A 57671-nucleotide genomic window follows, 5' to 3' on the forward strand; every position below is an offset into this window, starting at 1 on the left:
TTTACCCTACGAATCTACGACTGAATTTGTCAGTGCGATCGCACCTTTTGTAAGTCAGTTTACGTGACAAAGGTATTTTTACGTTAACAGTACTTTTTATACTAAAGCTTTGATGCGAACAATTGATGCTTATTAGCTGATTATACTCAAACTAAGCCAAATTTATCATGAATTTTATATAAAGGACTCGTAAAATTACATAAACAGTTTACTGATCACCAACTCGATTTTTTTGAGATCAAAATTGCCTATAAGCTTGATTATGTCTACCTTTGGCTGCAAAAAAACCAGACTCTATCATGTGTTTTTTCTGTAAAGGTATCAAACTACTACTGGCGGCATCAGTAAATTTATCCTAAGCTATTTAGTGTCTAGATGAGGAAAACACGTAGTCAAGTTTTGCTCATAGCTGAGACAAAGGCAAAGAATACACCAGGCACAGAAATTTTGCTGAGGTTAAGTATATCGAGTAGGTGCGATCGCTATGACAGGTTAAAGGAATTACCCTTTGCCATGAAGCGATGGTGCTTATTATTCCTGGAAATTTGGTATCGCTAATTTGAAATTGCCGATTAATCACACATCTAGAGGGCGTGAGCGCGTTTATTACTGTTTCAAGGGTCAAAATATCATGAAATCTTTGGCTAATTTTTTCAAGCATAGTGCTTTTACAGTGCTAGGTTTAGGTTTAGTGACTGCACCTGCCCAAGCTCTTAACATTACCACTACTGGCGACCCTAACACCTTAGTGAATGAAATTTTGGGTACTGGTATCACTATTTCCAATGTTACCTACAACGGCTCACCGGCAGCAGCAGGAACTTTCTCTGGTGGTTTGTCTTCAGGTATCGGTATAGATAAAGGTATCATTCTTACCAGTGGTAATGCTGCCTTGGCAGTTGGGCCTAACACCTCAGATGGTGCAGGATTCAATAACCCATTCCCTGGAGATGCTGACTTAAACAGCTTGATTCCTGGATTTACTACCCAAGATGCCGCTATTTTAGAATTTGACTTCGCCTCAGATACAGGTGAGTTGTTCTTCCAGTATGTCTTTGCCTCTGAAGAATATAACGAATTTACCAATAGTTCTTTTAATGATGTCTTTGGGTTCTTCGTGAATGGAGAGAACATTGCCCTCATCCCTGGAACTACCACACCAGTTTCTATTAACAATGTTAACGGTGGTAATCCCCTAGGTACTAACGCTTCTAATTCAGCATTCTTTGTCAATAATGACCCATCAGATGGCGGGCCATTTTTCGATATCCAATATGACGGTTTCACCAAAGTTTTCACTGCTAAAGCAACTGGACTGACTGGAACAAGCAAAATTAAATTGGCGATCGCAGATGCTGGTGATGGTATTCTCGATTCTGCTGTGTTTATTGCAGGTGGTACTTTCTCCTCCGAACCACCACAACCCAACCCAATTCCTGAACCTACAACTCTCATGGGTTTATTGGGACTCGGTGCTTTTGGTGTAGTCTCTAAGGTTAAGGGTCGTCAAAAACAGTCAGTTTAGTTCTAACCAGAAAAATTTGACGGAAAATCAATGGCGCGCAAGCCCCTAGATTCATCTATGGGGATAAGCGTCTAGGCGATTTTAATCGCCGTCCAACATGGTATGATTGGCATAGCTACATAAAAGAAAAGTAGCTCACCTACGTACTGCGAAAGCTCGGTTATTCGGACATCGGTAACTTGGTTAGTAGAGAGGATCGGGGTATTAAACATAAAAGTATCTGGGTTAATTCCCAGTAGTCGGGACGATGGCGTTCCCCACAGAGAAATCTGTGTAGCCCGTAAAATCGGCTCTGCCAAGGGCAGTGGAAACGTGGAAACCCTGCTTGTGGAAACATTTTTCGACCATGAGTATCAGGGAAGAATCCCCCAGCTTTTCATGAAAACGAGCGATAGCGTTGTTTTCATAGCTGTGGGGAGTACGTCAAACTCTAAAAATCTAATATTGATAACTGTCGTGTTCAACAATCAACAATACGGCAGTTTTTATTTTTGCCCAGCACTACTGAAATTAAATTAACTCTCTGATGTTGTAACTCTTAAGAATCAATTTATGATAAACAGTTGGGTCATGCAGTCAAGCTGGTGGGCAGAAATTCGCCAAACAACTTTTTAAGGAATTACTAACGGAACTCTGTCCCCCTCCGGTGCTACAGTGAAAGATGACATTGCATAATCTTATGTCTTCTAAGACCCATTCTGAAATATAGCTTCAATCATTAGGCGCAGCATGGTCACCACCGCAGAAAAAACAAACATCGGTTACATTACCCAAATCATTGGTCCTGTTGTAGACGTTAAATTTCCCGGCGGAAAATTACCGCAAATCTACAACGCTTTGACCATCAAAGGCACTAACGAAGCTGGACAGGAAATCAACCTCACCATCGAAGTACAGCAACTTTTAGGCGACAACCAAGTCCGCGCCGTTGCGATGAGTTCTACTGATGGTTTAGTACGTGGGTTGGAAGTTGTTGATACAGGCGCGCCCATTAGCGTCCCCGTAGGTAAAGCGACCCTCGGACGGATTTTCAACGTTCTGGGCGAACCCGTAGACAACAGAGGCCCCGTCAACAACGAGGAAACCTTACCCATCCACCGTTCCGCGCCTAAACTCACTGACTTAGAAACCAAACCTTCCGTATTCGAGACAGGGATTAAAGTTGTTGACCTCCTGACCCCCTATCGTCGTGGCGGTAAAATTGGTCTGTTCGGCGGTGCAGGTGTGGGCAAAACCGTGATCATGATGGAATTGATCAACAACATTGCAACCCAGCACGGTGGCGTGTCTGTATTCGCTGGTGTGGGAGAGCGTACCCGTGAAGGAAACGACCTCTACAATGAAATGATTGAATCTGGGGTAATCAACAAAGATAACCTCAACGAATCTAAGATTGCGCTGGTGTACGGTCAAATGAACGAACCACCCGGAGCGAGAATGCGGGTTGGTTTGTCTGGTTTGACAATGGCAGAATATTTCCGCGATGTGAACAAGCAAGACGTACTGCTGTTTGTTGACAACATCTTCCGGTTCGTACAAGCTGGTTCAGAAGTATCCGCGCTGTTAGGTCGGATGCCTTCTGCGGTAGGATATCAGCCAACCTTGGGTACTGACGTAGGTGAACTGCAAGAGCGGATTACCTCCACCACTGAAGGTTCTATTACCTCAATTCAAGCTGTATACGTTCCTGCGGACGACTTGACCGACCCCGCACCTGCAACTACATTTGCTCACTTGGATGGTACAACAGTACTGTCACGGGGTTTGGCAGCCAAGGGTATTTATCCCGCAGTTGACCCATTAGGTTCAACCTCCACCATGTTGCAACCCAACATTGTAGGTGATGAACACTATCAAACAGCGCGTGCTGTACAAGCAACACTACAACGCTACAAAGAATTGCAAGACATCATCGCCATTTTGGGTCTAGATGAATTGTCTGAAGATGACCGTCTCACCGTAGCACGGGCGCGCAAAATTGAGCGTTTCTTGTCTCAGCCCTTCTTCGTAGCGGAAGTATTCACCGGTTCTCCTGGTAAATACGTGAAGTTAGAAGACACCATCAAAGGCTTCCAGAAGATTCTGTCTGGTGAATTAGATGATCTGCCAGAACAGGCCTTTTACTTGGTAGGCGACATCAACGAAGCGATCGCTAAAGCCGAAAAACTCAAAGGCTAAACAGAAGTGCTGAGTAATGAGTAATAAGTAATAAGTAATGAGTAATAAGTAATGAGTAAAGTCTCTTTTTAACTCAGGATTCAGCACTTAGCACTCAGCACTCAGCACTGATAACTGATAACTGATAACTGACAACTGAAAACATGACCCTAACTGTCCGTGTAATTTCCCCAGATAAAACAGTGTGGGATGCGGAAGCTGATGAAGTGATTTTACCCAGCACTACCGGTCAGCTAGGTATCCTGAGTGGACACGCGCCACTACTGAGCGCACTGGATATAGGCGTGATGCGTGTCCGTGCCAACAAAAACCAATCTTGGCAGGCGATCGCACTTCTCGGTGGTTTTGCTGAAGTCGAAGAAAATGAAGTTACCATTTTGGTGAATGGTGCTGAACGTGGCGACAGTATTGACCTAGAAGCGGCTCGTGCTGATTATAACCAAGCTCAAACGAAATTGAGCCAAGTACCCGCAGGCGATCGCCAAGCTCAAATTCAAGCAAACCAAGCCTTCAAACGCGCCCGCGCTCGTTTTCAAGCGGCTGGCGGTTTGGTGTAGAAATACACTGAGCATATTATTGTCACAGGGTGGGCTATTTGCTCACCCTTGTTTGTTTATCTGGACTTTGTTTTTAACGCAGAGGCACGCTGAGGTAAACGCAAAGAGGCGCAGAGTTTTTCAGGTTTGCTATCTTCTAAAAAAATTACACCAAGTTTAAGAAAACTCAGCCTTATCAAGTGAAGTGATACTTTAGATAATTAGTTGCCCAGAAGGGCGCAGATTATGAAAAGTTTTTCATCTCTCTTTGGTAAGACTAAAAAAAATAAATTAGCTCGTTTTACAACTACTTTCATAGCTTCCTTAGCATTAGCTGGCAGTATTAACTCTGCTCACGCTACTAATATCAAAACACCCACTCTCAAAGAAAATACATCTGCATCAGTCACGCTAGAACAAACTCAGCCAACTATTACTCAATATCAAGCGGCTGCGGTTGATCCTTTGGTACTTGTCCCCATTGTGATAGTTGGTGGCTTAGTCATCTTTTTTCCCTTGTTCTTTGGGGGTTTAGTCGTTATTGGTGAACGAGAAGTTGGTATTGTCGTCAAAAAATTTGCTATTTCTGGACGGGGACTACCAGCCGGGCGTTTAATTGCTCTTAACGGTGAAGCAGGTTTACAAGCCGATACTCTTGCTCCTGGTTGGCACTGGGGTTACTGGCCTTGGCAATATTCGGTACGCAAGGAGTCAGTAGTTGTAGTTCCCCAAGGTGAAATTGCTTTAATTGTGGCTGCGGATGGTGGTTCTATTCCGCCAGAACGGATTTTAGGTAAAATTGTCGATTGTGATAACTTCCAAGATGCCCGGAAGTTTCTCACCCAAAGTGGTGAAAAAGGTCGGCAAATGGGCTTTCTGACTGCTGGTACATACCGGATTAATACTGCTTTATTTAAAGTAATTACGACTGCTAACGCCACCTCTCAGGGGATGAATCCTGAACAGTTACGGGTGCATACTGTGGCATCTGATAAAGTCGGCATTATCACCACCTTAGATGGTATGCCTATTGCTGTGGGCGAAATTGCTGGCCCCGTAATTCCAGGACACGATAACTTCCAAAACGGGCAGAAATTTTTGGATGGTGGGGGACGCAGGGGTTTACAAGAACAAATTCTGCTGTCTGGTTCTTGGAATCTTAATCCCTGGCTTGTCAACGTGGAACAAGTGCCAATGACAGAAATTCCCATTGGTTATGTTGGGGTGGTGATTTCCTTTGTAGGGGAAGCTCAAGAAGATGTGAGCGGCGCGTCTTTCACCCACGGTAACTTAGTAAATCCTGGACATAAAGGTGTTTGGGTTGAGCCTCTGTATCCGGGTAAACACCCCATCAACACCCGCATTATGAAGGTAGAGTTAGTCCCGACGACTAATATCGTATTAAATTGGTCAGGACGCACAGAACGGCACAAATACGACGCAAATTTAGCATCTTTAACAGTACGTTCTAAAGATGGTTTTGCCTTTGATTTAGAAGTTTCGCAAATCATCCACGTCGGCGCGTTGGATGCACCAAAGGTAATTTCCCGTGTGGGTGCAATGCAAAACTTGGTTGATAACGTTCTAGAACCTAGTATTGGTAATTATTTCCGCAACTCAGCCCAAGATTACACTGTACTAGATTTCTTAAATGCTCGGAGTGAACGGCAAATTGAAGCATCAGAGTATATTAAAGCCGCATTACGGGCTTATGATGTGCAAGCGATTGATACTTTAATTGGGGATATTCAGCCGCCAGCATCACTGATGCAAACTCAAACAGACCGTAAAATTGCCGAAGAAGAACGCAAGACTTACGAAGTGCAGCAAATGGCGCAAACCCAACGCCAAAAACTGGTGCGGGAGACAGCCTTGGCTGATATTCAGCAAGAAATGGTGAAATCAGAGCAAAGTGTTCAAATTGCGGAACTCAAAGCCCAAGCGCACATTAAGCAGGCGAATGGGGAGGCTGAATCTACAAAACTCCGAGCGATCGCGGAAGCTGAAGGAATTAGGGCTACAGGTAACGCCAAAGCCGAAACCTACCGTGCTGGGGTGGAAGCCTTGGGAACACAAGGTTATACAGCCATGCAACTCATGCAGATTATTGGCGATCGCAATGTCCGTTTAATCCCTGATATCTTAGTTGGTGGTAGTAATGGCAGCACTAACGGTTTAGTTGATGGGTTACTATCTATGATTTTATGGAATCAAACCAATAAAAATGGTGAAGTCACACCCATATACCCAGAGCTAGTAACACCTCCATCACAGGTAACTAACGGCACTATTGACACTGCCCACGGTTAAATAGGGTGTAGGGTGAGGGGCTTGGGAATTTAAATCTGTTTGCTGTTCATTATTCACTAGACTTCTTGCATAAATACTTTGGTGTTTCTAACAAGATTGTTTAAAAGCTCACGCATTCGCCCTTGGCGTTCCGCTTGCGGTAGGCGCAAAGACGCAAAGAAGAACGCAGGAAAATAACTCTTGAAGTTATGTATTAGGATTGTTCAATTATTCGTGCAAGAGGTCTACTGTTAAAAAAATAACCCCTAACAACAGGGGTTATTGATCATAAAATAGCGGATTAACTGATTAACTAAACAGCAGCAACCTCTTTTGACTCAAAGAAAGCTGCTAAAACTCTCTCTGCTATCTGACGGCTAGTTAATCCCAATTCGGCTTTAGATTGGTCTGGTGTAGCGTGTTCCACTAATACATCTGGAATGCCAATGCGCTTCACAGGAACTAGTACATCAGCATCTAGTAAAGCTTCTGCTACGGCTGAACCAAAACCGCCCATTACACAACCTTCTTCAAGAGTGACCACCCGCCCAATCTTCTGAGCCAAAGGTACAATTAAATCTGTATCCAAAGGCTTGACAAATCGGGCATTAATCACACTTGCTTCAATACCATGTTCGCTGAGGATTTGTGCTGCTTGCATACTGGGGTAAACCATAGTGCCATAGCCGATGATTAATACATCATCACCATGACGGAGAATTTCACCCTTACCAATTTCTAAAGATTCCCAACCTTCTTCCATCAGGGGAACACCATATCCATTGCCTCTGGGGAAACGCATAGCAATAGGGCCACTAGTATGGTTAATCCCAGTAACCATCATCCGTTGCAGTTCAGCTTCATCTTTAGGGGCCATCAGCACCATATTAGGAATACAACGCAGATAGGCAATATCATACATACCTTGGTGAGTAGGGCCATCTGCACCTACAATACCTGACCTATCTAGACAAAAGAAGACTGGGAGGTTTTGGATACAGACATCATGAATTATCTGGTCATAAGCCCGTTGTAAAAAGGTAGAGTAGATAGCAACCACCGGGCGCATATCTTCACAAGCTAGTCCCGCCGCTAGGGTAACGGCGTGTTGTTCTGCAATGCCAACATCAATGTATTGATGGGGTAACTTCGCTTGGAGTTTGTCTAAGCCTGTGCCTGTGGCCATCGCCGCAGTAATCCCAATAATTTTGGGATTTTGTTCAGCGAGTTTGACGAGGGTGTGAGAAAACACCTTGGCATATGAGGGGGGTTTAGGCTTGCTAGAAGGAATAGCTTTGCCAGTTGACAAGTTAAAGGGGGTTTGGGCGTGGTAGCCTACTTGGTCTTTTTCCGCGATTTCATAACCTTTACCCTTGACTGTGGCCACATGGACTAAAACTGGCCCAGCAATTTGATGTGCCTGTTGGAAGGTGGCAATTAATTCTTCCAAATTATGCCCGTCTACTGGCCCCATGTAAGTGAAGCCCAATTCTTCAAACACTGCTCCAACTTTGGGAACAGCCAAACGCTTCATCCCTTCCTTAATGCGTCCTAATTCGGGAGATAAGGATTCACCCACAAAAGGAATATGTTTGAACTGTTCTTCAAAATTATCTTTGATAAACTGCACCGGCGGACTGAGGCGCATTTTATTGAGGTAGCGAGGAATTGCTCCTACATTGGGAGAGATGGACATCTCATTATCGTTGAGAACCACCAATAGGTTAGTTTTGGGTAAGTGTCCGGCGTGGTTGATAGCTTCTAAAGCCATACCACCAGTTAAAGCACCATCTCCAATGACTGCAACAGCCTTAAATTTTTCCCCTTTCATATCTCGTGCGACAGCCATACCCAATGCTGCTGAGATACTTGTAGAAGCATGACCTGCCCCAAAGTGGTCAAATTCATTTTCACAACGCTTCAGATAGCCAGCAACTCCGTCTTTTTGCCGCAGGGTGTGAAAGTTACTGTAACGTCCTGTAATGAGTTTGTGAGGATAAGCTTGGTGTCCGACATCCCAAATTACTTTATCCCGATCTAAATCTAGAGTCTGGTAAAGCCCTAGTGTTAACTCTACAACACCCAAACCAGGCCCTAGATGTCCGCCATATTCTGCTACTGTTTGTAGGTGCTTATCTCGGATTTGACGGGCTATCTGTTGCAATTGCCGGATAGATAAACCGTGCAACTGATTGGGATGGGTGATTTCGCTCAGGTGCATATTATAGTGTTTTCCTCTCTAATCTCTAACTTTCGGTATTTTGATTTTCCCACGGTCGGGCTGCCGACAGAATTAGACTCTTACTAAATAGCAGTCTAAAATGTAATTGTCTGTAACGGGTAATTAGACACAAGACCTTCAGCATTTTTGACGAGTATTTATGCTCAAAGTTTGTACCGCGAAATTACTTTAAAGTATGTATTCAGTTACATTCTCAGACAGTAACAAAATAGACATTATTTAGCGAAAATCAAGAAGAAGCCGATATTATATGTATGTTATCTTTTTGCTTTTCACTTTTGAATCTGGCATTGTGAAGATTAGAAAGATGGCGGGGTGTTGGTAACACCGCGAACTTCTGGTGTTTCCGGTTGCTTTTGTTGTCTTTGCAAATATTTACTCAAAAGATAGGCCATATCCCCGCGATTCATCGGTCTTAAAGGGGATATATTATTTTGAGCATCAGTGTTAATAAATCCTTCTGTAACTACTGTAGCGATCGCTCTTCTAGCCCAACTAGGTATAGATCCTGCATCTGGATATGGAGCGAGAATTTCATTTACAGAATCATCACCAAACTGAAATACGCCATAAGCTTGGGCGAAAATAGCCAACCCTTCTGCCCTTGTCACCCTTTGATTCGGGAAGAATAAATTCCCTCGATAACCTCTCATCACATCTGTTTTCAGCACTATCTGAATATCTCGATATGCCCAGTGAGAAGGAGGAACATCTGCAACAGATATTGATTTTTCTTGTTTAGCAGCTTCTCGTTTATCTAAATGAAATGTTTTGACTAAAATCACTGCTAATTCTGCACGACTCATTGACCGTTCTGGATAAAAATTACCATCTGGGGAATTAGTCATCAATTGGGCAGCAATTACCTGTTGAATTACCTCTGATGTCACTCCCGCAGTAGTTTCGGTCGCTTGCGCTTGCACAATTACCGGGAAGCTTTGGAGTAGTAGCACTAAAGAAAATGTACTCAGCCAAGGGCGCATAGTTCTAACCACCGTAAATCTGCTTCTTTGATAGACGACGCATTACGCACTGATTATGTTGACATATTTTTACTCGGTAAGGTTGCCGAATTTAGGCAAACAGGACATTGGGCAGAAAAATTCAAAATTCAAAATTCAAAATTCAAAATTGAAGAGTTTTACTCCCCCTGCTCCCTGCCCCCTGCCCCCTGCCCCCTGCTCCCTGTCTCCCTTGTCCCCCTTGTCTCCCTTGTCCCCCTGCTCCCCTGCCCCCTGCCCCTGCCCCTTTCTACCTCAATTGTGTCAACAGAGAATATTGAAGTGTCAGGGATTGTAGTATAGTCTGCTGTGGACAAGCCTTTTATTTAGACGATATTTCAGGAGTTTTGGGCATGACAGCAGATCCCGTTACTTTGATGAAGCAAGAAGTTGGTAAAGCCGCAGCTGCTATGGTCAAGTCTGATTCAATTGTCGGCTTGGGTACTGGTTCAACTACAGCTTACACGATTCAGTATTTAGGCGATCGCTTAAAATCTGGTGAACTAAAAGATATTGTCGGTATCCCTACTTCATTTCAGTCTGAGGTGTTGGCAAAAAAATACGGCGTTCCTCTCACTACCCTTGATGCTGTTGACCATATTGATATTGCCATTGATGGGGCTGATGAAGTTGACCCCAACAAGAACTTAATTAAAGGTGGTGGCGCAGCTCATACCCGTGAGAAGGTAGTTGATTACTTAGCAAATCAATTTATAGTCGTTGTAGATAGTGGCAAATTAGTAGAGCGTTTAGGTTCTGTATTTGCTGTACCAGTCGAAGTGATTCCGATGGCAATTACCCCCGTCACTAATGCAATTAAGCAACTCGGAGGTAAACCAGAACTGCGTATGGGCGTAAAAAAAGCTGGGCCAGTGATCACTGACCAAGGTAACTTTGTCTTAGACGTTCGATTTGACTCTATTGACGACCCAGTCAACTTAGAAAAGGTTCTCAATAACATCCCTGGTGTTCTCGAAAATGGGATCTTTGTCAACTGTGCCGATGTAGTGTTAGTTGGCGAGGTTGTAGATGCTCAACCAGTAGTAAGACAACTGTGAATCACTAGGGGTGTAAGGGTAGGGTGTTGACTTTGATGAGATTTACCTATTCTTTATTCATAAAGTTTTGGTGTCATCATCGGTGAACCAAATTCAATAAGTAATAAGTAATAAGTAATGGCTATTTACTCATTACTTATTACTCATTACTCAAAGAAGAAAAGGATTGTGCATGAATTTTTCACCCCTGAAAAGGAACAGGGCTTAAAAGCCTTGGGTGGCTAGCTGCTCTTTCTTCCCCCTACACCCCTACACCCTCAACGGGGCTTGGTAAATATCTCTGCTTCTTCAAATAATTATTCTATGCGTTCTCTAACCCAAACACGAAATGATTTGAGCAAAGCAATTTCACCCATGCTTTTACTTTGCTGAATAAATCTACTCATCTCACTTGCAGACACTATAGGAAAGGCCAGACTAAATTCATCCTCAATATATTGACCGTTAACTAACTGATAAAATTTTAAGTTGTATCCGTCATATCTCCACAATTCAGCAATACCTAACGCTGAGTAAATATTAAATTTGTTGACTGAACTGCTAGTAATGTCTATTTCTATGGCTAAATCAGGTGGCGGATCTGTTTCTAAATTTAATTTTTCTTTACCTCTTACTCTAAATTCATTTTGGATATAGTAACAGTTATCTGGTTCTATACCTCGTTTAGCTAATGGCAATTTTAAGGTTGTAGAGCCAGCAGTTTTTATTTCTAAGTCTAATTCTTCAACTAAGGCAAACACTAAACGATCAAACTGAATTTTAGGGTTTTCGTGTTCAAAAAGTGGGGTCATAATTTCTAAAGTGCCGCAGTCATACGCAAACCTAGAACCTCTATGCTCGCCTGTATCTCTGAGCAAGGCTTCAAAGGTTTCCCAGCTAACGTTATGTAAAACTGTTCTTTGTTCGGCAGGAGTTGACTGTATGAGCATATGACAATACTTATTCTGTCAAAATATGCGATAAAATTCCTAAAATTTTACCTATGTTATTAATATAATATTCACTTAAGTCAATTTCGACTACTTGTTCATAAAGTTTCAAAAACTTCCAGTTAGTACCTGTAGTCACAGTTCCATAAATAGTCTGAATATTATTGCCTTCACGTTCATTGAATAATTTTGCTGCTATCATTTCGGCTACACATTGACCTAAGCCAGCATTGATATTTTCTTTCTTAGCTTCTACAATGGTGACTACTGGTGCATTGACAATTAATAATTCTGGTGAACGGCTGATAATAAAAGCACAGTTACCATTTAATCCCTGTGCTGGTTCGACAGTGAAATCAATGCCAGAAAATAAGCTTATTTGATTACTTAAATATTTTCTAATAGCAATTAAAATTGGTACAATAATCATCTCTGAACGAGATTTTTCTGTATTGCTAGCAAGAGCTAATGGAATATTTTCTTTTAAGATTTCTGTCAATAATACAGGAGAATATATTTCTGGGATAGATGCAAATATATCTAATTTATCGGCGATGGTTAAACCAAAAGTTTTCCTCACTTTGTCTAAAGTAAAGTCACTGTATGACATTGTAGCGACTCCTGTAATTTAGCGAGTCAAAGAAAAGAAGTGATTTTAAGACTATAAGTAGCTCAGTGTTAAAAACTATCGCTATGTCAAGGCAGGAGGCAGGAGGTAAGAGGGTTACAGGTTTGTTTACTTTTCTTAACTTAGTTTTCTTAAACTAGACTTTTTCATAAAAATTAAAAGGTGGGCAATGCCCACCCTAAATTAACCAAATATTCCAGCAAAAAAATCAATGGTTTCCTTGAGTGCTTTAATGAAAACGTCAATTTCCTCGCGGGTGCTGTAGAAAGATAAACTGACTCGCGCGGTGGCTGGTAAACCTAAATGGCGGTGTAATGGTTGGGTGCAATGATGTCCAGAACGAATGGCTACGCCTTCTTGATCTAATAATGTAGATAAGTCGTTGGCGTGGATACCTTCAACAGTAAATGCTGCTAAAGCGGCTCTACCTTCACCTTTCGCATCGGGTTCTGGCCCGTAGATTCTGACTTGGGGAATTTTAGCTAATTCTTGGAACAAATAAGCTGTTAATTCTGCTTCGTAGGCGTGGATTTTATCCATACCTATGTTAGTAAGATAATCTATCGCTGCACCAATGGCGATCGCTTCCCCAATTGCCGGTGTTCCCGCTTCAAATTTATGGGGTAATTCGGCATAGGTGGAATGATCTAAATATACTTCGGCAATCATTTCACCACCACCAAAAAATGGTGGCATTGCTTCTAGTAATTCCAACTTTCCATACAAGAAACCTATACCAGTAGGAGCACACATTTTGTGTCCAGATGCTACCAACCAATCACAGTCGATTTGTTGGACATCAACAGGCATATGAGGCACACTTTGACAAGCATCAACTAAGAATTTCGCGCCGTATCTGTGAGCAATTTTCGCAATCTCTGCCACTGGATTTATACAACCCAGTGTATTAGAAACATGAACTATAGAAACTAATTTAGTTTTCTCAGAAATCAGTTGTTTAAACTGTTCTAAATCAAAGGTTTCTTCTGGTGTTAATTCCACAAACTTGAGAACCGCACCAGTTCTTTGGGCAACGAATTGCCAAGGCACAATATTACTGTGGTGTTCCATCACCGACAGAATAATTTCATCCCCAGCTTTTAAATTGTTCATTCCCCAACTATAAGCTACAAGGTTAATGGCTTCGCTGGCGTTGCGGGTGTAAACAATTTCTTGGCGGGAAGCTGCATTAATAAATTTGGCGATTTTATCCCGTGCGCCTTCATAAGCATCGGTGGCTTTTGCGCTGAGGGTGTGCGCTCCTCGATGCACGTTGGCGTTATATTCTTCGTAGTAATCCCTGAGTGCATTTAATACGAAGAATGGTTTTTGTGATGTCGCCGCATTGTCTAAATAAACCAATGGTTTATCGTTGATTTCTTGATGCAATAGCGGGAAATCAGCACGGACTTTATCAGCTAAGGTTTTGGTAGGAGTGTACGTCATTGGTAATTCGTAATTCGTAATTCGTAATGGGCTGCGCCCCGCTACGCTCTAAGCGCAGCTATGCCGCAGGCTGTACGTAATTCGTAATTCGTAATTTTGTTATTACTCATTAATTACGAATTACGGGCTATTTATTCATTAGTTAGGGACTTAAATTTGGTGACGGCGGTTAGCAATTTTTCTCGCAATGAGGGGACTGGGATATGGTTGATGATTTCGGCGGCGAAAGCGTTAACTAGTAGCTTGCGCGCGTCGTTGCTATCAATACCCCGGCTTTGCAGATAGAATATTTCATCATCTTCTAACTGGCTGACTGTCGCGCCGTGGGCGCATTTGACGTTGTCGGCGGTGATTTCTAGTTGGGGTTTGGTGTCAACTCTGGCTTTTGATGATAGCAGCAAGTGACGGTTTAACTGGGCTGCGTCGGTTAGCTGTGCTGGTTTGGGTACGAAAACTTTACCGTTGAAGACTGCGTGAGCGCGATCGCCGATAATACATTTATGTAATTGTTTACTTGTACCATAGGGATGATTGAGAGCGATCGCACTGTGGGTATCCGCTACTTGATTCCCTGCAATCATTGTCAACCCATTGAGAGTTGTTTCAGTTTGCTCACCAGTTTGCAAAATCTCTAAATTATGTCGTGATAGCTTTGCACCCAAGCTAATGGCGTGACAAGTATAACGGCTATAACGCGCTTGAGTAACGGCAGTCTTACCAATGTGGAAAGCTTGTTTACTATCTCTCTCAACTCTAGTGTGAGTTACATGAGCGTTATCTGCAATGACAATTTCCGTAACAGCGTTGGTGAGGTAAACCCCCGCTTCCCCTGTGGTAGTCACGTAATCTTCAATCACACTCACCTGTGAGCCACTTTCCGCGACTACTAAACACCGAGGTTGAGCGATAGTTGCTGTTTCCCCACCCACGGAGATAAATAATAGATGTATCGGCGTTTCCACGATGACATTTTTCGCCACCAAAACAACAGCGACATCAGATATACCCGCCGTGTTGAGTGCAGTAAATACCTCTAATGCTCCCTCAGCTTGGGCTAAATGCTTTTGTACCCGTTCCTGTTCAGTTAGAGGTAGCGCATTTAAATTACCGACAACTACACCACTCGGTAAATCTGCAACGGCTGATAACTCTGGTGCGTACACACCGTTAACAAACACCAAGCGGCTGTTATGAGATTCTGGTACTGTAAATGTGCTGATATCAGGGGATGTTGCTTGTAAGGTTTGGAATTTTACCTGGCGCAACTCCGACAAATCAGTAAATCGCCATTCTTCCTCACGGGTAGTAGGAATAGTAGAATGATGCACCCAATTTGCCGCGCATTCTCTAATTTCCTGTAACCAACCTGTAGAAGCTGGTACAGTCACCTGATTTAACAAAGCCACTAACTCAGCATCTCTATCTAACAAAGTAGCTGTCAAACTCGCCACATCCGAGTTAGGAATTGCACTAGGAGAAACTTGATTTGTCATTACACACCCACCCCAACCGCAGTTTCTTCCAACAGCCAGTCATAACCACGAGATTCTAATTCCAGTGCTAATTCCTTACCGCCACTGGTGATAATTTGTCCCCGCGCCATAACATGGACAAAATCAGGAACAATATAATCTAGTAACCGTTGGTAGTGGGTAATCATGATTGTGGCATTTTCTGGGCTAGTGAGTTGATTTACCCCATGCGCCACAATTTTCAGAGCGTCAATATCTAAACCCGAATCAGTTTCATCCAAAATTGCCAACTTCGGCTCTAACAAAGCCATCTGCAAAATTTCGTTGCGCTTCTTCTCCCCACCAGAGAAACCTTCATTGACACTACGTTCGAGGAAAGCGGGATTCATCTTCACCACTTCCAACTTTTCCTCAATCAAATCATCAAAATCGAAAGCGTCTAACTCTTCCAAACCTTGAGCCTTGCGACGAGAATTATATGCTACCCGCAAGAAATCCAAATTACTCACCCCAGGAATTTCCAAAGGATATTGGAACGCCAAAAACACACCAGCCCTAGCCCGTTCCTCCGGTTCTAACTCCAGCAAATTCTGTCCCTGGAAAATCACCTCACCACCAGTCACAGTATAAGCCGGATGTCCCGACAACACCTTAGAAAAAGTACTCTTCCCCGAACCATTTGGCCCCATAATCGCGTGAACTTCCCCAGCCCGCACTTCCAAATTCACACCCTTAAGGATTGGCGTACCATCAACCTCAGCCGTCAAACCCTTAACAGACAAAATCACATCACTATTTTCAACAATCATGTTCTCTCTCTCTTCTCTCTTCTCTCTCTTCTCTTTGCGTACCTTTGCGTTAACCTCCGCGCCCCTTTGCGTTCAGAAATTAACCCACACTACCTTCCAACTTCAGACTCAACAACTTATCAGCCTCCACCGCAAACTCCATAGGTAGCTGATTAAACACATCCTTACAGAAGCCGCTAATCATCATCGAAATCGCGTCTTCCGCCGAAATTCCCCGTTGAGCAAAGTAAAATAACTGATCTTCCCCAATCTTAGAAGTAGAAGCCTCATGCTCCACCTTCCCAGTATTATTCTGCACTTGAATATAAGGGAAAGTATTAGCGTGAGCATTATCCCCAATCAGCATCGAGTCGCACTGAGAATAATTCCGCGCCCCTTCCGCCTTGGGATTAATTTTCACCAAACCTCGGTAGCTATTACTAGACTTACCTGCGGAAATACCCTTAGAAATAATAGTGCTGCGGGTATTTTTGCCGATGTGAATCATCTTTGTCCCGGTGTCAGCTTGCTGCATATTATTAGTTAACGCCACCGAGTAAAATTCACCGACAGAATTATCCCCAACTAACACACAGCTAGGATACTTCCAAGTAATCGCTGAACCAGTTTCTACTTGTGTCCAAGAAATTTTGGAGTTTACGCCTTGACACAAACCGCGCTTGGTAACGAAGTTGTAAATCCCACCTTTACCGTTAGCATCACCAGCGTACCAGTTTTGCACAGTAGAGTATTTAATCTCCGCGTTATCCAGGGCGACAAGTTCCACTACAGCCGCGTGTAATTGGTTGCTGTCGTACATTGGCGCAGTGCAACCTTCTAAATAGGAAACATAGCTACCTTCTTCGGCTACAATCAAAGTCCGTTCAAATTGCCCTGTATCACCGGAGTTGATGCGGAAGTAGGTAGACAGTTCCATCGGGCATTTTACGCCTTTAGGAATATAGACAAAAGAACCGTCACTAAATACCGCCGAGTTGAGGGCGGCGAAATAATTATCAGCAATGGGAACAACACTACCCAGATATTTTTGTACGAGTTCTGGGTGTTCCCGCAGTGCTTCAGAAATTGAGCAGAAAATTACGCCGTCTTGGGCGAGTTTTTCTTTAAAGGTAGTAGCGACGGAAACGCTGTCAAAAATTGCGTCTACAGCAACGTTTGCCAATCGCTTCTGCTCAGATAGGGGGATACCTAACTTCTCGAAAGTTTCTAGGAGGGTAGGATCTACTTCCTCTAAGCTGTTGAGTTTTTCTTTCTTTTTCTTAGGGGCGGAATAATAGATGATATCCTGATAATCAATAGGTGGATAGGTGACGCTTGGCCAAGTTGGCTCAGTCATTTTTAGCCACTGGCGGTAAGCTCTGAGACGAAACTCCAGCATAAACTCCGGCTCTTCTTTCTTAGCGGAGATTAAGCGGATTACGTCCTCGTTTAGTCCACGCGGAATGGTGTCGGTTTCAATATCAGTGACGAAACCGTACTTGTAGGGTTGGTTGACTAAGGTTTTGACAGTAGCACTCATCGCTAGTGGTCTCTCGTGTTCAGGAAGTGTTGCTCTTTCAGGATCGAAGACGGGTTTAGTTAGGATATCTACCCATCTGGTCTAACCTTGTGATTAGACGACTGTTACAATAAGGATATAGACTAAAACAACATGGTTGTTGTTTAATGTAATTCCATTTTACGCTAGATTAACAACAACGATGTTGTTAAAGTCAAATTTTCTCAAAAAATTTTTTGGACTCAGATGGCGACTACTCAACAGTCCTCAACTAAGCAAGAGATCCTAGAGTATCTCCTCAAGCATTCCCAAGCCACAGCCCTAGACTTGGCGGAAATTTTAGATGTTAGTCCCCAAGCGATTCGTCGTCATCTCAAAGATTTGGAGATGGAGGAGTTGATTATTTATTCCACCACGGTACAAGCTGGCATGGGGCGGCCGCAACACGTTTATGAATTGAGCCGCCAAGGACGAGAACGCCTGCATAAATCAGCTAGCGATCGCCACGGAGATTTTGCCGTTTCGTTGCTTGACACCTTAGCCGCAACGGTAGGACAAGACCAATTTAAGACCATTTTACAAAAACAATGGGAACGCAAAGCCCAAGAATACCGCGATCGCGTCGGTAACGGTTCACTCGAAGAACGGGTAGCTAATTTAGTCTCACTGCGAAAAGCTGAAGGTTTCATGGCAGAATATCACCCTGTAGATTCCCCTGGTTCACCAGAGGAGAAACGGTTTATTTTCATGGAACATAACTGTGCAATTTCTAATGTGGCGGAATCATTCCCCAGCGTTTGCGGCCATGAACTAGAAATGTTTGCGGCGGTTCTCCCAGACTGTACAGTTGAGCGTACCCACTGGCTAATTAACGGCGAACATCGTTGCGGCTATCTAGTCCAAGAGCGTAAATAAAAATTAAAATACGTAAATTGATGATCTTATTCAGTGTAAGCCATGAATTATGGCAAATTAGTAGAGCAGTTTACCAATTATTGACCAATATCACCCAAAGCTAACTTTTAAGCTATCATGCCTATTGGGGTTCGGTTTTTGAATTTTGAATTTTGTAGCTTGCTTCCCGTAGGGTATTTTGAATTGTTATGGATTTACCATCACAACAGCCATCAACTCAATTTCTCACCTTAGAAGAGTCAGAGAAAGTAGATGCGGCTTTATTATCTTCATCAGAAAAGTTTTTAACTAGATTAACAATTTCTTCCCTGAAACTTTTAAAACACATCGCGCAAGAATATGGTGTAGCGATTGAAGACTTAACCACACAACAAGTAATCACTTGGTTTGAAAAAGATGGCAAAATGAGACGAGAAGCAGGGATAGAAGCTGCTTATTTGAAGTGGTAAATTGGGGAGCGATCGCCCACCGCCAACCATCAACCCTTAAATCAAATATTGTTACTCCCGGCAAAGTAGCCATTGAGGATATTTGTCCATAAATCTACTAACCGTTTCAGGGTAGCCAAAAATAATTCAAAATCACACTAGCCAAAAAAAGATTTGTCTGCTATATTAAGAAATGTGTGAAAAGCAAGGCTCAGTAGCTCAGTTGGTTAGAGCACGGGACTCATAAGCCTGGGGTCGTCTGTTCAAGTCAGACCTGAGCCATTTGATTAACAAGAAATCACCTCTAATTTTTCAAAATATTAAGCTGAAATGACAGGAAACTGTATCTCAGTAACATAGGATTCATTGCGCTGTTCGTTACCACCAATAAGATATACTTCACGGTTTGGCCCGGTAACTTTGTAGCCATTGGCCTCAATCCAAGAAACTAAGGCTGCATAGGCTTGGCTGATAGTATCATAACTGCCATGATGAATTAAACAGGCGATTTTCTCTAGCCTAGGTAACTCGTAAACTTTGATTCTTTCATTACCTTTGACTAATCCTGTAATGGAAATTACCGCTTCCCCATCGACATCACTATCTTTATAGCCTGGGTCATGCCAAATAGCCCCATAATAATCACCAACTTGGGCTGACTGTTGTTTGAGATACTCGTGTAATTCATCATAAAGTATGCCTATACTGGCGTAATTGGGTAAAATCTCGCGGATAGAGACAACTTCAATAGGTTCAGCCTTTTTGATCACAACCTCATAGTTAGACATATTATTCTCCTGTTCAATTTGCTTGAGTCTTGCTTCTACTCGTCTGAGTCTTGCTTGTTCTGCTTCTACTAACTGTTGAATTTCGGCTTGCTTGAGTCGTAGCATTCCCCGAATTTGGGCTGGGGGTAAATTCTCATCTAGTAGCGTGCTAATTTGTTCTAGAGAAAAACCCAAATCTTTGAAAGCTAAAATGCGATTCAGTCGGGGTAATTGTTCAGGTGAGTAGTAGCGGTAGCCTGTAAGGTTGTCTACTTGTAATGGTTTGAGTAATGCCATTTGATCGTAGAGACGCAGTGCTTTGACACTCACCTGACTGAGCTTGGAAAAATCACCTATTTTTAACATCTTGGTATTTGGGTTAAGTCTCAGACTTTCTCAACTAAACACCCTGCCGTAAGGGTAGAGTCAAGAGACGATAGCAAAATTTTTGTCGTCAGGAGAGTGTCAATCTTTCGCAGTTCCTAATTATTGATCTTCTATGTGGCGAAGAACTTCGGCAATTGACCAAGCCTGTGCGACTGCGCCTCTGGGTTGGTGGGGTGGGTTGCCATCAAAAATTTCGGAAATTGAACCTAGACAAACATCTTGGAATAAGTGATCTAACAACGGTTGCCAACTAAAAGGTAGTGGTTGTTCCGGTAAAAAACGCTGCCAAGCGCGGATAAAGGGGCCGATTAACCAAGTCCAGACAGTACCTTGGTGATAAGCGCGATCGCGGTTTTCGCTATTACCTACACATTTACCAATGTATTCTGGATCTGCTGGGTCAAGAGAGCGCAGACCATAGGGAGTTAGCAAGCGATAAGTAGCTAAATCTAAGACCTGACGACCTTGGGATTGGGAAAAACCGCAATGATGTAAAGACAATGCTAAAACTGCATTGGGGCGAATTTGAGCATTGCGGCGATCGTCAACGTCAATGGTGTCATACAAATAACCCAACTGGGGATTCCAGAATTTTTGTAAGGAAGCTTTTACTTGTTGTGCCTGTTGAGCATAACGCTTTCCTTGATTGGCGAAACGGACTGCATCACCAACTTCTAGCTGACTTAAACGTTCTGCCCATTGACTCATCCAACATAAAGCAGAATACCACAGGGCATTAATTTCCACCGCTTTACCGGGACGAGGTGTTACAGGTTGTCCATTCACTAAAGCATCCATCCAAGTCAGAGCAACACTAGGTGCATCCCAACCCAACAGTCCATCAGTTGCGTCTACTTGAATGTTGTAGCGTGTACCACCAATAAAAGCTTTATGAATTTGCTGTACAACTGGAAACTGTTCAGCTAAAAATTGCCAATCTTGGGTAGCTTCCAAGTAAAGTCCTAAAGTTTCAACCCACCACAAAGCAGCATCAATGCTATTGTAGAACGGCTCACTGTCCATATCTGGGAAAGCATTAGGAATCAGACCATAACGACAGTAACGCCCAAAAGTTTGCAGCAGACCTTTAGCTACTTCAAAACGTCCAGTTACCAAAGTCAACCCAGGTAAAGCAATTAAGGTGTCTCTACCCCAATCATTAAACCAGTGATAACCAGCAATCACCGTAGGGCCACCAATAGAAGCTCGATAAACAATAAATTGATCGCTGGCTTTTAATAATTGTCGCCAAATTGGGGATTGGGCATGGGTGATGGGGCATTGGGGATGATCCATATTCCCAGTTCCCAATCCCCAGTCCCCAGTCCCCAGTCCCCAGTCCCCAGTCCCCAATCTCCCAGTATCTAGATCCCAACCAAAAATTTGAGACAGTCGCTCTTGTTCTGCGGCTACAGCTTCTGTAAAAGTATCAGGGGTGAGAACATCCGGTGATTGTTCAGGAAAACCCATCCTGGCTTCTAAAGTTACTGCATCTCCTGGCTTGAGAATCACAGATAAATAACCGGGACTGAAAAGGTCTTCATGATTGCACAGTCCCCGTTCTGTCTCCTCTGGAAACTCGTAATTCCAGTACCACAGGGGATCGGCTTGATATTCCCCTTGTGTCCAACGCAATTGCCAAGGTGTACCAAAGTGTCCAGACATAATTGCCTGTAAACAAACCTGTTGATCACCAAGTAATTGGGAAAATTGTAAGTCGGAACTACCGATTTGTTGACCATGAAAATCCCGATCAGCTATCAACAATCGCAGTCTCAAAACCGCAGTTTCTCTACCTTCATAACGATATTGAATTAACAGACGATGGCTCATTGGCCAGTGGCAAGTCTGATTTTCTTGGCTATTGCCTAACAAACCATGCGGCATCACCAATTGCCTGCTTAGTTGCCAATCATTCTGTCCCCAAATCCATTTAGGAACAGGGTTAATATCGAAGGATTGCAGCAATTTGTAGCCTTTCGGCTCGATATTACCTGTACCCCAAATATTCGTTCCCAGTGCCACAACTTTCTCTGAGACTTCCAAGCTAGCTTCTAGATGCGAAAACAATAGGGTGCGGCCGGCCGGTGGATTTGTTGCCGCAAATAACCAACCGTGATAAGTCCGGGTGCGGACATCACTAACAGTTCCACTGGCAAAACTGCCCAAGCCATTGGTCAATAACCATTCTCTTGTATCTAAATCAACCATGTGCTACTCAAAATCGTTATGAGTATGATATAGTTGTAACAGATCGTAATCAAACTGTGACAGAGCGTGGATGGGTAAGATTTACTTGACCCCAACTCCAACGCTAGTAAACGGATATAAGTTGAAGGAGATAATAGTAAATGTCCATCACTTACGGAACAGAAGGAAGCCTCCGCGTTGGTCAACAAGCTCCCGATTTTACCGCAACAGCTGTAGCGGATCAGGAATTTAAGGAAATCAAACTTTCCAACTATCGTGGTAAGTATGTTGTCCTGTTCTTCTACCCCCTAGACTTTACCTTTGTTTGCCCCACTGAGATCACAGCATTTAGCGATCGCTACGAAGAATTTAGTAAACTTAATACTGAAATTCTTGGTGTTTCCGTTGATAGCGAATTTTCTCACCTAGCCTGGATTCAAACAGATCGCAAGTCTGGTGGTGTTGGCGACCTTAATTATCCTTTAGTTTCCGACATCAAAAAAGAAATTAGCTCCGCCTATAATGTTTTAGACCCAGCCGCAGGTATTGCTTTACGTGGTCTATTCATCATTGACAAAGATGGTATCATCCAACACGCTACCATAAACAACCTAGCTTTTGGTCGTAGCGTTGATGAAACCCTGCGGACATTGCAAGCGATTCAGTATGTTCAATCTCACCCAGATGAAGTTTGCCCTGCTGGTTGGCAACCTGGTGACAAAACAATGAATCCTGACCCTGTGAAATCTAAAGTTTACTTCTCTGCTGTCTAAAAAAGCAGAAGGCAGAAGGCAGAAGGAAAAAGGCAGAAAGTAAAATATTTTAACTATCTGCTTTTTGGACTTTTTCAACTCCTTTCTGTATTTCTAACTATAAAAGTTTAAGCAATAAAATCATCCCAACCACAGATGAAAACACATCAATACAGATATAAAATTAGTGTTGATGAAAATGTTTATCTGTGGTTTTAAATTTTGAATTTTGAATTGATTTATGCTGACCTCAACAGATTTTAGTGGATTATTAAATGAGCGTTTCTTCCGTAATTTCCTGCCGATTCCCGCTAGTAATGAGTTAAGGCTGGAGATAGGAACACCAGACTTTCAATTACCAGATATTACTAATGGCACGTCAGTAAAATTATCAGATTATCGCGGAAAAAAACCTGTTTTACTAGCCTTTACCCGCATTTTTACAGCCAAGCAATATTGCCCATTTTGCTTTCCTCATATTAAAGCTTTGAATGAGCGATATGAGGAGTTTCAGGAACGGGATATAGAAGTTTTACTAATTACTAGTACCGACGAGCAACAAAGTCAAATAGTCGTCAGAGATTTAGGCTTAAAAATGCCATTACTAAGTGATCCAAGTTGCAGAGTATTTCGTACTTATCGAGTAGGGCAAGCTTTAGGCGCACCTTTACCCGCCCAATTTGTATTAGATAAAAACGGCAGACTGCGCTACAAACATTTATTTTCTTTCTTAGACCACAACGCTAGTATTGAAACTTTATTAGAAATGTTTACTCAAAGTTAAAAGTTGACTACTCCCCGATGCTCAAGCAACGGGGAATCTAAACTGTTACAAAAAGCGAGGTTAAAATCGTCTCTTTTTGTGTTTTACAGTTCTTTTCCCAAAGAAAGATCCTTGGCGGGACAGTCAAAAGCCCCCTAACAACCTTGGCTAAATCTAATTGATTTTACAGTTTAACCTGTTGTAAATGACTCCGGGGGTTGTAAGTACGAATAGCCCGGATTTTTTCATAATATTCCCGTTCTTGCTGACTCATATCTTTCGGGGGTGCGATCGCTACCTTCACCAACTGATCGCCACGTCCACCTTTAGGCATAGGCCACCCTTTACCCCGTAAACGCAAAGATTGACCAGAACGCACACCAGCAGGTAACTTCACATTCACACTACCGTCGGGTGTGGGTACGTCAATGGACGCACCTAAAGCCGCTTCATCAGGAGTAATTGCCACTTCACAGACCAGATTATCACCTTCAATCTGGAAAAATGAGTGGGGTTGTAACTCTACCTTTAAGTATAAATCGCCCCGTTGTTGAGTCATGGGGTTAAATTGACCTTTACCCCTCACCCGCAAACGATTACCAGGTTTTGCACCGGGTGGAATACGCACGTCTAATGTTTCGTTACCTAAGTTAAAACGCTTTTGAGAACCAGTAAAAGCTTCTGCAAAAGTTAAAGTAATAGCGGCTTCTGTATCTTGTCCGCCCCCTGCGCCAAAGTCTTGAAATCCGAAGTCACTAAAGCCACCATAAGCACCCCCTGGTCGGCCTCCCGGAGTTCCATAGGAATAACTTTGTCGTCCACCGCGAGGCGCACCGCCACCAAAGCGTCCTAGTAATTCATTGATAAAATCATCAAAAGAGCCGTATTGACTGAAATCAAAACCGCCCATATCGACACCAGCACCACCAGGGAAGCCACCTTCACCTACTTGTCGCCAATATTGACCAAATTGGTCATATTTTTTGCGTTTGTCTGCATCTGACAACACTTCGTAAGCTTCGTTGACTTCTTTAAATTTTGCTTCTGCCTGCTTATTGCCTGGGTTAACATCAGGGTGATACTTCCGGGCTAGTTTACGAAAAGCTTGTTTAATCTCTTCTGGACTGGCAGTTTTACTAACTCCCAAAATGCTGTAATAGTCTTTGAAGTCGGTTGCAGCCATCTACCAGCCTCCTGTAAAAATTTCCTTTAAGTTTTTTTCTAAGATGTGAGATTTCGTTTTTGCTAGGTATAATGCCAAGCACAAATAATTCTGATTTTAAATTAACAAATAATATAAATAATCAAGTGTGGTTCATCCTCATTGCATCGGGGCGATTACCGTACTTGGAGATTGGGGACTGGGGATAATTAAAACAGTTATCAGTCCTGACGGTGTATCGGCGTAGGTTTAGACCCGCCACTAACGCCTTTTACCAATTGGTGTGGTGTTTCGTTAAGGATTTAACTGATCACTACTGGTTAAAACTCACCGAGAAACCCGATACTGTTGGGCTATGTAATAAAACAAGGGATAGTAATCTGCAAATTCTTGAGACGGGCTTCGTCCTTGCCAGTTATATTTCACTTGATTTTGTGTGAGTGTCAACGTCATGGAACTAACGGCATTGCCCACTTCTACCCTGAAAATGCCACTTAAGCCTTGATTAGTCTGAAAATTAGGCTTTTCTGGGGTTATGGGTTCTAGTATCTGATTACTCCCCCAAGCTCGAATTTCTACTGAGTTGTTTTTTGGTGAGACTAAAGCAATACCATCTGTGTTTGTCGGCGTTGCTAGAGTTTTCCAGTTGCTGGGATAGGGAAACTCAAAGCCATAGCGGGAATTTTTGTAAGTTTTCCATGTGATATCTGTGACATTTAAGGTAGAGGTCAAACATCCACTCAGAATTAATAACAAAGCAACTACTGCACTAATACACGTAATTTTAGTATAAAATATTTGCATTAATCTCAGGATTTTTACTGCAAAAATAGAGAAGATTCTACCTTTTTTAAAAGTAGCTAGTATTTGTATATCAAGTATTTCCGAGATAAATTTAGTCATTTGTCTCTACTTTGAGGGTAATAATAGTTTAGTCGCTTAGATAACTTTCTTTGGCGATAATCTTTGTAACAAACAAAGCACAATTGTAAACAAAAGTAACAAAATAGCCGTCAAAACGTTTTACTGTCTTGACAACAGAGAGGCTAGTCGATAACGTAATATACATACCCGGGTAAGACCACTAAAAAGTGATATGCAAACTAAGCAAAAGGTTACGTTGTATTTATCGCCAGAACTGCACAAAAAGCTGAAGATTCGGTCAGCAATCGAATCTGAGCGAATGTCAGAACTTGCCGAGCGTGCCATTTTTTTCTACCTAACAAACTCAGACATAGTTGAAGAGATCGAAGCTTCGGCTTACGGTAGGACACACAAAGTTTATTCGTGTCCCAATTGTGAAAGTTCAGTGGTGTTAAAAGATGGGGAATTAGTTGGTTTAGGAAGTCAGCCAGGCGTAATTGGCCAAGATCATCTTTCCCTTGATGAAATGGCACAAGCAGAAACCCATCCCAAGGGTGAGGAAGAATTAGTTCCTTGCTAGATAGGAATTAGATAAGTAATTCATAATTTTGGTTGTTGTCATCAACAAAACGATGTCTTTACTGTACTAGGGTCTCAAGAAGGTCGATTTATGAAAGAAGAGCTCAATATTCTCATTCAAGCTCAATACCCACTAATCTACCTTGTGACCTCCGAGGAAGAGCGGGCAGAGCTAGCAATTTCCACAATCGCCCAAACGTTAAGACCCCAACGCCGAGTGTATGTTTGGACAGTAACACATGGCATCGTGGAGTATGGTCAACCCCGGAGTGTAACCCAACATAACACCGTTTCTCCAGAGGCGGCGATCGAGTGGATCATCCGGCAAAAAGAACCCGGTATATTTATTCTTAAAGATTTACATCCATTTATTGATGCTCCTGCAACCACAAGGTCACTGCGTGATGCGATCGCTAGCTTCAAGGGTATGCAAAAGAATATCATTTTGATGTCTCCGATGCAGCAAGTACCCATCGAACTGGAAAAAGAAGTTGTAGTTTTAGACTTTCAATTACCTGATATGTCAGAGTTAAACAAAGTTTTAACTCAACATCTTGACCAGTATCGGGGGCGGCGGTTGACCACGGAAGCGCGGGAAAAACTCCTCAGAGCAGCTTTGGGTTTAACTAAAGACGAATCTGAGAAAGTGTATCGTAAGGCGCAAGTCACCACAGGGCGGTTGACTGAAGAAGAAGTAGATATAGTTCTATCTGAGAAAAAGCAACTCATTCGGCGCAATGGCATCCTTGAATACATCGAAGAAGATGCAACCATTGATGCTGTAGGTGGACTAGAAGAGTTAAAGAAATGGCTTAAACAACGCTCTAATGCTTTTACAGAAAGAGCCAGAGAGTATGGTTTGCCCCAACCCAAAGGGATGTTAATTTTAGGTGTTCCTGGTTGCGGTAAATCACTAATAGCCAAAACAACGTCCCGGTTGTGGGGTTTACCACTCCTGCGCTTAGATATGGGTCGAGTTTACGACGGCTCAATGGTGGGACGAAGTGAAGCTAATCTGCGTAACGCCCTCAAAACCGCAGAATCGATATCACCCGCAATCCTATTTATCGACGAATTAGATAAATCCTTTGCTGGTAGTGCTGGTTCTGGTGATTCCGATGGCGGTACATCGAGCAGAATATTTGGGTCTTTCCTCACATGGATGCAAGAGAAGAAATCTCCAGTGTTTGTCATGGCTACAGCCAACCGTGTAGAACGTTTACCTGGGGAATTTTTGAGGAAAGGTCGTTTTGATGAAATTTTCTTTGTGGATCTGCCCACACCCGAAGAAAGATGTGATATCTTCAAGATCCACCTCAATAAACGCCGTGAAGACATCTCCCGCTTCGACTTAGAACAACTAGCCAAGATGTCCGATGGCTTCTCCGGGGCAGAAATTGAACAAGCGTTAATTGCGGCAATGTATGAAGCCTTTGCCCAAGACCGGGAGTTCACCCAATTAGATATTATTGCGGCACTCAAAGCCACCTTGCCACTGTCTCGCACGATGCAAGAACAGGTCACAGCCCTGAGAGACTGGGCAAGACAGCGCGCCAGACCCGCCGCAGCCTCCGTTGCTGAATATCAGCGAATGGAGTTCTAAAAGCTTTCCCTTGCTAACCCAGGGGGAAAGGCTAGCCAAACCCGCTAGCAGTTACGAAAAAATAGCCGCATCCCAATCATCGCGGCTCCCTAAAAACAAACCGTTGTCCTAAATTCTCAATCTTCTCATTGGAGGAAACCCAAATGTCTCATTTTAGCACTCTTCGCACCAAAATCACCGATGCCGAAATCCTCAAAGCTTCCTTGCGCGACCTGGGTATCAGCGTAAAAACAGAAGCTGATGTACGCGGTTATAACGGTCAGCGCGTTCGTTCCGACATCGTTGCAGTTTTGGAAGGCGAATATGACTTAGGTTGGTCTCGCAACAGCGATGGTTCTTTTGACCTAATCGCTGACTTGTGGGGTGTTGCTAAGAAGCACAACCAAACCGAGTTAATCAACTCCATCAACCAAAAATACGCTGTTAACAAAACATTGGCAGAAGTAAAACAGCGCGGTTTGCAAAACGCAAATGTGAAATTAGTATTGCAATAACAATTTCTCTGCGCGTTCCCAAAGCTGCACGGGTTAACCAAGTTATAGCGGTTAGCCCGCTTTTTTTATGTCTGGTTTATCAGCCTCTAAGCTAACACAGGCAATTTTTAGGCAGGTGCAAGTAGTTGAAAGTCACCTAGACGTAACAACTCACTGACAAAGGGAGAACGTTCACAATTCGTAAATCCCAATTTTAAATAGCTGCTCTTAAATTCATTAAATCCTGGTCTACTATTCAGAATAATATAAGGGTTGAAAAAGATTTTAGAATTTCCTCCATACACAACATAATCGTAACCAAAGCAATCAGATTCCTCATATCCATAAGGGATAAAGCGACTGATTAGAAGATAAATCCTGTCTTTTTTGTATGGTAATAGTTCAGAAAGGTGAGGATAATCAGCTATTTCATAATCTTTGTAAGCCCCAGATGCTATTAAGAAAATAGGACGCTGTTCTTCAATAGCTCTACTAATTAGAGGTAATCTACTAGAGTTAATTGTCAGTTCATCTCCATCTCGTGCTTCAAAATGTGTACAGTAGCCTGCTTCTCTAGCTTTATGAATTTGAATATAAGTTGGGCCATGTACTGTTGTAAATTTTGCTTGATTTGGTACAGGTGTATCGTTGATAGGTGGTTTGTAGTGATCAATAGCTTGTTTTTCTAACTTCCTGAGAGTCTCCGTTAAATCTGAGATGGTAGCTAAAAAATCCTCTGGGACAATGCGGTAGCGTATCACAGCATTTTCCATTCCCTCAAACTGTCCTTGGCGGTGATGGTTTATATGACGACCTTTTAAATTACGTGAAAGACCGACATACATAACTGGAGATAAGCTATTACCTATATAGTAAATACCTGGTTTTGCTGGTAGTTCTTTACGTTGAATATAGGGTAAAACTGGCATTGTTTTATAATTGAGATTCAACTTCATAATCTCTATTTTTACCTAGCAATGAAATTTGACTACTAGGTTAGTTTGCCCATAATTTAACGTAAGTTAGAAAGAACCAAAAAATGAGAGTTCGGCGAATTTAAAACATTCTTTATACCAAACCAGCTTGAAAAATTTGAGTTGGGGTGAGGTTCAATTCAGGGAAGGTTTGGGAGATAATGCGATCGCTATCTCTAAACTTACTGATTTGGTATTCTCCATCCACTAAATTACAAACGGAGATGGTTGCTTGTTTGGGGTTGCCAATAAAATTGCGTCCACCCAACGCAGCATAGTCTACAATCCAGTATTCAGGGATACCCATCTCTTCATAATCAGCATATTTTAAGTAGTAATCGTCTCGCCAGTTAGTTGAGACAACCTCAATTATCAAAGGTATTGATGCACCTAAGCTAACGATGGATTCTTTTTTCCATAATGTTTCATTGACGAGATTTGCCCGATTTAGCACCAACACATCAGGAAAATAACCAGAATCTTTTTCCAGAGGTCTTACTATAGTTTGGTTGGGGATAATATAAGGCAGGTTTAATCGGTCAAATTCAACCGTGACTTTTCTAGCGATAAAACCCTTGACTTCTTCATGTTCCCCTATTGGTTGTGCCATCTCAACAATGCTTCCATTATGTAATTCGTAGCGTACCGCAGTATTTTCGGGTAGCAAATCGACAAATTCCTCAAATGTTACTGGCTTGGGTATGGCTTGAGTCATAGCTGTTGGAGAATTACTGCTTTGAATATATTATCTCTAATCTAGGGGACTGCGGACTGCTTCTCCACTAAGGTGAGACTATTTACCCACTAGGTTATAGGACTTACGCAAAGGGCATATTTTTTACGTAGGGTGTGTGACGCTGTGACAGTATTTGAGCGTAGTCATGAGACTTATAGCGTCACGCACCAACTATTGATTGTGACACTTGCTCCCAGTCGTAGGTTAGTTTGCCTAGAAGATAAGGTTCAGATTGACATACTTTTGAATTTCTTCAGGAGTAAAAATGAGTTAAGTTTTATAAGTTGTATTAACACTAATGTTATAAGCACTACTGTTAAGTTTCTTTTGAATGAAATTGAAGAGTTCGGCTCGATGTTTACGCAACCATTCAGGATTATTGCCTGGATATAATTCTATACTGTAAGTGTAAGTAAGCACCTCCCAACTTACTTTATAAACTGCTTTGCAATGGTAGAACATATTAACTAATCTTGTAATAATTCTTGTAGCACTCTGACCTGTATATGGTGGTGAAAAATCAAGTTTTTTAGGACTGCTTAATTCGGTTTGTTTACACAGAAAACTAATTTCATGATTGCCCTTAACTCTATTGCAAATATCACACAATGTCTGTGAGTTTTCTATAGTTGTTTTGCCACCCATAGAAAACGGTTTAATATGGTCGATTTGTAATTTTTTCAATCTGTTAGTTCCACAACATAGGCAAACATAGCCGTCTCTTTTCTTAATTTCTGCTTTTTCTGCTTCAGTTAATTCTCTATCCTCATTCTTTTCTTGATCAGGATTAATCTCAACTGGACTAATTTTATCTACCACACTTCGGTGAGAATAAATGATGTTTATAATTGCTGCATCAACGGCTGTTTCAAATCGACGCAAGTTTTTGTATAAAGTCTTCCATAGTGTGCCAGGTTTTGAAAATTCTCCCTTTAAATATTCATGTTTTTGATAAGGTAAAAAATTCATGACTTTTTCTGCCATTTTATCTAAGTCATAAATTTCTCTTTCTTCAAATGAATGATATGGGGGTAAAGATTCATTTTGAGCGATATGGCGTACAATCTTCATTAAATCAGACTGAAGCTTTTGTCCAATATCGTCATATTTACGGTCAAAGTATTTATCTAGCCATTGTTCAACTTGAGGCTGCATCCATTGTTCATCAAGATATTCTTTAGACCATTCACCTAGCAAATCTGTCGAAAGAATGAATGTCATAAAAGTATCAAGTTTGTCTTTGGTGTGTTCATATACCATGACAAACTCAGTAAATGTTTCCATCGAGTCAGACTGATTTTCAGGGTCAGCATATTCAATTTCAGTTTTATACCATCCAATTGGACAAATTTTCTTGTATTGTATTAAATATTCTCCACCACTTTCAATTGATTTTGATAATTCTTCTACTAGACGAATTGATATATATTCTAGTGGATAATTTCCTCTAACTCCAGGTTTTTCAATGATCTTTATTTCGCCATTTTTTGGATCAACCCAATCAATTAAACGTTTCCAATCATCGAAAAATAACACAACATTCGCCTCACTACTACCTCCTACTTTTTTGCCTCGTAATGCTCTGCCAATCATTTGAGTCATTAAGATAGAGCTTGTTGTCTGACGAGTGATAAATACAGTCTGAACATTAGGAACATCAGCACCTTCTGTTAACATTCTTACATTGATTAAAACATCTAGTTTCCCATCTTTAAATGCAGTTAAAATTCTTTTATTATCATCCTGAGTACGTTTATTTCGTGCTTCTGCTGAACCAGGATCAGCATCTATATGTGAATAAATTGCATCGGCTCGAATACCTTGTTCAATAAGCTTATCTTTTATGTAAACGCATTGAAACCATCGATCTGCAAAAATAATAGTTTTGCCATAATTCTCCTGATTTTTTACGTAATTATCTACTATGAAATTGTTTCTATCTCGATCAGATGCAAGTTTTTCAATAATGTCTTCTGGTAGGTCTTTATGTTGCTTAACTAATCGATTATACAGGCTATCATCAACCTCCCATTCTTTGCCCGTTGATACTTCAATATAATGAGGTTGAGCTAAAATCCCTTGTAATATTAAACTTTCTTTTTTTGCTTCATAAATAATTTTATTTTCAAAAATTTTCCACAGCCAACCCCTTATAGCATTATCATTATGAGTTGGTGTCGCTGTTAGACCAAGCAGATTTAACTCTGGGCATAATAATCGCAATCCTAAAGCAGAGTCTTTTTCCCCAATTAATAAATTTCTGCAACCATATGCTGGTGCATGGTGAGCTTCATCAACTACTACAAAAAGTCCTGCTTTGCGACAAGAATTTATAAATTTTCTAAAAGCTGTATCAAACTTTTTACCAGTTTTGTCTTCAGCATCAGTATGTAGATTCTTGATAGCTGTTTGTATTGTCATAATGACAATATCATCAGTTAATTTTATCGATGCTACATTAGCATGAGATGGATTACTAGAAACACATCGAATATTTAATGTTTTTTTAGATTCTGGAATCTCCCTAGCACTTTTTTTGAAGGTATCGAATGCTTGATCTAATAAGTAAAATGACGGAGCTAACCAAAGTATCTTAATATTTTTCGGAATCACATGGTCAGATAACCACTTAACAGCAGTAAATGTCTTACCTGCACCTGTGGGTAGAACTAAAATTCCACTACCCGGCTTTTCACTGCCAAATTTAAAGGTTTTACTAAGGGCATCAAATGCTTCAACTTGGTGCTGGAAGGGTGTTTTGGAAGAAAAATTACCATCTCTTACTTTATCCAGATTGATAGATGCGTACATTATGGCATTCTCCTATTTAGCTATTTTCCTAGTGATACGAAATTTGACCACTAAGTTAGTTTGCCCATAATGTATGATGCAATCTCTAATTTTTTGAAATTTCTTCTTTACCAAACTGGACTTAAATCCAAAACAAAGCCAGGTAATAGGGGTTCACCAGAAATAGTTTGAGGATTATCTAATATTTCAACTGAAATATTCGGACGATAAATAAAAACTTGGCGTTGTTTTCTATCAATTAACCAACCCAGTTCTGTGCCGTTATCTATATATTCTTGCATCTTGTCTTGCAAGGTTCTTAAATTATCAGTTTCAGAACGTAATTCAATTACAAACTCAGGGCAAATTGGTGCAAATTTCTTTCGCAATTCTAATGGTATTGCTTCCCAGCGTGTACGTTTTATCCAAGCTGCATCGGGAGAACGTATTGCGCCATTTGGTAAAGTAAACCCACCACTAGAACCAAATCCTACACCTGTACCATCTTGTTTTGTCCACAGCCATAACTGTCCAATTAAGTTAAAGTTGCTTTCATCGGTTTCTGAACCAGTCGGGGGCATAATAATTAATTCTCCAATAGCATTGCGTTCGATACTCAAATCGTGATTGAGTTGACAGAATTGATAAAATTGCTCGTCACTCATAGCGATCGCACTTGGCAATTGCAATACTATTGGTATAATTTCGGTAATGCTGGGTAAGCTTTTAGTCATAATTTTGCATTGATGCTTGACTTAATTTTACTGAAAGATTAAGTCCCCAACATTTGCAAATTATGCAGTGTAGAATAAAGTCCCCCTGTTTTTAACAATTCTTCATGGCTACCTTGTTCTACTAATTCGCCTCGCTTCAAGACAAAAATTCTATCCACATTGCGAATTGTCGATAAACGGTGAGCAATAATAATTGCTGTTCGTGCTACTAATAACTCATTTAATGCTTCTTGGACTAAAGCTTCTGTCCCCACATCTAAACTAGCAGTGGCTTCATCTAAAACAAGTATCTCTGGGTTACGAATGGCAGCACGGGCAAAGGCTAAAAGTTGTTTTTGTCCACTAGATATATTTGTGCCACGTTCTCGCAGTTGGGTGTTATAACTGGCAGGTAATTGTTCAATAAATTCGGCAATATTGGTTTTTTCAGCTGCCGCTTGAATTTCTTCAAATGTATAGTAATCTCCCAAAGTAATGTTACTTTTCACATCACCAGCAAATAAAAAACCTTCTTGTAAAATTACTGCCATGTAACGCCGTAGTTCGGCTTGGGGTAACTCCCGAATATCTACACCATCTACGAGAATGCGTCCTTGGGTGGGTTCGTAGAGACGACACAACAGGCGAATAATGGAACTTTTACCTGCACCTGTCGGCCCGACTAAGGCGACTTTTTCACCGGGATGAATGACAAAATCTAAATCTCTAATCACATAATCATCATCTTTGTAGGCAAACCAAACGTGTTCAAAACGAATTTCTCCCAAGGTGGGTGTCGGCTTGATTTCTTCTGATTCTAAGTTAGCGATGATTTCGTCAATATAACCAAATTGGGCATCTAGAACTGAAAGCCGGGGGTTGATGCGATCGCTAATTTCAATGGGTTCATCTAAAATATCGCTAACACGTTCCATCGCCGTAAACCCAGCTTGAATGACAGTGAATTTCTCGGCAAAATCCCGTAAAGGATCAAATAATCGCTGGGCATAGAGAATAAATGCAGACAAAGTCCCAAAAGTCAAGTTATTGCCCAACAATAACCAACCACCTAAAGCTAACACGCCTGCGATCGCAATTAAGCCAATTAATTCTAAAGTTGCAGAAACGGCTGAATCGTAAAAAATAGTTTCATCAACTTGCTGGTTGTAACGTTGGTTCGTGGTGCGAAATAACTCAGCGTTATACTTTTCTCGCCGGAATAGCTGCACAACATTAATTCCCAGGATATTTTCTTGTAGCTGGGAATTTAACATGGATAATTCTTCCCGTGCTTTGTAATTAGCTTGGCGATATCGTCTCTGAAAATAAATAGTCAACCAAGTGACGGGAATTAACATCACCAGTAATAAACTAGCCAGTTGCCATTGGATAGAAAACATTAAACCCAAGATTACCAGCATGGAAAATATATCTGAGACGATGCCAATAGCTCCAGTAGAAAATACATCGCCCAAAACTTCCACATCACTGGTAAGTCTGGTAACTAATTTACCCACAGGTGTACTATCAAAAAACCTGACGGCTAAAGATGTTACATGATGAAATAAATCTTGACGAATGTCGGCGGTGATGTTCTGCCCTATCTTCTGTAGGAAATAACCTTGAACACCAGTGAGAACTAATCGTACTACAATCATAGCCAGCAATAGTCCGATGAGGATATTTAACCCTTGGGCTAAGGGACGATTGCTGAAAAACTCGTAGACACCGGGTTCATTGCGAATTAAGGATACAGCCTGTCCAATTAATAGAGGCTGGACAGCATTAGCTACTGCAATGGGCAATAGCATTAATATGGCTAGGGTTAGTAGGTTGCCGCTACGGCGAGCGTAAGGGACTAGACGTAAAAACAGCCGCCAGTCGTTGTTGCGCCAACTGTTTTTTCTGTAAGATTGGGATGATGTTTGGTAGATGCTCATAGATGAGCATTATATTAATTTTTACAATCTTAGAAACAGATGTTTGAAGATAAAATCACCAGGAGATGAGAAAAACTGTTGACTGTTTAGCCCATAACTTGGTTTAAAGCCAGTAATAACTCATTAATAGTGTAGGGCTTTGATAAAAACGTCGCAGCACCAGTGTTAACTATTTCTCCCAGTTTATTTTTAGCAATTAGCCCACTGGTAGCGATAATTTTGGCATCGGGGTTAATTTTTTTCAAGGTACGGATAGTAGTTAAACCATCTAGGCCTGGGAGCATGAGATTTACCAGTACAGCACTAATTTTATCTGCATATTTGGCATAAATGGCGATCGCTTCAATCCCATCACTAGCAACTAAGGCTTGATATTGGTGACTTTCTAACGAGGTTTTGGTTATATCCCGAATTGCCGGCTCATCATCTACAATCAAAATCAATTCTCCCTGTCCTGTGGGTGGCGTAAATTCATCTGTACTGAATACCTCCGTAGCTCCCACGGCTGGCAAGTAAATTTTAAATGTAGTACCATGCCCTACTTCACTTTCTACATTTACAAAACCACCGTGGCTTTTGACAATCCCAATTAACGTAGAAAGTCCCAAACCTGTACCTTGGCCGACTGGTTTAGTGGTAAAGAATGGTTCAAAAATTCGGTCTAAGTTTTCTGGAGGAATCCCAATACCTGTATCTGAAACTGCCACCACTATGTAAGCACCTGGTTTGGCTTCTAAGTTCATGCGAACATAGTTTTCATCAATGATGAGATTTTCTGCCGTAATATAGAGAGTTCCACCATCAGGCATAGCATCACGGGCATTAACACAAAGATTCATCATCACTTGATGAAGTTGCGTACTATCTCCACACACCATCCATAATTCTTTAGAGACATCCGTGACAATTTTGATAGATTTGGGAAATGTTTCTTTCAAAACTTTAGACAATTCCACAATAATGTGCCTGAGTTGTAAATTGATACGTTTACCTTCTACACCTCTGGCGAAAGATAATACCTGCTTGACTAAATCAGCACCACGTTTAGCATTAATTTCTAAAATTTCCAATAAATGTTGAGTGCGTTCATCGGCATCAGGAAATTTGAGAGGTAATAATTGCGCTCCAGCTAAAATTGGTGTCAGAATATTGTTAAGATCATGAGCAATACCACTAGCTAAAGTGCCAATACTTTCTAAACGTTGAGTACGCAATAATTGCGCTTCTAAATGTTTTTTCTGAGTAATATCTGTATCAACTGAAAGAATTGATTTAGGTTTGCCATACTGATCACAAACTAAACTCCAGCGACTAGCAACTACAATTTCTTTGCCATTTTTAGTGACTTTGTTTAACTCTCCTTGCCAGTTACCTTGAGAAATGACCTGTAATAGAGCCATTTCCAGTTCTGAAGAGGGTTCAATAAACAACAATTCACTGGCATTTTTACCCATCACCTCTTGAGGTTGCCAGCCATATAAATTTTCTGCACCTTTATTCCAAAACAGTATTTGATTTTGTAAATCACGGACACAAATTGCATCGGTGGAGATGTCTAATAATGCGGCTTGTTCCCGAATTTTGGCTTCTGCTAACTGACGCTCTTGTAAAGCAATTTGTTGTTCAGTAATATCAATACTGGCGCAAGTTATACCGATAATGTCTGCCGATTCATTCCGCAATGGCTCAACGGTCAAGTCGTAATATCGAATACCTTTTGCGGTTGTAATCGATACTTCTGCACGAGTACCTATACCTGTAGTTAAAACATGATACTTTATAGCAGTGAGAGCTTGGGCATCTGGATGAGGCATAATTTCACAGTCTTGTTTGCCCAACATTGTCTGTTCTGTCCACCCAGCCCTTTGGTTATAAACCCAAGTATAACGTAAGTCTCTATCTTGGTTAAAAACGAAAATTGGGGAGTTCTTTAAGGCTACTCGGAATCGCTCTTCACTTTGACAAAGCGCATCTTCTATACGTTGGCGTTCAATAGCATATCGGATAGAACGTACCAATAAGTCACCAGTTACTTTTCCTTTAACTAAATAATCCTGCGCGCCTTCCTGCATCGCTCTTAATGCTAAGGTTTCATCATCTATACCAGTTAAGACGATGATAGGAATTGTTTTAGCTTGGTTATTAGCTTGAATAAAAGTCTCGATGCCTTGACTATCAGGTAAAGATAAGTCTAATAACATGACATCAAAGACCTGATTTAAACTGCTACTAGCTGCACTGGCTAACAAGTTAAATGCTGCTGACAATCGCTCAACTGTATGTAAATTTACCTTAACTGTGTTGACTTCTTTGATTAACTCTTGAATTAAAAAAGCATCACCGGGATTATCTTCTACTAATAGGATTTGAATAATTTCATCTGCCATAGCCTTTACTCCGGTGGCAGTTTGACGATCGCAAACCAAAAGTTTTCTATAGATTGTACAATTCTAACGAACTGATCAAAGTCAACTGGCTTGGCGATATAACAATTAGCGGCTAGGTTATAAGCTTTGATAATATCTTCTTCCGCCTGGGATGTTGTCAGCACCACAACAGGAATGCGTTTGAGATTTGTATCAGTTTTAATCTCTGCCAAAACTTCCCGGCCATCTTTTCTGGGTAAATTGAAATCCAGCAGCACTATATCTGGATGAGGTACATTGGCATATTGTGCTTGTTTCCTGAGAAATGCCATCGCTTCTACCCCATCTTCCACCACATTAAGATTCACCGAGATTTTGCTATCTTCCAAAGCAATGCGTGTAAGTTCAACATCTCCAGGATTGTCTTCTACTAACAAAACCTGAATTGGCATAATATTTGTTGTTATCATCACTTTTGTTGACCTGCTTGTTCTGGAATGGTGAAGTAAAAAACTGAGCCTAAACCCGGTTCAGACTCAACCCAAATGCGACCACCGTGGCGTTCAATAATTTTCTTACAAATTGACAAACCGATGCCAGTACCTGGATATTTACTTCTCCCGTGCAGACGTTGAAAAATCACAAAAATTCTTTCAATATATTGTTTTTCTATGCCAATACCATTGTCCCGGACTGAGAATAGCCATTGGGACTGGGGACTGGGGAATGGGGACTGCTGAGAAACTTCTCCCTTGTCTCCCGTGTCTCCCCCTGCCCCCTGCTCCCTGCCCCCTGCCCCCTGCTCCCTGCCCCCTGCCACCTGCTCCCTGTCCCCTGCCCCCTGCCCCCTGCCCCCTGCTTCCCTAACTACCCCAATATGAATTTCCAGGGGAATATCTCGCCGGAACTTAATGGCGTTAGCAATTAAGTTTTGAAAAACTTGGGTTAATTGTGTGGGATCTGCGGTAACTATGGGTAAAGGATCATGGGTGATGACTACTCCAGATTCTTCAATGGCTAGTTTGAGATTAGTTTTCACCCGTTCTAAAATTACACCACAGTCAACTGAGATAAAAGGCTGTCCACGGGTTGTCAAACGAGAATAGTTTAATAAATCGTTGATTAAAGTTTGCATTCGTTGCGCGCCATCAACCGCATAGTTAATAAACTGTTGTGCTGTAGTGTCTAGTTGATGTTTGTAGCGACGTTCTAATAACTGTAAATAACTAGTGACCATTCTTAATGGTTCTTGCAAGTCATGGGATGCAACGTAGGCAAAACTTTCTAATTCTGCATTAGAACGAGCTAGTTCTTGACTTTGGTGGGTTTGTTCTTCAAGTAACTGTGCTTGGAATAAAGCTATCCCCATTTGGTTAGCTAACTGTTGCAATAAGTCCAACTCAAATTGACTCCAATGGCGAGGAGCGTTACATTGGTGGGCGATGAGTAAACCCCAAATTCCTTCTAAGTTGAGAATTGGTACTACAAGGTTAGCTTTCACCCCAAACTGTTGCAAAAATTCTCGATGGCAATCTTGAATCTCTGCCTGTGCAATATCCATAATTGCACTAACTCTACCTTGGCGATATTTGTCTACGTAGTCTTGTTGAAAACAAGGGTCAATAATGTTTTTTCCCAAAATTACTGGCCAGCCTGGTAAGACTGCTTCCTGTTCTACTGTTCCTGAACCATCAGGCCAGAGCTTAAAAATCAATACTCGGTCGGCTTGCAGGAGTTTTTGGACTTCTTGAACTGAGGTTTGTAAAATTTCTCCAATTTGCAGAGTTTCCCGAATTTTAACGGTGATTTCGGCAAATAGTTGCGATCGCCGATTTTGCCATTTTAGTTCTTCTTCTGCCTGTTTGCGCTCTGTAATATCCTGAAAATAAACCGATAAGCCGTTTTTACTGGGGTAAGCGTGAACTGCAAACCATTTATCTAGGGGTGGATAAAATTCTGCAAATTCAATGCTTATCTGCTCAGTAATTGCTCTGTGATATTCTCGCTCAAATGACGTGTTTGACACTTCGGGAAATGCTTGCCAGATATTTTTCCCTAGTAACTCAGTTTGGTTTCTCTGCAATAGCTTGGCAGCTTGACTATTAACGTAGGTAAATCGCCACTGTTGATCTAGGGCGAAAAAGCCATCGGTAATACTTTCGAGTATATTACTAATGTGATGGCGTTCCGCCCAGTGTAGCTGCTCGCTTACGACTTCCGACTCTCTACGTGCTGCTTGCTCTTGATTGAGCAATTTTTCCCTTATCTGAGCTATATCAGCCGTTTTACGCCTTAGTTCCAATTGGTCAACTACTAAGCGACTTAAGGCTACCAGTGCTTCAATTTGTGGTTGACTGAGTTGTTTAGGTTGTTGGTCAATAACACAAAGAGTTCCCAAAATTTGACCTTGAGGACTGAAAAGGGGTACACCTGCGTAAAATCGCCCATATGGGTATGAGTTTACTACGGGATTAGTTGCCAGGCGATCGTCTGCCAAAGCATCAGGAATCACTACAACATCCTGTTGTTTTTGACATAGATAACAGAAGCCTACATGACGAGGCATTTCTCCTACATCTAAACCCAATTTTGCCTTAAACCACTGACGATGTTCATCAATAAAATTAACTAAAGCTATAGATGTACCGCAAATAAAGGCAGCTAAATGAGCCAAATTGTCATAAGCTTCTTCTGGTTCAGTATCCAGAATTTCGTACTGATACAAAGCGGCCAGCCTTTCTTGTTCTTGATGGTTTGAGTTAGATGTCATAACGCTTTGATTAAAAAATGAGAATCAATACTGATGTGGGGTTCTCTAGTCTCAATTCTTTTTTAAATAGGGTTTTGTTAAAAAAAAACAACAAAATTTGATTTAAATATTAATTTAAATAATAAATCTTGCAGTTAATTTTAGTATATAAAAATAAATTTAAATAATTTAAATCTTTGATAACTACAGCCAAAATTCACTATCAATGATAAATTAGAAAAAATCCCCAAATTTATGCAAAATTCAGGGAGCTTACCTCAAAAATTCCTAGATGATAAATTAAGCAGGTGTCAAGATTGCCTCTCGGAGACGCTCAACTAGATGATGTAAGTTACCGGTATTGAGACGATAGCTCAGAGGATGAGCAATTAACCGTGCTGTGCTTTCATACAAAGTAGTAATCTCAACCAGTCCATTTTCTTTTAAAGTTCTTCCCGTAGAAACTAAATCAACTATTGCCTCTGACATCCCGGTAATTGGCCCCAGTTCTACAGAACCATAAAGCGGCACTATTTCTACTGGTAAATCAAGACTTTGAAAGTATTCATTAGCACAATTGACGTATTTAGACGCAACTCTACTATGAGGTGGTAAATCTAGAGGTGATTTGTAGGGACTAGATGCTTTCACCGCCACCGACATCCGACAATAACCAAACTGCAAATCAACTAAATGAGCGACTTGGGGCTGTTTTTCTTTGATAACATCGTAACCAATAATACCAATTTGTGCCTGACCGTATTCTACATATACAGGCACATCTTGTCCTCTGACTAATAATCCTTTGGCTTGTCCACTCCCATCGGTAATTTGAAGTTGGCGATTTCCTGAGTCTAAAAAAGCACTAAAGTCCAAACCTACACTTTGCAAGAGGCGGATGCTATTTTTGAGTAGTTCCCCTTTCGGCAATGCAACAGTTAACATTCTCTTTCTTGGTATTGGGTTTAAATAACAAAAATATAGTCGGAAGTACTCAGATATTATTTCCTTCACAAAAAGACACAATTGGGTAGAATTGGTTAAAGTAATCTCTGCACCTCTTAACCAAAGGTATCCGCAAACTCATGCAACTGAAACTCAGTGCATCTAAACTACCCTTCGCACCTCTACTACTCATTGCGCCTTTTTTCCTCTGGGGAACGGCGATGGTAGCCATGAAAGGAGTCATTCCCCATACAACACCACTGTTTATGGCAGGAGTACGCTTACTACCAGCCGGAGTATTAATTTTAATCGTTGCAGTCATTATGGGTAGACCCCAGCCTAGAGGTTGGCTAGCCTGGCTATGGATTGGTTTATTTGGTCTGATTGATGGCACATTATTCCAAGGATTTTTAGCGGAAGGATTAGTCAGAACTAGTGCCGGTTTAGGTTCAGTGATGATTGATTCTCAACCTTTGGCTGTCGCCTTACTATCTTTGTGGCTATTTCAAGAACGCATTGGTTTATGGGGATGGTTAGGGTTAGGCTTGGGAGTCACTGGTATTAGTTTAATTGGCTTACCAGATGAGTGGATTTTCGGGTTACTGGGTACTGGTGCAGATGTGGCCATTGGTGACTGGCAAAACTTCTTTTCCAGGGGTGAATGGTTAATGCTGTTGGCAGCTTTGTCGATGGCAGTAGGGACGGTGTTCATTAGGTTTGTGACTCGTTATGCTGACCCAGTAACCGCTACAGGCTGGCATATGATTTTAGGTGGTGTGCCATTGTGGGGTGCGTCATCAATGGTAGAATCCCAGCAATGGCAGAATCTAGTCAATTCTGATTGGTTGGCTTTAGGTTATGCTACGGTATTTGGAAGTGCGATCGCCTATGCTTTATTTTTCTACTTTGCCTCTAGAGGTAGTCTTACTAGTCTGAGTTCCCTGACTTTCCTCACACCAGTTTTTGCTCTCCTGTTCGGTCATCTCTTACTCTCAGAAGTCCTCAGTACATTGCAATGGGTAGGAGTCTTCCTGACTTTAATCAGTATCTACCTGATCAATCAACGTGATAACTTAGCTGGACAAACGAAAAACTTGACTGTAGAAGAAACAGCTAATACACAGCCAAAACCACTCACAGAATCCTCTAGCAAACAACTCAATCCCCTAGTTGTATCCGTCAGAAAATCAGAATCTGAAACCCTACCCTAATTACCTCTAGGATTATCTCCATCGCAAGCAAACAAATATTCCATTTCTATTGTTCACAGTCAACAGTCAACTACTGGAAGCAAAATAATTTACTATTGGAGTTCCCTAGACATATTTATGGTAAAAAAGCAAAAAACACCCACAAATAATTACACAGGGTAGTATAATTTACATAATTTCCACGAAAAATTCAACTTTATTCACCATATAAAAGTTACTATTTAGAGATATTCTCTTACTTCCCTAGCACTTTCAGGCTACAATTTTGAACTTAATATGAGGCTATACCGCTCCTCAATTTTAATCATTACCTATTTTTCCTGCCTGGGATTTTACGTAAATCGTGCCAGTGCAACTACACCTAACTTAGTTCCTCAAGTTTGGTATCTGGCACAAGCTAGTTCCACTCAAGCAACTAAACCAGTTGTTCTCACCCCAGGTAGTCAAGGCTCAGATGTACGAATCTTACAAACTCAATTAAAGGAGTTAGGTTACTATGATGACTTGATAGATGGAAAATACGGTCAAAGTACAAAAAATGCTGTAGTCAAATTCCAGACAGCTAAGGGTTTAAAAAGGGTAGATGGTTTTGCTGACCTGACAACCCAAAAAACTCTGCAAAGCGCATTTGCACAAAATAAAAGTCAATTAGCCATCTCTACTACTACTGATACCTCTGCTGCATCCAATTCTAGCCGCCCAAATAATCCCAAACCCCAGTCTGCCCAGAAAGATTTGATTTGGTGGTTAATATTAGCATTAGGAACTTTAGGGAGTATTGGGGCGATTTTGTTCTTATTGAAATGGTATGAGCAAAACAACACCGCAAAAACCCCGCAAAACTCAGGGATAAAAGCTTTAAGTCCAGCCCAAGAAACTCAAGTTCCACTAGCTTTACAAGAAGTAGAAAAAACACCAGTTAACCTAGAAAATACGGCTCAATTCACAAATTCATCCACAGGTAGCCCATCAAGTTCTACAACTCTCATGCCCCCTGTAGAAACTACCTCTCGCATCACCAAACTTAGTATAGTTGATGAATTAATTAGAGATTTACGTAGTACCGACCCCAGCAAGCGACACAAAGCCATCTGGGATTTAGGTCAGCAAGGTGATTCACGAGCAATTCAGCCCTTGGTCAATTTGTTGATTGATGCTGATTCTCAACAACGCAGCTTAATTTTAGCTTCTTTATCAGAAATTAATATCCGTACACTTAAACCTATCAACCGGGCTTTAGCTGTCTCCATGCAAGATGAAAGCCCAAAAGTACGCCAAAATGCCATCCGTGACTTGACTCGTGTCTATGATCTTATGGGACAAATGAGCCAAATGTTAGCCCACGCTCTCGACGATCCCGACGCGGAAGTCCAGTCCACAGCTAGGTATGCTCTGACTCAAATGAATAGAATGCGGAATGTATCTCATAGTCAGATTTCACCGGGAGATAGTCAAGAAGGACACAGTATAGGTGACAGGTGATAGAAAAAATAGAACGAGCAAAAAATCAGGTTTTCATGTCTTGGATATGAAAGCTTGTCAGTAATTCTACTGATTAATCCCTAATCATAGATACCATTTCCCAATTCCGTTTGATAAATGGGTATTTCAATCCAAAACTCTGTTCCTACACCCAACTGGGAATCACATTTAAATACACCCCCATGTTTATCGACTACGATCCCGTAACTAATTGACAATCCTAAGCCAGTACCCTTACCTACTGGTTTGGTAGTAAAAAATGGGTCACATATTCTCATTCTCAGGGTTTCGGGTATACCAGGGCCATTGTCTGCAACCCGAATTACTACACTTTTGACATGGTTATTAAGTTGACCAATGCTAGTAGTGATAGTAATTTGACTTTTATCTAGTTTTGATGGTGACTGCCTATAATCTTCTAAAGCATCGATCGCATTACTCAAAACATTCATAAATACCTGATTCATTTGTCCAGCGTAGCACTCTATCAAAGGTAGATCGCTGTACTTTTTAATGACGGTAATAGCGGGACTTTCTGGTTTAGCTTTTAATCGATGCTGTAAAATCAGTAAGGTATTATCTATACCGTCGTGAATATTCACAGCTTTCATTTCCGCTTCATCAAGGCGAGAGAAATTTCGTAAAGACATGACAATTTGACGAATGCGCTCAACCCCAATTTGCATAGAAGCTAGAGTTTTAGGCAAATCTTCAGATAAAAATTCTAAGTCAATTTTGTCTGCCAAATCCAAAATTTCCGTAGTGGGATGACAGAATTGTTGTCGATAAAGCTCTAGCATACTCAGTAAATCTTTAGCATACTCGCTCACATGAGACAAGTTGCCATAGATAAAATTCACCGGGTTATTAATTTCATGGGCTACACCCGCCACTAATTGTCCCAAGGAAGACATTTTCTCAGTTTGAATTAGTTGGGTTTGAGTTTGTTTTAAATGTTGTAGTGCTTGATTTAACTTTTGTGCCTGTTGTTGTGTTTGGCTGAGTAGTTCTGCTTGTTGCAGTGCTACTCCTAGTTGGGCAGCAACTTGACTGAGGAAATTAACTTCCGAGGGTTTCCATTGTCGGGGAGATGAATGTTGATAGGTTGCTAGTAAGCCCCAAAGTTTTTTACCGACAAATATTGGCGCAAGCACAAAAGCCTGTATTTGGAAATTTTCTAGCATTTCCACATGGCACTGATCAAATCCCATTTTATGGATATCATCTACCGCCAATGTTTCATTGTGGCGATATCTTCCTCCTGCTGTTTTTTGTAAATAAGTATCATTCCAAACTGTACTTACACTGATTGGTGATTTCTTAAACCAATATGAATTAACTGCTTCAAAATCACCAACAAATTCACCACCCCAGTCAGCATTGAAACGATAAACAGAAACACGATCTGCTGTGATTAACTGACAGACTTCTTTTGTTGTGGTTTGAAAGATAGTTTCAGTATCAAGAGATTCTCGAATGTTAGTAATAACTCGAAACACTGCTTGTTGTTGTTCTACTGCTTTTTGTAGTTCAAAAGTCCGTTTTGTAACTTCTTTTTCTAAGTTATTATTAAAAGCTTGTACTTGTTGATATAGTTCATGTTGCTGAATTGCTGAGGCGAAGTGTTGGGCAATTGCTTTAGCTAATTCTATATCTTCATTTGTCCATTGTTGGGCTTGTGCTTTTTTAGATTCACACCACAATTCAAAGGATTTGCGGGGGTACAATTGTCTTGTATCTGGGTCATGTTGACCCGCCCATAGAGTTTGTGTATCTATTTCATTACGGAAAATACTTAAATATCCCAACAATTGCTGACGATATTCCAAGGGAATCATCAAAATACTGCGAATTTTTGTGGGTTGAAAAACAGGCTCTAAACTATGTAAAGCAGGATTTTCATAGATATCACTAATTGCCCAAACATCATAATGATGAGATTTGTAGTGTTCTTGCCAGAGACTATATTGCTCAATGAGAGGATAGATAGTTGGTTCGGGAATGACTGGTTGTTCTCCACAGATATAAAGTTGAATACAATCACTACCTGGCATTAAACATTCTGCTAAACTTTTATGATAATGATTGTGCAGATCAAATGGTTGCTTTTTCAGACACAGTCTACCTCCCACGCCATGAAAAGCGGTAACTGCTACTTCTAAAGCAGGTTGTAAGACAATAGTTGGTAATGAGTGGAGTAGGGTTGCAATCTGGTTAATTACCGCTTCCCGTTGTGCTTTTTCACGGGCTTGGGTGAGGAGGTAACTTTGAGAAATAGCCACAGATAATTGATCTACAACCATTTGCATGGCTGCTAATTCATGTTCAGAAATATGACGGGCTTTTGAGTGATGGGATACCAACAATCCCCAGAGCGTATCTTGATGAAAAATTGGAATCACAACGGAAGACTTAACACCCATTGCTGTAAGATATTCAGCATGACATGGATCTACAGGGCGATAACGGATTGCTTCCGGGATTTGTTCTCCTATTTGAGAGTTATGTAAGCGACTTTGACCAATTTGTCCAGAATCTAGATTCACTAGACAACGCACCTTTGATTTGATCAAAAGTTCCCTAGCTGTGGGGGGAATGTCATCGGCGGGAAAATTTAAGCCCAGTAATGAGGGTAAACAGTTTTCATAAATCGACTCCGCAATCACCTGACCGCTACCATCGGCGTGAAATTTGTAGATCATCACGCGATCAGTTCCCAAGAGTAAGCGTATTTCTGCTGTGGTTGCGGTAATGATATCTTCCAATTCTAAAGATTGACGGATACGAGTTGTAATCCGGTGCAACACACTTTCTTGGTTAAGACTGACCTGCGAATCAGACGAAGCGATCGGGGACATTGTTTTTAGTTAAATTGATTTGAGGAAAAACACGAGATTTTTACAAATCTAAAAACATTCTGTATTTTTATAAATCACATTGTCTACAGTAGAAATACGGCCAAATTTTTCTTCAAAAATTTATATATCAGAACTACAGTTAATTATTGAATAAAGTCAAATTTAAGCCAATACAAACGAATTAAAATCTGTCAGGTAAAAAATAAAAAAAGACGCAGTATCGCGTCTTATGAAATCCTAAAACAAACGTGAGTTCGACGAATTTAAAAAACCCCTCTCCAAACCTCTCCCCTGCAAGGAGAGAGGCTTCAAAACCTTAATCTTTCCTTGAGCTTGCCAGATTATTTAAGCCCCTCTCCGCGTCGGAGCGAAAAGTCTGAGCGGAGGTTTCCTCCGATCAGAACTTTTCAAGAGAGAGGGGTTGGGGAGAGGTCATGGAACTCACGTTAAAACAAAGGCTAAATCTGCCTTTAGTGGGAGTTTTTTGGTGGAAGTTTGCAGTAATAAAACAAGATTAATATAGCTTTTCTGGATTTACACATCATTACTGAACTATGAGACTCTTGCATTATCAGCAAAGCGAATTTTTAGATAATCATCTTCCATTTTTGCGCCTGCGGGTTGTAGTGCTGCTAGGGCTTGGGGTAATACTAGATTACGGCGATGATTACCAATTGTAATATTTAATTCATCTCCTGTTTTACTGAGTTGAATTTGATTTTTGGGAATCCCTGGTAAGTACAATTCTAAGCTGTATTGATTTTGTTCTTGCACTACTCGGACGGTGGTTTCTTTGTAATATACTTGAGTTGGGTCTTCATCTTGATAGAGAGTTGATTTCAAACGCTCCAAAGCGGCTAACCCACACATTTCTTCAGAGAATAATGGCACTTCCTTAACAGGTAGAGGGAGGAAATTTTCGTGGATTTCTTGGCGATATTCTTCCTGATTTTGTTTCCAACGTTGGAAGAATGGATCTTGCACTTCAGCCGGGATAATTCGATTAGCAACAACTAAATCTGTGGCGACATTATACAAGCTTAGATAAGCATGAGCGCGGAGAGATTCTTTAATCACCATCTTTTCGGGATTAGTGACTAAGCGAACTGAAGTTTGGGTGTTATCTGTTAATACTTTCTCCAAAGCTTCAATCTGCTCATAAAATTCATAAGGCGCATCCATGACTTCTTTGTCTGGTAGAGAAAAGCCAGCGATAGGCTTAAAAAGTGGTTCAACTAGGGGACGCAAAGCGACAGAGATGTTTTGAAATGGTTTATAAAAACGTCGCATATACCATCCACCAACTTCTGGTAAACTCAACAGTCGTAATGCTGTGCCGGTGGGTGCGGAGTCGATAATCAAAACATCATATTCGCCTTCATCGTAGTGGCGTTTCATTCTTACCAAGCCAAAAATTTCGTCCATACCTGGTAAGATGGCTAGTTCTTCGGCTTGTACTCCTTCTAAACCTCTGGCCTGTAAAACTTGGGTAATATATCGTTTGACTGCACCCCAGTTACCTTCTAATTCTTGTAGTGCGTCTAGTTCTGCTCCCCACAAGTTTGGACGAATTTGTCGGGGTGCGTGTGCCAGTTCCATGTCAAAACTGTCTGCTAATGAGTGGGCAGGGTCTGTACTCAAAACCAGTGTACGATATCCTAACTCTGCACAACGGAGTCCAGTTGCTGCTGCAACTGAGGTTTTACCCACGCCGCCCTTTCCTGTCATTAAAATTACTCGCATGGATGATTCTGCCCTGCCTGAGAATTGTTTACATTTATTTACGATATCTCTATTATCAATGGTTTTGGGGCAAGGGGTATTGAGTTAGGGGAATTAGGCATGAAGGATTTATTCATTTTGGGAATGGGACTGCAAGAATTGATCGAGTTTGGTTTCGATGTCTGAGAGTTTTTTGAGTATGGTGGGGCGATCGCCATCTTCTGAAAGTAATATCTTCAATATGCCTTCTTGTACTTGGGTTAATTTTTCTACAGCTTTTTGTAGTTGAATCATACCTTCCCGGAGTTCTTGACGTTCTTCTCTGGTGTCTGCCATATCATCTAACATGGCTTGCACTGTTTTGGCGTTAGCTTCTATGAGTTGTTTAAGTTCTTTATCAGCCATAGCGATCGCTCTTTTGGGTTCAGTATATTATTTCTTTTTTGACACTCTCCGCCCTATAAGGGCGAAGATTCTTTATTCATAGACCCAACTTGCTCATACAAGATTTCTCCAGCATGAGTAGAGGTCGAATCTCCTAAAGCGTTCGGGTCTATGACCCAAGTTCCGGTATGCCCTACCGTACTCAAGGCTAATTTCAGAATATTAATAGCAGCATTCCAATCTCTATCCAGCACAAATCCACATTCACAAACATGAGTTCTTGTGGATAGAGATTTTTTGACTACTGCTCCACAGTTAGAGCATTCTTGGGATGTATAGGCAGGATTGACTGCTACAGTTATCCTGCTAAACTTCACCCCGAAATACTCTAACCATTTTCTGAATTGATACCAACCAGCATCATTAATAGATTTGGCGAGACAGTGATTTTTCACTAAATTCTTAATCCTCAAGTCTTCATAGGCGACCAAATCGTGAGATTGGATGACGCAACGCGCTACTCTCTTAGCGTGTTCTTCACGTTGCCTACTTATTTTGAGGTGTACTCGCCCTAATTTATTAATGGCTTTCTTGCGGTTGATAGAGCCTTTCTTTTTGCTTTGAACACGTCTTTGTCGAAACTTGAGACGTTTTTCTCCTGTGCGATAAAATCTTGGGTTAGGTTCACTGTGTCCATTACTGTCTGTGTAAAACTCCTTCAAGCCAACATCTAAGCCAATGGTTTTACCTGTTGGTTGTGTTTCTACTTTATTGTCTACACTGACTAAAAACTGAACATAGTAACCATCAGCACGACGTACTAACCTAACTCGTTTTATCTGTTCTAATGGGTAGAAGTTTAAATCCCACGTTCCTTTGAGATTAAGTTTGCCAATTCCCTTTTTGTCGGTGAAGGTTATCTGTTTTCTCGTTTGTGATAGTTTCCAGCCAGAGGTCTTATATTCCACCGAACGGTTATTTTTCTTAAACTTGGGATATCCTTTTTGACCAGGGATTTGTTTCTTACAATTGTAGTAGAACCTAGCTATGGAGCTATATGCTCTTTCTACTGCTACCTGAGTTGCATGAGAGTTTAAGTCTTTTACGAAGGAGTATTCAGCCCTTAATGCAGTGTTGTAGCGATATAGCTCTTTCTGCCCTACACCTCGGTTGTCCATCCAAAAACGGATACACTTGTTGCGGACAAATTGAGCGGTCTTTATTGCTTCATTTATAGCTGCATATTGAGTTGTTTTCCCTTTAGCCTTAAACTCTAAAACTATCATTTGACGTGGAAAACTTCTACGGCATTTATTCTAACACAAACAAAGCCGCCCTAGAAGGACGGGGCTTGTATCCCATTAATTTCGGTCATAACACTTAGTGATGATATTAATTAATTTTAGTTTAGTCCTAATTTCATTGATTATTTACTGCCTGGGAAAAATGTTGTTTCAGTACATCTAAACGAGAACAATGCCAATAATCAATGTGAGAAATGATTAAACCTTCTGAGTTGAGTCGGAGTTCACTCCAACCGGAGATAGAGATGCGGGGTTTCCAAGGTAGGGGAGTATTCCAACTCAGTGTCCATTCGGTTTTGATGGTGTCTCCCACGGGTTGAATATGATGTACATCCATCTGGCAATTTAAAAACCAAGTTTGGATAAATTTAATCATCTGTTTGTAGCGTTCAACACCATGAAAGCTATTTAAGGGGTCTTGAAAATAAACATTTTGAGCATAGATGCTATAGGTTTGATCATCTGGGAAGCGTTGATAGTCTTGTTTGAGGATGGCAATGATATCCATTTTGTGATTCTGGCTGAGGTTATACTTGATGCCATAGGCGTTCTAGCTGCTGTTGCCAAGCTGCTAAAACTCCTTGTGTTGTTTGAGATGTTTGGTTAATTTCCCCTAAGAGTCCTTCTGCATAGAATCGCTCTAGGGTTTGCATTGTGGCTTGCAGAGATTGTCCTTGTTGTTTTGCTGCTTGCACAATTTGCCGCAGACGATGTTCAATGAGGCGATTGAAAATATCGTTTAAGCCGGCTTGATGTAAGGAGATGAGTCTAGCGATCGCATTCCTGAAATCATCGTTGACTAAAGTACGGCTATGATGCTGATATACTCCCCAAATTACACTCTCATGCAAAGCATAACGAACTTCTTGGGTGTCATCAAAGTTAGCTGCTAATAACTCTGCTAAAAATGGTTGTGCTTCTTGTAACGGCACAATTGGTAATAAAACTCGTAGCCAATTGCTGTCTTCCGATAGCAATACTAGCAGTCTCAGTGTAGATGTGTCTATTTGCCACGAGCAAGATGTGATCTCTTGTACATTCGCACTCCCAAATAGTTCGGTCAGCGTTCCTCGAATGTCTTCAGGTGTCATATGTTTTGTTTGAGCTTTAGCCTCTAGGGTAACGCTTTTAGGTTCACAGTGGGTGAGAGAAAAAAGGTGTGGGGAGAGGGGGAAGTGTGGGGAGTGTGGAGGGTAATTTTTTGGATACTTAGCTAGAAATCCCACACAAAGTTTCGTTCACCCGTCGCGTATTTAGCGAGAAACGCGGTCTTGGGCTTTGCCCAAGTGGAGCGATTTCTCAAGACAAACCCCAACTCAGCTGATACTACGCGTAGACCTAGGGGGCATAACTGATAACTGTGTTCAGTCTATTGTCCTATCAGTAACCTATTTATATCAATGGAAATGTATAATATTAGACATATCATCTTAACATACGAAATTTTCTCTAGTGACTCAAGGGTATTAATCAAAAAGTTTTACAAATATATGGTTGTATAAATGGGTACTGAATTATTGAATTTAGCTAATCAGCCAGATGTGGTAATGGCCGAGGCTATTGTCCGTCAACCTTTAGTTGTCACACCCAATACGCCTGCCATTGAAGCACTGAAACTGATGAATAATACCAGGACAGATGGCTTATTCTGCGATCATTTAGATCAATCTTGGGTGAAGACTACAGCTCAAGCTAGTTGTGTTTTAGTCATGGAAGATAACCAACTTGTGGGTATCTGGACACAGGAAGATTTACTCCGACGGAATGCTGAAGGGCTAAATGTAGCTTTAATGAGCATGGCAGAAGTTATGACTCATCCTGTCATTACCATAGAGGAATCTGAGTTAAATAATTTTTCAGTCCCGTTAAAACTATTTTGTCAGCATCGCCTGAGACATTTAGTGATAGTTGATCATGCTCACCAAGTCGTTGGTTTACTTACCTTAGAAAGTCTACTGTATGGACTAAGCAGTTTACAACAACTGCAAACTCAACAACAGCAAGATTGTGAAGCGTGTATTGTTGCCCAAATCGAAGCTTCAGAAAAAAAATATCGTTCTTTGGCTGAGAATATACCTGATGGTATGTACCTTGTCAGTCCTGATCAAAAGTTATTGTACATCAATCTAGCGATCGCTGAGATTTTTGGCAGACCCCATGAATATTTCTTTCATAATTATCCCCATTGTTTATTCAACTGCATTCATCCTGATGATCTAGAAAAATTTCGCTCTACCTTTTTTCCTGATAGCAGAAAATCAGATTATCAAGAGATCACCTATCGAATTATCAAGCCAGATGGCTCAATTTGCTATGTTTGCGATCGCGCTCATCTGATTTACGATACTGAGGGTAATGTGGAAGCCTACCAGGGGATAGTCACAGATATTACCAAAGCTAAACAGATAGAACAAGCTCTCCGAGATAGTGAACAACGTTATGCCACACTGACTGCAAATGCTCCAGTGGGTGTGTTTCGTACTGATTTAGTAGGTAATTATCAATACGTCAATCCTCGTTGGCAACAAATGGCAGGTTTATCAAGTACCCAGGCATTAGGATTAAACTGGTTACAGGCATTACATCCTGATGATCGGGAGCGCGTACTAAGCGAGTGGCGTGATGCTGTCGCCCAAAAACAATCTTTTTTCACAGAACATCGCTTGCAAAATTCGGATGAAACAGTCATCTGGGTGATGGCACAAGCAATACCGGAAATCGATAGCATCGGCAATTGTACAGGCTATGTAGGCACGGTGACGGATATTACTGCTCACAAACGCATGGAAGGGCGATTAGAAATGCAAAACTGCATTTTAGCCCAAATTGCTAAAGGTGAACCCTTACTAGATATCCTCAAAGCACTGATTGCCTCTCTCGAACAGCAATTAGATGGGGCATTATGTTCTATTTTGTTAGTCGATGAGGAAAATCGCCTACATCCGTGTCCATCTGTGAAGCTACCACAAGAATACCTCATGACCTGCGATGGCGTAATGATTGGCGAAGGAGTCGGATCTTGTGGGACTGCGATTTATCGCCAACAAGTAGTGATTGTTCCCGATATTGCCAATGATCCTCTTTGGCAAGATTTCAAGGATATTGTTCTGAGTTTTGGATTGCGGGCTTGTTGGTCTGCACCCATTATCGGCAGTGATGGTCGTGTACTGGGAACATTTGGTATATATTACCGCCAGGTAAAAACGCCCCTAGCCTACGATTTGGAACTACTCACCCTTGCTGCTTATATTGCCGGAATTGCTATCGAACGAGAACGAGGAGTGATTGCTCTGCAAACAAGTGAGAGTTTTTTACGTGCCATCTATGAAGACGTTGAGCAAGCTATTTTTACCGTAGACATTGATAGCCAAGGAGAATATCGTTATGGGGGATGGAATCCTGTTGCCGAGCGTTTTTGTGGTATTGCCAGCCTAGATGGCAAGGGTAAAACTCCCCAACAAGTGTTAGGTGAATCTATAGGCACATTACTATGTCAAAAGTATGACAGTTGTGTCGAATCAAAAAAACCTTTTTCCTTTGAAGAACAGTTTACTAACTGCCAGACAAATCGTAGTTATTGGTTACTAGTAACGCTCAAGCCCTTGCAGGATGAAACCGGACGAGTCTATCGTCTAATTGGTACTGCTGCTGATATTACTGGACGCAAAAGCGCAGAAGAATCCTTAAAAACACTAGTTGAAGGTACAGCCGCTTTCACCGGTACAGAGTTTTTCTCGGCTCTAGCTCGTTATACAGCTAAAGCCTTGGATGTACCTTATGTATTAGTTACACAACGCATCGGCAACTGCTTAAAAACTTTGGGATTTTTTGCCAATAATCAATTGCAACCCCCAATCACCTATCCGATTGCCGAGAGTCCTTGTGAAAAGACGTTAACACAAGGAATTTTTTACTGTCCATCCGAAGCATCTCAGAAATTTCCAGCAGATCCCGATCTTCAGATGATGGAGGCACAAACATATTTAGGTGTGGCTCTGCGGGATAATCAGGGAATAGCTATAGGTAATGTCTGTGTTCTCAGTACCCGTCCTTTGGAAAACCCAGAATGGATGAAAGCAACTTTGCGGGTATTTGCTGCACGAGCAGGTGCAGAATTAGAACGGCAGCAAGCCACAGAAGCCTTACAAAAACTCAATGACGAATTAGAAGCCAACATCAAACAACGCACAGCCGCATTGCAAGAAAGTGAAGCTCGGTTTCGTGCCGCCTTTGAACAAGCAAATGTCGGTATAGTCGAAGTTGATTTGCAGGGTCGATTCATCGGGATGAATCAAAAATTCAGTGATATTGTGGGGTATTCACAAGTAGAATTGCTGGGCGTATCCTTTATGAACATTACCCATGCAGAAGATATTTCTAGGGATGTACATCAAAGGCAGCGTCTTCTCAATAATGAAATTCAAACCTTTTCTCTAGAAAAACGTTATATCCATAAACAAGGAAGTATTGTTTGGGTATATGTGACTACCTCCGTTGTGCGATCGCTCCCTGGTGAACCACAATATTTAATTGCTGTCATTCAAGATATTAGCGATCGCAAACGCGCCCAGGAAACCCTGCAAAAACAAGCACAGCGCGAACGACTGCTGAGAAATATCACTCAACACATCCGTCAATCCCTGGATTTAAAGTCAATCCTCGCCTCAGCCGTCAAGGAAATTCGACAAACTTTTCAGGCAGACAGAGTCTTAATTTTTCGCCTCACTACCAATGCTTGTGGAATGGTTTTGGAACAATCCGTAGACCCCGCATACCCGATCATAGATAGTAAGCTATGGGAAGATAAATGTTTTCCAGAACCATGTTATGAATTTTACCGCCAGGGTAATATCCGCATCGTCACAGATTGTCAAGATGACGATTGGGGTGATTGTCTGGCGGGATTCATCCAACAAACACAGGTAAAATCCAAAATTATCGCCCCAATTATTCAAAAAGTAGAAAATCATCCTCCTAGGGTATGGGGATTAATTAGTCTTCACACTTGTGCTACACACCGTCAATGGCAAACACATGAAATTGATCTACTCCAGCAAATTGCTAGCCAATTATCCGTAGCAATTCAGCAAGCAGACCTCTATGAACAAGTGCAAACGGAACTGAGCGATCGCAAACGTGCAGAGATAGCATTATCTTTGTTAAATGAGCAACTCCTATATGTCAACACCGAATTATCCCGTGCCACTCGCCTCAAAGATGAGTTCCTCGCCAGTATGAGTCATGAACTGCGTACACCTCTAAATGCCATTTTGGGAATGTCTGAAGGCTTGTTAGACGGGGTATTTGGTCAAATTACAGACCGCCAGCAACGTGCTTTGTCTACTATCGAACGTAGCGGTAAACACCTGTTAGAACTGATCAACGATATCCTTGATTTAGCAAAAATTGAAGCAGGTAAACTCGAACTGCAAATTGCTCCCATTGCTATTACTTACTTGTGTGATTCTAGTTTGGCTTTTGTCAAACAACTAGCATATCAAAAACAAATTCAACTCCGACTAAATATTCAAACTACCATCACAGAAATTGCTGCCGATGAACGCCGGATGCGCCAAGTTTTAATTAACTTGCTCAATAATGCGGTGAAATTTACCCCAGAAGGGGGATGTGTCACCTTAGCAGTCCGCAAAGAAAGAATTGACAACTACTCCTGTGTTGAAAATACTCACCTTCCCCAACCCCAATGCTCAGACTGGGTAAGTTTTTCGGTCATTGATACAGGTATTGGTATTGCTCCCGAAGATATGGGGAAATTATTCCAATCCTTTGTGCAGATCGATAGTCGTCTGAATCGGCAGTATACTGGCACAGGATTAGGACTAGCTTTGGTGCGTCAAATTGCCGAGTTACACGGCGGACAGGTAAGTGTCAGTAGTGAACTAGGCAAAGGTAGTTGTTTTACGGTACGTTTACCTGACATAGAGCAAAAATTAACTTTGCCTACACCTACAGCAGATGTACAATTACCTTTAACTGGTTTATCAACTATTCCATCGGTAGTTTCCCCATCACCCTTAATTCTTTTGGTAGAAGATAATCAGGCCAATATAGAGACAATTTCTAGCTATCTTGAAAGTAGGGGGTATAGACTAATACTAGCGACTAATGGGCAAACAGCGATTGACTTGGCCAGATCCCAAAATCCTGACTTGATTTTGATGGATATTCAAATGCCAGAAATCAATGGTTTGCAAGCTATTCGTAGCATTCGCCAATATAGGCAATTGGCCAATGTTCCCATAATTGCATTAACAGCATTAGCCATGCCTGGCGATCGCGAAAAATGTCTAGAGGCAGGGGCTAATGATTATTTAAACAAACCAGTCAAGCTCAGAGAACTTACAAGTATAATTCAGCACTTGTTGAAAACCAGTACATAGATTAAATGGACAATCAGCCTTGTATTCTAGTCGTTGACGATGAACCAGATAACTTTGATGTAATTGAAGCTCTACTATTTCGTGAGGGTTATGATTTAAATTATGCACCTAATGGTCAGCGAGCCATAGAACGACTAGAAATTATACAACCTGATGCCATTTTGTTAGATGTGATGATGCCCGATTTAGATGGCATTGAAGTATGCAAACGCATCAAAGCCAATTCTCAATGGCAGCATATTCCAATCATTATGGTAACAGCCTTGACAGCAAAAGAAGACATGGTGCGGTGTATGACCGCAGGTGCTGATGATTTTATCAGTAAACCAGTCAATGGTTTGGAGTTACGTGCTAGGGTAAATTCGATGCTGCGGATTAAGCAACAGCATGACAAGTTACAAAAATTACTCCAACTCAGGGAAGACATGGTAAAAATGGTCTTGCATGATATGCGTAATCCCCTGACATCTATTTTACTAGCTACCGAAATCTTACAGTTACCTGATTTTCCCCTTGCCAAACAGCAAAATAAAATTAATCAGATCATTATTTCTGTACAACATCTGCAATCTTTGATTGATGATTTATTGCTGATGGCCAAG

At 41.3% G+C, this 57671-nt stretch carries 46 protein-coding genes and 1 tRNA gene (2 of these 47 cut by a window edge); 19 read left to right on the forward strand and 28 right to left on the reverse strand.

Going from position 1 to position 57671, the window contains the following annotated elements:
• From ACPZ3T_RS19720 to ACPZ3T_RS19745, 6 genes are all read left to right on the forward strand, one after another.
• Positions 1–67 carry the end of an alpha/beta fold hydrolase gene (locus ACPZ3T_RS19720; protein WP_490271154.1) on the forward strand. 833 nt of this gene lie to the left of the window's left edge, so the window shows 67 of its 900 coding nt (coding positions 834–900); its start codon lies beyond the left edge, outside the window; it ends in the stop codon at positions 65–67.
• Positions 68–375: 308 nt separating this feature from the next.
• Complete coding sequence (locus tag ACPZ3T_RS19725; RefSeq protein WP_490271155.1) at positions 376–558, forward strand: hypothetical protein; 183 nt, start codon at positions 376–378, stop codon at positions 556–558.
• Positions 559–631: 73 nt separating this feature from the next.
• On the forward strand, positions 632–1525 hold the full coding sequence (locus ACPZ3T_RS19730) for a choice-of-anchor L domain-containing protein (RefSeq protein WP_490271156.1): 894 nt from the start codon (positions 632–634) through the stop codon (positions 1523–1525).
• Positions 1526–2254: 729 nt separating this feature from the next.
• Positions 2255–3703, forward strand: a complete 1449-nt coding sequence (gene atpD, locus ACPZ3T_RS19735) for a F0F1 ATP synthase subunit beta (protein WP_490271157.1) — start codon at positions 2255–2257, stop codon at positions 3701–3703.
• A gap of 143 nt (positions 3704–3846) precedes the next feature.
• The gene (gene atpC, locus ACPZ3T_RS19740; protein WP_490271158.1) at positions 3847–4260 is read left to right on the forward strand and encodes an ATP synthase F1 subunit epsilon; all 414 of its coding nucleotides are present in this window, start codon (positions 3847–3849) and stop codon (positions 4258–4260) included.
• A gap of 225 nt (positions 4261–4485) precedes the next feature.
• Positions 4486–6549 carry an SPFH domain-containing protein gene (locus ACPZ3T_RS19745; protein ID WP_490271159.1) on the forward strand — a complete coding sequence of 688 codons (2064 nt, stop codon included), beginning with the start codon at positions 4486–4488 and terminating at the stop codon, positions 6547–6549.
• A 292-nt stretch (positions 6550–6841) separates the two neighbouring features.
• Here ACPZ3T_RS19745 and dxs read toward each other — a convergent pair whose 3' ends face one another.
• From dxs to ACPZ3T_RS19760, 3 genes are all read right to left on the reverse strand, one after another.
• Complete coding sequence (dxs, locus tag ACPZ3T_RS19750) at positions 6842–8749, reverse strand: 1-deoxy-D-xylulose-5-phosphate synthase (protein WP_490271160.1); 1908 nt, start codon at positions 8747–8749, stop codon at positions 6842–6844.
• A gap of 320 nt (positions 8750–9069) precedes the next feature.
• The gene (locus tag ACPZ3T_RS19755; protein WP_490277287.1) at positions 9070–9753 is read right to left on the reverse strand and encodes an S-layer homology domain-containing protein; all 684 of its coding nucleotides are present in this window, start codon (positions 9751–9753) and stop codon (positions 9070–9072) included.
• 158 nt (positions 9754–9911) lie between these two features.
• On the reverse strand, positions 9912–10088 hold the full coding sequence (locus ACPZ3T_RS19760) for a hypothetical protein (protein WP_490271161.1): 177 nt from the start codon (positions 10086–10088) through the stop codon (positions 9912–9914).
• Positions 10089–10118: 30 nt separating this feature from the next.
• Here ACPZ3T_RS19760 and rpiA point away from each other — a divergent pair, with 30 nt between their 5' ends.
• Entirely contained in the window at positions 10119–10829 is a 711-nt protein-coding gene (rpiA, locus tag ACPZ3T_RS19765; RefSeq protein ID WP_490271162.1) for a ribose-5-phosphate isomerase RpiA, read from the forward strand.
• 296 nt (positions 10830–11125) lie between these two features.
• Here rpiA and ACPZ3T_RS19770 read toward each other — a convergent pair whose 3' ends face one another.
• The 6 genes from ACPZ3T_RS19770 to sufB all read right to left on the reverse strand — a co-directional run bounded on the left by ACPZ3T_RS19770 (position 11126) and on the right by sufB (position 17632).
• Positions 11126–11758, reverse strand: coding sequence for a Uma2 family endonuclease (locus tag ACPZ3T_RS19770; RefSeq protein ID WP_490271163.1), 633 nt, complete (start codon positions 11756–11758; stop codon positions 11126–11128).
• 10 nt (positions 11759–11768) lie between these two features.
• Positions 11769–12368 (reverse strand): hypothetical protein, encoded by a 600-nt coding sequence (locus tag ACPZ3T_RS19775; RefSeq protein ID WP_490271164.1) that lies wholly within the window; start codon positions 12366–12368, stop codon positions 11769–11771.
• Positions 12369–12569: 201 nt separating this feature from the next.
• Positions 12570–13832, reverse strand: coding sequence for a cysteine desulfurase (locus ACPZ3T_RS19780; RefSeq protein WP_490271165.1), 1263 nt, complete (start codon positions 13830–13832; stop codon positions 12570–12572).
• A 131-nt stretch (positions 13833–13963) separates the two neighbouring features.
• The gene (sufD, locus tag ACPZ3T_RS19785) at positions 13964–15325 is read right to left on the reverse strand and encodes a Fe-S cluster assembly protein SufD (RefSeq protein ID WP_490271166.1); all 1362 of its coding nucleotides are present in this window, start codon (positions 15323–15325) and stop codon (positions 13964–13966) included.
• A complete protein-coding gene (sufC, locus tag ACPZ3T_RS19790; RefSeq protein WP_490271167.1) occupies positions 15325–16113 on the reverse strand; it encodes a Fe-S cluster assembly ATPase SufC in 789 nt (262 codons plus the stop codon). The genes sufD and sufC overlap by 1 nt, the downstream gene beginning before the upstream one ends.
• Before the next feature lie 79 nt (positions 16114–16192).
• Positions 16193–17632: a Fe-S cluster assembly protein SufB gene (gene sufB / locus ACPZ3T_RS19795; RefSeq protein ID WP_490271168.1), complete on the reverse strand. Its 1440-nt coding sequence runs from the start codon at positions 17630–17632 to the stop codon at positions 16193–16195.
• A 225-nt stretch (positions 17633–17857) separates the two neighbouring features.
• On the opposite strand from sufB, the gene sufR reads away from it, so the two are divergent.
• From sufR to ACPZ3T_RS19810, 3 genes are all read left to right on the forward strand, one after another.
• A complete protein-coding gene (gene sufR, locus ACPZ3T_RS19800; RefSeq protein ID WP_490271169.1) occupies positions 17858–18526 on the forward strand; it encodes an iron-sulfur cluster biosynthesis transcriptional regulator SufR in 669 nt (222 codons plus the stop codon).
• Between the two features lie 188 nt (positions 18527–18714).
• A complete protein-coding gene (locus ACPZ3T_RS19805; protein WP_490271170.1) occupies positions 18715–18975 on the forward strand; it encodes a hypothetical protein in 261 nt (86 codons plus the stop codon).
• Between the two features lie 187 nt (positions 18976–19162).
• Positions 19163–19236: transfer RNA gene (locus ACPZ3T_RS19810), tRNA-Met, on the forward strand.
• A 38-nt stretch (positions 19237–19274) separates the two neighbouring features.
• Here ACPZ3T_RS19810 and ACPZ3T_RS19815 read toward each other — a convergent pair.
• Together ACPZ3T_RS19815 and ACPZ3T_RS19820 are read right to left on the reverse strand one after the other, a co-directional pair.
• A complete protein-coding gene (locus ACPZ3T_RS19815) occupies positions 19275–20087 on the reverse strand; it encodes a MerR family transcriptional regulator (RefSeq protein WP_490271171.1) in 813 nt (270 codons plus the stop codon).
• A gap of 120 nt (positions 20088–20207) precedes the next feature.
• Entirely contained in the window at positions 20208–22319 is a 2112-nt protein-coding gene (locus tag ACPZ3T_RS19820; RefSeq protein ID WP_490271172.1) for an amylo-alpha-1,6-glucosidase, read from the reverse strand.
• A gap of 140 nt (positions 22320–22459) precedes the next feature.
• On the opposite strand from ACPZ3T_RS19820, the gene ACPZ3T_RS19825 reads away from it, so the two are divergent.
• Together ACPZ3T_RS19825 and ACPZ3T_RS19830 are read left to right on the forward strand one after the other, a co-directional pair.
• Positions 22460–23071, forward strand: a complete 612-nt coding sequence (locus ACPZ3T_RS19825) for a peroxiredoxin (RefSeq protein WP_490271173.1) — start codon at positions 22460–22462, stop codon at positions 23069–23071.
• Positions 23072–23291: 220 nt separating this feature from the next.
• A complete protein-coding gene (locus tag ACPZ3T_RS19830) occupies positions 23292–23834 on the forward strand; it encodes a peroxiredoxin family protein (protein WP_490271174.1) in 543 nt (180 codons plus the stop codon).
• Positions 23835–23997: 163 nt separating this feature from the next.
• Here ACPZ3T_RS19830 and ACPZ3T_RS19835 read toward each other — a convergent pair whose 3' ends face one another.
• Positions 23998–24996: a DnaJ C-terminal domain-containing protein gene (locus tag ACPZ3T_RS19835; protein WP_490271175.1), complete on the reverse strand. Its 999-nt coding sequence runs from the start codon at positions 24994–24996 to the stop codon at positions 23998–24000.
• A gap of 306 nt (positions 24997–25302) precedes the next feature.
• The gene (locus ACPZ3T_RS19840; RefSeq protein ID WP_490271176.1) at positions 25303–25878 is read right to left on the reverse strand and encodes a hypothetical protein; all 576 of its coding nucleotides are present in this window, start codon (positions 25876–25878) and stop codon (positions 25303–25305) included.
• 193 nt (positions 25879–26071) lie between these two features.
• Here ACPZ3T_RS19840 and ACPZ3T_RS19845 point away from each other — a divergent pair, with 193 nt between their 5' ends.
• The 3 genes from ACPZ3T_RS19845 to ACPZ3T_RS19855 all read left to right on the forward strand — a co-directional run bounded on the left by ACPZ3T_RS19845 (position 26072) and on the right by ACPZ3T_RS19855 (position 28515).
• Complete coding sequence (locus ACPZ3T_RS19845; protein WP_490271177.1) at positions 26072–26419, forward strand: slr0373 family blue light stress response protein; 348 nt, start codon at positions 26072–26074, stop codon at positions 26417–26419.
• Between the two features lie 90 nt (positions 26420–26509).
• Positions 26510–28021: a stress-responsive protein Ycf46 gene (ycf46, locus tag ACPZ3T_RS19850; RefSeq protein ID WP_490271178.1), complete on the forward strand. Its 1512-nt coding sequence runs from the start codon at positions 26510–26512 to the stop codon at positions 28019–28021.
• A 143-nt stretch (positions 28022–28164) separates the two neighbouring features.
• Positions 28165–28515: a DUF1257 domain-containing protein gene (locus tag ACPZ3T_RS19855; RefSeq protein ID WP_015136553.1), complete on the forward strand. Its 351-nt coding sequence runs from the start codon at positions 28165–28167 to the stop codon at positions 28513–28515.
• 107 nt (positions 28516–28622) lie between these two features.
• Here the strand turns inward: ACPZ3T_RS19855 and ACPZ3T_RS19860 are convergent, their stop codons facing one another.
• The 9 genes from ACPZ3T_RS19860 to hisG all read right to left on the reverse strand — a co-directional run bounded on the left by ACPZ3T_RS19860 (position 28623) and on the right by hisG (position 41707).
• On the reverse strand, positions 28623–29450 hold the full coding sequence (locus ACPZ3T_RS19860) for a GIY-YIG nuclease family protein (protein ID WP_490271179.1): 828 nt from the start codon (positions 29448–29450) through the stop codon (positions 28623–28625).
• A gap of 112 nt (positions 29451–29562) precedes the next feature.
• Positions 29563–30183 (reverse strand): Uma2 family endonuclease, encoded by a 621-nt coding sequence (locus ACPZ3T_RS19865; RefSeq protein ID WP_490271180.1) that lies wholly within the window; start codon positions 30181–30183, stop codon positions 29563–29565.
• A gap of 291 nt (positions 30184–30474) precedes the next feature.
• The gene (locus tag ACPZ3T_RS19870; RefSeq protein WP_490271181.1) at positions 30475–33015 is read right to left on the reverse strand and encodes a DEAD/DEAH box helicase family protein; all 2541 of its coding nucleotides are present in this window, start codon (positions 33013–33015) and stop codon (positions 30475–30477) included.
• Between the two features lie 107 nt (positions 33016–33122).
• Complete coding sequence (locus tag ACPZ3T_RS19875) at positions 33123–33728, reverse strand: Uma2 family endonuclease (RefSeq protein WP_490271182.1); 606 nt, start codon at positions 33726–33728, stop codon at positions 33123–33125.
• 38 nt (positions 33729–33766) lie between these two features.
• On the reverse strand, positions 33767–35647 hold the full coding sequence (locus tag ACPZ3T_RS19880; protein WP_490271183.1) for an ABC transporter ATP-binding protein: 1881 nt from the start codon (positions 35645–35647) through the stop codon (positions 33767–33769).
• Positions 35648–35733: 86 nt separating this feature from the next.
• Positions 35734–38034, reverse strand: a complete 2301-nt coding sequence (locus tag ACPZ3T_RS19885; RefSeq protein ID WP_490271184.1) for a PAS domain-containing hybrid sensor histidine kinase/response regulator — start codon at positions 38032–38034, stop codon at positions 35734–35736.
• 5 nt (positions 38035–38039) lie between these two features.
• Positions 38040–38483, reverse strand: coding sequence for a response regulator (locus tag ACPZ3T_RS19890; protein ID WP_490277288.1), 444 nt, complete (start codon positions 38481–38483; stop codon positions 38040–38042).
• On the reverse strand, positions 38483–40783 hold the full coding sequence (locus ACPZ3T_RS19895) for a GAF domain-containing sensor histidine kinase (protein ID WP_490271185.1): 2301 nt from the start codon (positions 40781–40783) through the stop codon (positions 38483–38485). Before ACPZ3T_RS19895 ends, ACPZ3T_RS19890 begins: the two co-directional genes overlap by 1 nt.
• A gap of 279 nt (positions 40784–41062) precedes the next feature.
• Positions 41063–41707, reverse strand: a complete 645-nt coding sequence (hisG, locus tag ACPZ3T_RS19900; protein WP_490271186.1) for an ATP phosphoribosyltransferase — start codon at positions 41705–41707, stop codon at positions 41063–41065.
• Positions 41708–41847: 140 nt separating this feature from the next.
• Here hisG and ACPZ3T_RS19905 point away from each other — a divergent pair, with 140 nt between their 5' ends.
• On the forward strand, positions 41848–42918 hold the full coding sequence (locus ACPZ3T_RS19905; protein ID WP_490271187.1) for a DMT family transporter: 1071 nt from the start codon (positions 41848–41850) through the stop codon (positions 42916–42918).
• 276 nt (positions 42919–43194) lie between these two features.
• Positions 43195–44400 carry a peptidoglycan-binding protein gene (locus ACPZ3T_RS19910; protein ID WP_490271188.1) on the forward strand — a complete coding sequence of 402 codons (1206 nt, stop codon included), beginning with the start codon at positions 43195–43197 and terminating at the stop codon, positions 44398–44400.
• 80 nt (positions 44401–44480) lie between these two features.
• On the opposite strand, the gene ACPZ3T_RS19915 is transcribed toward ACPZ3T_RS19910, so the two are convergent.
• The 6 genes from ACPZ3T_RS19915 to ACPZ3T_RS19940 form a co-directional block, all read right to left on the reverse strand.
• Positions 44481–47258 (reverse strand): GAF domain-containing protein, encoded by a 2778-nt coding sequence (locus tag ACPZ3T_RS19915; RefSeq protein WP_490271189.1) that lies wholly within the window; start codon positions 47256–47258, stop codon positions 44481–44483.
• A 552-nt stretch (positions 47259–47810) separates the two neighbouring features.
• Complete coding sequence (locus ACPZ3T_RS19920; protein ID WP_490271190.1) at positions 47811–49001, reverse strand: TRC40/GET3/ArsA family transport-energizing ATPase; 1191 nt, start codon at positions 48999–49001, stop codon at positions 47811–47813.
• Positions 49002–49109: 108 nt separating this feature from the next.
• Positions 49110–49385 carry a hypothetical protein gene (locus ACPZ3T_RS19925; protein WP_490271191.1) on the reverse strand — a complete coding sequence of 92 codons (276 nt, stop codon included), beginning with the start codon at positions 49383–49385 and terminating at the stop codon, positions 49110–49112.
• 53 nt (positions 49386–49438) lie between these two features.
• Positions 49439–50650 carry an RNA-guided endonuclease InsQ/TnpB family protein gene (locus ACPZ3T_RS19930; RefSeq protein WP_490271192.1) on the reverse strand — a complete coding sequence of 404 codons (1212 nt, stop codon included), beginning with the start codon at positions 50648–50650 and terminating at the stop codon, positions 49439–49441.
• 133 nt (positions 50651–50783) lie between these two features.
• Positions 50784–51176: a C6orf136 family protein gene (locus tag ACPZ3T_RS19935; RefSeq protein ID WP_490271193.1), complete on the reverse strand. Its 393-nt coding sequence runs from the start codon at positions 51174–51176 to the stop codon at positions 50784–50786.
• Positions 51177–51195: 19 nt separating this feature from the next.
• A complete protein-coding gene (locus ACPZ3T_RS19940) occupies positions 51196–51759 on the reverse strand; it encodes a hypothetical protein (RefSeq protein WP_490271194.1) in 564 nt (187 codons plus the stop codon).
• 411 nt (positions 51760–52170) lie between these two features.
• Here ACPZ3T_RS19940 and ACPZ3T_RS19945 point away from each other — a divergent pair, with 411 nt between their 5' ends.
• Together ACPZ3T_RS19945 and ACPZ3T_RS19950 are read left to right on the forward strand one after the other, a co-directional pair.
• On the forward strand, positions 52171–57069 hold the full coding sequence (locus ACPZ3T_RS19945; protein WP_490271195.1) for a PAS domain S-box protein: 4899 nt from the start codon (positions 52171–52173) through the stop codon (positions 57067–57069).
• A gap of 5 nt (positions 57070–57074) precedes the next feature.
• Positions 57075–57671, forward strand: the 5' portion of a protein-coding gene (locus ACPZ3T_RS19950; RefSeq protein WP_490271196.1) for a hybrid sensor histidine kinase/response regulator. It continues 480 nt past the right edge of the window; only the first 597 of its 1077 coding nucleotides appear in the window; its start codon is at positions 57075–57077; its stop codon lies beyond the right edge, outside the window.

Source organism: Aliinostoc maniaoense (assembly GCF_058172895.1).

Excerpts from the sequence above, each read along its gene's own strand:
- ACPZ3T_RS19725 (WP_490271155.1), top strand. The coding sequence starts at position 376 with ATGAGGAAAACACGTAGTCAAGTTTTGCTCATAGCTGAGACAAAGGCA.
- ACPZ3T_RS19730 (WP_490271156.1), top strand. The coding sequence starts at position 632 with ATGAAATCTTTGGCTAATTTTTTCAAGCATAGTGCTTTTACAGTGCTA.
- atpD (WP_490271157.1), top strand. The coding sequence starts at position 2,255 with ATGGTCACCACCGCAGAAAAAACAAACATCGGTTACATTACCCAAATC.
- atpC (WP_490271158.1), top strand. The coding sequence starts at position 3,847 with ATGACCCTAACTGTCCGTGTAATTTCCCCAGATAAAACAGTGTGGGAT.
- ACPZ3T_RS19745 (WP_490271159.1), top strand. The coding sequence starts at position 4,486 with ATGAAAAGTTTTTCATCTCTCTTTGGTAAGACTAAAAAAAATAAATTA.
- dxs (WP_490271160.1), bottom strand. The coding sequence starts at position 8,749 with ATGCACCTGAGCGAAATCACCCATCCCAATCAGTTGCACGGTTTATCT.
- ACPZ3T_RS19755 (WP_490277287.1), bottom strand. The coding sequence starts at position 9,753 with ATGCGCCCTTGGCTGAGTACATTTTCTTTAGTGCTACTACTCCAAAGC.
- ACPZ3T_RS19770 (WP_490271163.1), bottom strand. The coding sequence starts at position 11,758 with ATGCTCATACAGTCAACTCCTGCCGAACAAAGAACAGTTTTACATAAC.
- ACPZ3T_RS19775 (WP_490271164.1), bottom strand. The coding sequence starts at position 12,368 with ATGTCATACAGTGACTTTACTTTAGACAAAGTGAGGAAAACTTTTGGT.
- ACPZ3T_RS19780 (WP_490271165.1), bottom strand. The coding sequence starts at position 13,832 with ATGACGTACACTCCTACCAAAACCTTAGCTGATAAAGTCCGTGCTGAT.
- sufD (WP_490271166.1), bottom strand. The coding sequence starts at position 15,325 with ATGACAAATCAAGTTTCTCCTAGTGCAATTCCTAACTCGGATGTGGCG.
- sufC (WP_490271167.1), bottom strand. The coding sequence starts at position 16,113 with ATGATTGTTGAAAATAGTGATGTGATTTTGTCTGTTAAGGGTTTGACG.
- sufB (WP_490271168.1), bottom strand. The coding sequence starts at position 17,632 with ATGAGTGCTACTGTCAAAACCTTAGTCAACCAACCCTACAAGTACGGT.
- sufR (WP_490271169.1), top strand. The coding sequence starts at position 17,858 with ATGGCGACTACTCAACAGTCCTCAACTAAGCAAGAGATCCTAGAGTAT.
- ACPZ3T_RS19805 (WP_490271170.1), top strand. The coding sequence starts at position 18,715 with ATGGATTTACCATCACAACAGCCATCAACTCAATTTCTCACCTTAGAA.
- ACPZ3T_RS19815 (WP_490271171.1), bottom strand. The coding sequence starts at position 20,087 with ATGTTAAAAATAGGTGATTTTTCCAAGCTCAGTCAGGTGAGTGTCAAA.
- ACPZ3T_RS19820 (WP_490271172.1), bottom strand. The coding sequence starts at position 22,319 with ATGGTTGATTTAGATACAAGAGAATGGTTATTGACCAATGGCTTGGGC.
- ACPZ3T_RS19825 (WP_490271173.1), top strand. The coding sequence starts at position 22,460 with ATGTCCATCACTTACGGAACAGAAGGAAGCCTCCGCGTTGGTCAACAA.
- ACPZ3T_RS19830 (WP_490271174.1), top strand. The coding sequence starts at position 23,292 with ATGCTGACCTCAACAGATTTTAGTGGATTATTAAATGAGCGTTTCTTC.
- ACPZ3T_RS19835 (WP_490271175.1), bottom strand. The coding sequence starts at position 24,996 with ATGGCTGCAACCGACTTCAAAGACTATTACAGCATTTTGGGAGTTAGT.
- ACPZ3T_RS19840 (WP_490271176.1), bottom strand. The coding sequence starts at position 25,878 with ATGACTAAATTTATCTCGGAAATACTTGATATACAAATACTAGCTACT.
- ACPZ3T_RS19845 (WP_490271177.1), top strand. The coding sequence starts at position 26,072 with ATGCAAACTAAGCAAAAGGTTACGTTGTATTTATCGCCAGAACTGCAC.
- ycf46 (WP_490271178.1), top strand. The coding sequence starts at position 26,510 with ATGAAAGAAGAGCTCAATATTCTCATTCAAGCTCAATACCCACTAATC.
- ACPZ3T_RS19855 (WP_015136553.1), top strand. The coding sequence starts at position 28,165 with ATGTCTCATTTTAGCACTCTTCGCACCAAAATCACCGATGCCGAAATC.
- ACPZ3T_RS19860 (WP_490271179.1), bottom strand. The coding sequence starts at position 29,450 with ATGAAGTTGAATCTCAATTATAAAACAATGCCAGTTTTACCCTATATT.
- ACPZ3T_RS19865 (WP_490271180.1), bottom strand. The coding sequence starts at position 30,183 with ATGACTCAAGCCATACCCAAGCCAGTAACATTTGAGGAATTTGTCGAT.
- ACPZ3T_RS19870 (WP_490271181.1), bottom strand. The coding sequence starts at position 33,015 with ATGTACGCATCTATCAATCTGGATAAAGTAAGAGATGGTAATTTTTCT.
- ACPZ3T_RS19875 (WP_490271182.1), bottom strand. The coding sequence starts at position 33,728 with ATGACTAAAAGCTTACCCAGCATTACCGAAATTATACCAATAGTATTG.
- ACPZ3T_RS19880 (WP_490271183.1), bottom strand. The coding sequence starts at position 35,647 with ATGAGCATCTACCAAACATCATCCCAATCTTACAGAAAAAACAGTTGG.
- ACPZ3T_RS19885 (WP_490271184.1), bottom strand. The coding sequence starts at position 38,034 with ATGGCAGATGAAATTATTCAAATCCTATTAGTAGAAGATAATCCCGGT.
- ACPZ3T_RS19890 (WP_490277288.1), bottom strand. The coding sequence starts at position 38,483 with ATGATAACAACAAATATTATGCCAATTCAGGTTTTGTTAGTAGAAGAC.
- ACPZ3T_RS19895 (WP_490271185.1), bottom strand. The coding sequence starts at position 40,783 with ATGACATCTAACTCAAACCATCAAGAACAAGAAAGGCTGGCCGCTTTG.
- hisG (WP_490271186.1), bottom strand. The coding sequence starts at position 41,707 with ATGTTAACTGTTGCATTGCCGAAAGGGGAACTACTCAAAAATAGCATC.
- ACPZ3T_RS19905 (WP_490271187.1), top strand. The coding sequence starts at position 41,848 with ATGCAACTGAAACTCAGTGCATCTAAACTACCCTTCGCACCTCTACTA.
- ACPZ3T_RS19910 (WP_490271188.1), top strand. The coding sequence starts at position 43,195 with ATGAGGCTATACCGCTCCTCAATTTTAATCATTACCTATTTTTCCTGC.
- ACPZ3T_RS19915 (WP_490271189.1), bottom strand. The coding sequence starts at position 47,258 with ATGTCCCCGATCGCTTCGTCTGATTCGCAGGTCAGTCTTAACCAAGAA.
- ACPZ3T_RS19920 (WP_490271190.1), bottom strand. The coding sequence starts at position 49,001 with ATGCGAGTAATTTTAATGACAGGAAAGGGCGGCGTGGGTAAAACCTCA.
- ACPZ3T_RS19925 (WP_490271191.1), bottom strand. The coding sequence starts at position 49,385 with ATGGCTGATAAAGAACTTAAACAACTCATAGAAGCTAACGCCAAAACA.
- ACPZ3T_RS19930 (WP_490271192.1), bottom strand. The coding sequence starts at position 50,650 with ATGATAGTTTTAGAGTTTAAGGCTAAAGGGAAAACAACTCAATATGCA.
- ACPZ3T_RS19935 (WP_490271193.1), bottom strand. The coding sequence starts at position 51,176 with ATGGATATCATTGCCATCCTCAAACAAGACTATCAACGCTTCCCAGAT.
- ACPZ3T_RS19940 (WP_490271194.1), bottom strand. The coding sequence starts at position 51,759 with ATGACACCTGAAGACATTCGAGGAACGCTGACCGAACTATTTGGGAGT.
- ACPZ3T_RS19945 (WP_490271195.1), top strand. The coding sequence starts at position 52,171 with ATGGGTACTGAATTATTGAATTTAGCTAATCAGCCAGATGTGGTAATG.